Source organism: Marinomonas sp. CT5 (assembly GCF_018336975.1).
Classification (GTDB): domain Bacteria; phylum Pseudomonadota; class Gammaproteobacteria; order Pseudomonadales; family Marinomonadaceae; genus Marinomonas.
Genome location: NZ_CP025572.1, coordinates 3,019,701 through 3,074,310, shown reverse-complemented (window position 1 = coordinate 3,074,310; position 54,610 = coordinate 3,019,701). Strand labels below are relative to the sequence as shown.

The window sequence follows — 54,610 nt, the reverse complement described above, 5'->3', positions numbered from 1 at the left end:
CTCTTTGGGTTGGTTGTCTTGGATGATCGTTAATAAACACATTGATACGCTGATTAGTACCTCAGCCGATGCGGGTTGGGCGGGTGTTAGTAATACTGGCAAGGTTTGCGACATGCTGCAGAGTGGCATTGTGCCAGAGTTTGGCGGCGGCGGTGAATCTAACGCTAAGATGATTAAGGCTATTGAGCAGCTGACGACGAAAGAAAGTGGCTTTGGCTATTTGTTTGATTCTCTGTCCCCTATGCAGCGCTTGTGTTTGTTTGCTTCGGTTCTTGCGGAAGGTCGTAAAGATGAGCGGGGAATGTCTCCGCTGAATACGTCTATCGCGGCTTCTATTCGTCGTTATGCTGCAGAGTTACGGATGCAGCCTCCTTTAAAGCGTCTGTCTCCTGTTAATTATTCGGTTCATTTGTCGCGCGGCAAGGCGGCATTTATTGAGCGTTTGGTTGCTGAGATGGAGATGCGCGCGGATGACTAAACGCATTACTGATACGTCTATTAAGCAGTTTTTGGCAACGAGTGACAAAGAGTGGTGTTATGACTCGCGTCGAGTGGAGTTTCGTGCCAATCCATCCCGCACCAGTGGCACGTTTTACGATGTGGTGTATAAGGGTAAGCGTAAGATTCGCACGCCTTTGGGTAAGTGGCCAGCGCTGAAAGCATCCGATTTGTTTAAGCGTTTGTCAGAGATTCGCGCCCAGGTGATGGCGGGGGAGCGATCGGGGAAGAAGTTTGACACGGTGACAGATTGCGGGGCGCTTTTATTGTGGTTTGTGGGCCATATTGAGAGTGATAAGACGTTTAGCCCTCGTTATGTAGAAAACGCCTATCATTTAATTCATACCCATTTGATGGGGTGTTTTGAGGGGGTGCCTGTTCGTGGGTTGACTCGCCATGTTGTTTATACGCGATTCTACAAAGAGAAGATGAATGTGCTGGCGCTTTCGTCTATGCGTACGACTTGGGGGGGTCTTGAAGCGCGCCTGTTCGTTGGCGGCTAAGCTGGAGGTGATCGCGGCTGATCCGTTGGCGGGGGTGGGTTGGAAAAGTTTCTCGACATCAAAAGAGCGGCCAAAATCTGGACGTCTGAAGGTGGATGATTTGGCGGCGGTTGTTAAGGAGATTAGCAATGCGCAATTTAATCGACGTTTGTTTTTTACGCTGCAGCTGTGCCAAGGCACACGGATTGAAGAGACGTGTTTGGCGAAGTGGGCGAATTTATATTTAGATCGTGGTGAGTGGGTTATCCCCGCTGAGGACACAAAGACAGGCGTGGAGCTGCGTACACCCTTAGCGCCTAAAGTGGTTGATATGTTGCGGCAAGCAAAAGCAAGGCGACAAGGGGATTTCGTTTTTAGTCGGTGCGGTAAAAGGCCGATCACGTCCAAGACGGGGCGAGATTGGTATAAGGCGTTGCGTAGCGGCATGGATGTGTATTTTACGTCCCATGATATGCGTAAGCTGGCTAACGACTATTGGATGCAAAGCGGTGTTGATAGTACGGTCAGGAAAATGTTGCTCAATCACTCGCGCGGCAATTTAGAAGGCCGCTATGAAAGCGAATACGCTTGGCCGCTGATGGTCGAGGCTGTGGAGAGATTGGCGGGTGAGGTTTTTGGTTGAGTAATTCTATGTCTGACTATAATCAAGCCATTACGGCTCCTTATCCAACGCGCTTTGGTTTACCCATAGACCATGCAGGCGCTAATCTTTCTAACAGTAACTGGGCAGTAATGCCTACCTCCAGCTATCGAAAAGCCAACCGTTTTGGTCGTGAAATGGCTGCACACTTCTTGCAACGGCTAAAGGACGATCCAGACAATGTGGGCTCGGGTGTGTTGGGGCATATTGCGGGTGACATAGACTTTCAGGACAAAACCGTTACCAAGGGATATTGGGTGGGCTTTTTTAGCCATTTAGAGCGACACCTATACCCATCCGTCAAGCAGTGCGATGTGTTTGTGGATTTGGCCTTTGTGCAGGCCGAATACGACCATAGAGCACAATATGCCAACGAACTAGCCAAATTGGAGGATTAACCCATGCAATCATTTGTGATCAAACAAAACGGTTGTCCGGTGACCACTTTAACAATCTGTCACCACGGTGGTGATAGGGAAAGGGCTGACGAAGCTTAAGCAATAGTGGGATGAAGAGCACCCCAGTTACATTAAGTGATAAAGCGCTTCCCAAGTGGAGCGTTTTTTTTGTTTGTCCTGTTGACTATTTGATGATTAAAGAATTAAACAGAAACATTATTGATGCTAATGTTTTTAGATAAATCGAACAATATATCTTTCTCCGTTAGCATCAACTTCGTAGAATTTTGATCCTGACTCTTGAGCATCCTTTAACATTTTATACATGTTCACTGCTTGCTCAAGCGTAGGTAGTGCTTCGCTAAATTTATCTGTGTTTGATAATTTTAAGATACTGCTCTCTAATTCGGGTGTAATACGTACTCTTCGATCCGCAGTTGTTTTTTTTGAGGTAGACATAATTTTTCTCTTCAAGGAAGTCGTCGGCTTTTTACGACCGACATTCCTTCTTTATGATTCCTAATTAATAAAAGTACTGCAATACGATAGCTATAACTGTTGATATTGCGCCACCTAATAAAGCTTCCAGTATACATGACCTTTTCAGCCATTTTCTCTTTCGCCTTTTTGGCTTTTCTGAGTACTTCTTTATCTTGTCAGCACCCAGTGCAAAATCTAGTTCTACTTCGTATATTTCTCGTATTTCCACCTTCATTTCTATCGATTTGGAGGTGACTTTACGCGTACTAGGTTCATAGGTTTTTTCTTTCATGGTCTACATTCCTTGCGGTTTGTAGCTCATTTTTCTCACTATTAGAATGTCGAAGTTTCTTGAGCTACGTTGCAGGGGGGGGGAGTGAGAAATTAGAAACTAATGCGACGACATCTATGGACAAATCGGTAAGATACATTTTCATGTGTGTCTCCTAATAAATTAAAAAAGTAAAGTTTTGCATATAATGCAAGACCGATATTAGGGACAAAAAGGGGACAAGTAAACCCTTTTTTTGTCTTTTTTTATTTAAGACAAAAATTGGAACCTGACTGATTAGGTTTTGCAAAAAATACATTATTTATTCTGAGTAAGAGTTGAGTTTTGGCCCGTTAAGACTTTTTTTAAAAAACTAGTATTAACTTCTCTATGAATTGCTTTGTTAACTGGTGCAATCGCCTATATTGCAGCCTAATAAAAATACCTAATTAAGAATGTAGAGGGCTTTTTCTGCGCCATTTTTCGTCTCATAGTATGCGTAAGTTGGCGAACGATTATTGGATGCAAAGCGGGGTGGATAGTACTGTCCGTAAAATGCTGCTTAATCACTCGCGTGGCAATTTAGAAGGCCGCTATGAAAGCGAGTACGCTTGGCCGCTGATGGTCGAGGCTGTGGAGAGATTGGCGGGTGAAGTGGTTTTGTAGGTATGAAAAAAAGCCCTCGCGGGGAGGGCTTTTGGTTGGTGAGGTGAGCGATTAATAGAAGGCGATTTCTATTTTTTTACCCAGCGCGAAGGCGGCGCGCTCTAAGGTGCTTAATTTTGTTTCATGCCGAAGGTTGAATATGTCCCGAATGTTCTGACGTTTAACATCAATTAATCGAGCCAATTCGGACGGCTTAATTTTCTTTTCCACAACCGCATTTAGTAAGAGTACTTTTGTCCAGATAATCGCTGGTAACTCTACGCTTTCATCTACAATTTCAGAAGGAAGCGGGATGGCTTCATTTTCATCAAAGTAGAATTCAAACGATGTAATGAGTCCGTCTAAGGCCTCACTTAATGCTTCTTCTTTTGTGTCACCACATGTATGCAGTTCTGGAATGTCTGGGGACGATGCGTAATATCCGCCACCTTCTTCCTCTTTTAATATAATTGGGTATTTCATTTTTGCCTCGTTAAATGTTGCAGCCCTTTCGGGCTGCTTTGATCATTTAATGCCAAGTTGTTTTAGTATTCCCTTTCTAAGTCCTTCCTTCAATTCCTTGGATGGATGTCTTGGCATGACAGACCGTTTACCTTTGTATTGGAGTTTTAGGTGGTTAGTGCCTTGTGTGACTTCAACCCCCATTTTCTCCAACTGCCTTCGAAACTCGCTTTGTTTCACCTCACCTCCTGTTGTTGTTTCGATAAGTTCATTGTAATAAAAAAATATTACAAATGGAGGTGTTTTGTAATGTTTTTTTATTCTTTTTTGGGCCGTTTGTTTTGTCAATAGCGTTTGGTGGTGTTTTTTTACTGTCAAACGTGGAAACAAGAATTGGCTAATGTGCTCAAATATCTCTATTGAGATTTGGGGGCGTGATGGCTGATTTGAATGTTTTGCTGGTTTTGTTGAGTAGGGCTGAGGATGCGGGGGAGGTTGGTGCAGCGCTTTATTACAGGGTACTGATTGAATTACTTAATAATTAATGTTGGTAAATTCAATAATAACCCCAATAAATGTGTGATTAGGAAATTCATCCTAATGAAAGTGATAGAGGGATTTTTATGGCTCAGCATAACTTTTTGTTAACTTATTCGGTTGACGCTAAAACGAAAATAGGTCGTGATAAAGCGGATAAAGTAAGGGGAGAAATAGCAAAAATAGAAAAGTGGAATAAACTAACGAATGTAGAAACAACTTTTAAAGGATCAGTGACAGTAGCTGAAACTTCCAGTGGGCTATTGCGTGGAATTTTACCTGAGCGTATTAAAAATATGGCAATAACTGCTGTAAAAAATGAGTTTATGACAATATTAGTGGTTAATCAGGCAGAAGAGGCGGATGTTATTATTCATTGTGCCATGATGGTTACAGGTGCGGGTGAAGCTTTTGAGTTTGAAGTGTCTAACTAATCTTTGAATCTACATATGCCTTAAATAAAGCTTTTCTATATTCTATCTGAAAGCCCTTGCTTGCTAGCGAGGGTTTTTTTTGTCTGAAATCCGAGAGTTAAGTCTTATTAATAGGCTGTGATTGCTTTTAATGGATTAATCCTATTTAAAATGCCGTCACCATGCCGTCACCATGCCGTCACCATGCCGTCACTAATGCTATTTCCATAATTGGTATTTTATTAGTGTTTATGCGCCTTTAGCGGTTGTATTGTCTCTTTTCAGATAAGAAGAGGAAGTTGCATTTTCGCGCGCGTAGGGATTGCTGACCGCTAAGTTACGAGGTACATTTTGTTCATGCTCTGAGAGTTGTGCTTGATAGACAGGCGCAGCTACATAACCCGCCAATATTTCGTATTGAGCGGGTTTTTTCGTTTCTGGCCTCGCATTCGCGGGGCTTTCTTGTTTCTGGACTGGACGCACACTATGAAATTCCTACCGGATGAGCTTCTACAAACAGCGGCATTCGTCATGGTCGGTGTGCTGGGTGGGGCTGTGAAATACCTTCGAGACTTTCAGCAGAATTCTAAAAAATTCTCATTAATTCATATGCTTATTGCAGTTTTTACTGGCGGTTTCTTGGGCATGCTGACGTTCTTCTTGTGTGCTTCTATGAATATGCCTCCTGCAATGACGGGGTTTATGTCGGGTGTAGCGGGGTTGATGGGTGATGAAGCGATCAAATTATTTATCAATCGATTCAAGCGAGGCTTGCAATGAGCTTAAACCTTTCTCAATTCCGCGAATACGTTGTGATTCCTGCACTCAATCAATTGGATGGCATTGCTTATTCATTGGCTTCTGATCAGTTGGTAATGGGGACGCTTACTCAAGAGTCCCACGGAACATACATAAAACAGCTTGGTAAAGGCCCAGCAATGGGGCTGTTTCAGATGGAGCCAGCAACGCACAAAGATCTGTGGCTTAACTTTATTCGATACAGACGCCCCATTCAGTGTTCGTTGCTGTTGATGACATCGGATAGCGTGGACGCCAATTACTATTCCAATGGCTGGCCAGACCATAACGCGCTTGTTTGGAACAATCGATACGCTGCGGCAATGTGTCGAGTTCACTATTTTAGAGCGCCAGAAGCGTTGCCTAAAGCTAATGATATCAAGGCTTTGGCAAGGTATTGGAAGAAGTATTACAACACTGTTCATGGTGCTGGCACCGTTGAAGAGTTCATTAAAAACTTCCCGTATGAACTGTATGGGCTAGAGAGAGAGGGTTAGTTATGCGTGCATATGTTCGTTTCATTGTTGGGCTTTGTCTTGTTTGGTTGTTGATGCCTTTTGCGGCTTATGCGACTGATGTGGTGGCGGTTGATGATGGCGGTTTTATCGCCATGATTGTTAATGCGCTGCCTGCGTTGGTTGAGTTGCTACCCGCTTGGGTTGGTGTGCTGTATGCGGTGGCTCATGCCGTTGCGATGCTACCGACACGTATGACGGTGGCATGGCCTAGTTGGTTGAAATCATTGATTAATTTGTTAGCTGCAAACTACGGCAAGGCTAAGAATAAAGATGGCTAGTTTATTGAAATTCCTGCTCATTCTTATGGAATGGGCAGTGCAGATGAAAAGGCGTGATGAGTATGAGAAGAAGCAAGAGCGATTGCGTGAAGCGCGTACTGATCCTGCTAAGTATCTGCGTCAGTTTGGTCGGGTGCGGCGTAAGCCCGATGAATCAAAGGCGGTCATGCCAGACAGTGGAACCGGTACTGATAAACACGACGGTCAATGACGTGGCGTTTATCGTGCCAATAGATGAGATGGGGCAAATAACCGCCTACATCGAGCAGCTGAGGCAGTGTGTGGGCTTTTAGCGGTCTTGTCTAAAAAATGGGTCCTTCTGAGCATTTCCGCAGTGTACGGGTAAGCTGAGCGCGGATTCTCTGTATTTACGAAAATTCTGGAAACTGAAGTTGTTGTTTAGTCAGTTTTTTGTCTAGGTTGGTGAAGTTGGTGTATTTGGTATGTCGAGCAAGAAAAAAGAGCTCGGGCTCGTCAATAAATTCACTGTTGTTGCCAGCCTCGGCATCAGCTCACAAGCCTTTGATAAATGGGGCGTCGAGCCCAGAGAGAAACGGGGCCGAGAGAACTTTTACTCTATCCACGATGTGGTGCAAAACCGTGTCGATAACACCCTTTTAAACCTGTCTAAACCTGGCGTTAAAAAGCCATCAAAAAACACATCAATAGACCAACTTGATGAAGACCATTTGAGAGTCGAAAAACTCTCCGAAGAAGTCCGAGCGCTCAAGTTAAAGAACGATATTTTAGAAGCCCGATCTATTCCGGTCGAAATTGCCACCGAGGTTTTGGTGGGCATTATCTCGGAACAGGTCGCCATATTAGAAACCATCCCATTACTTGTAAAACGGCACAACCCAGAGATGCCGAGTCACGCTATTGAGCAGATACAGCGCGACATTTCGAAAGTAAGTAACATCGCGGCAACTTTAGGAGACAAGCTAGATGACACAATTGCTAGTCTTGTCTCAGTCGCAGAAGGGAAAGTTAAGTGAGGCAATCAGCCGCGCTTTAAGCTTTCTCAAAATGAAAGAGCCGCTTACAGCGGTTGAATGGGCAGATAAGTATTTCTATCTCTCCGCCGAATCAAGCTATATCAAAGGCAAGTGGACAACCCGTCCCTATCAAGTTGCGATTTTAAACGCGATGGGCCACCCAGACATTGAAGAAGTGAACTGGGAAAAGTCAGCGCGAGTCGGTTATACCAAGTTGATTGTCGCGGTGATCGGATATTTCATCGAGCACAAGAATAGGAATGGTGTTCTTTGGCAACCTGATGACGGCGCAAGAGATTCATTTAGTAAGAAACATATAGACTCGATGATTCGAGATGTTAAGCCCGTCCGTTCGATTTTTCCGTGGCTTAATTTAAAGCATAAGAACAATACGATAGCTTCAAAAGTATTTGAAACCATTTATTTCTTTGCTCGTCGCAAGAGTTATCAGATGTACTTTTAATAGTACTATTATAAGAAGAAAAGAGGTGAGCTTATGAGTGTTGTTACTGCTAATGATTTAAAAACCAAGGGTGTGTCTGCTGTTGAAGCCGGTTTGTTAAAAGATGAAAAAGTTATTATATCTGTCCGAGGTAGAGATACATATGTCGTGATGGATTTGCATAAATACGCTAAGTTCAAAGAGTATGAGCTTGAGATTGCCTTAATAGATGCTAAGGCTGATATTGAAGGTGGTCGTTACAGTAAAAGCTCAGTGTGTGAACATATGCAGCAGGTAAATGATGAATTATAAAGAGGTGGCCCGATTTACTTGACCACTACAGTTACACGTACTCCCCTAGATCTATTTTTCGTAAGGTATGACGTACCATCTCGCGTCCAGCGTGAGTATTAAGTATGTCCGCTGGTTTTTCTCCACCTAATGCAGGAATAGGGGAATGTATCCATTCTCTTGCCAAATCTACTGATCCATAGATATTTACCACTTGAATATATACGCGCAATGTATCAATTAGGCTATCAGTAATAGCAGGAGAAAGCCGCTTGATACGATAGCTTTTGCTTATACTCAAGGTGTTTTTTCTGATTGCGTGAGCAATCAGCTCTTTTTCACCTGTCAACTTAACGATAGCTTGCAACTTTTCTCCACTAACACCGGATCGAACAATAGATAGATAATCTGTTGAAGACATGATATCTAAGCCCGGAAATAGACTGTTGATGAGGTTAAGTTGTGATTGAGATTCTAGCGTTTTCATTTTGAACTCCAAAATCATATTTCTTTTTTGCTAAGTTTAGGAAGTCGTAGAACAGACAGTCATAGACTCAGTTTTTACTGAGCGAGCAAATACCGAGTACTGCGTCCGCCAGATTCAGATCGAACCAAACAACCTTGTTCAACTAAAGTCGCTAAATGGCGCGTCGCTGTCGGCTTACTGACTTTGGCAACTCTATGATACTGAGTCGTGTTAATACCTTGTTCAAAATCTCCATCGAGCATACGATTCAAGACTTTGACCTGCTCCGACGTTAGCTTTGTTTGGTCGATTTTTCGCCAGTAGTTTGATTTCAAAATGGTCTGATCTATTTCTCTTAGCACGTCATTAAAGGTTTCGTTTAGCGTACTCAGAAACCACTCTAACCATGCTGTGATGTTTACGCTTCCCTTTTGCGTCTGTTCAAGTATTTCATAGTAGCTTTTACGCTTTGCCAATATGCTCACTGACATTGCGTAAAATCGAACCGATTGGCTCTCAGCTTGAGCTAATGCTAGGTCTGTAAGCAATCGAGTTATACAACCGTTTCCATCATCTAGTGGGTGTATAGTGACAAACCAAATATGAGTGATGGCGGCTCTTAGTAATGGATCTAGTGAAGCGTCTTTTTTTGAGTCATTAAACCATCGGATAAAATGCTCTAATTCTGTATTAAGCACTTCTCGTGGAGGGGCTTCAAAGTGAACGGTAGGTCGATCAATACGTCCAGAAACCACCTGCATGGGTTCACCTCCTCGTAATTGGCCACCCATGATAGGGCTGAGCATGGCATAGCCTTTAGGAAATAGTTTTTCATGCCAATTTAGAATTCTCTTTAGACTCAATGTTGAATCAAGGTTCTCAATGGCATCGACCATTATCTCAGCGATCCCATCGGTTTGCTCAGTAGTAGGATACGTGTTTTCTTCTGTTAAACCGAGTTTGTTCGCTAGTGAGGAGCGTACTGAAAAGGCATTCAGTTTTTCACCTTCAATGGCGCTTGAGTTCACGATATTGGCCAAAAGTGTATCCAGCATACTTTGCTTTTTATCATGGGATTGACTGGCCATTTTACCCAATAGAACCCCTTGGTTAAGGCGCGCTTCTCTTAATATTGGTCCTACAACGTTTTTATCCCATATAAAGTTAGGCCGCAATTTTCTTGCTGCCATATCCACAAAATAACCCCTATGATTTGAATAACACTATTAATCAAATATTGATCTGAATGAGGCTGGGAATCACATCATACTTGTTATGAGGAGCAAGTTAATGGGGGAATCTAATAGAGTCTGGAGCGTCAACCTATTTGTATTAAATAAAATGCATTTATGTGACAAGGAAGAAAGCCTTGTGATTTATTTTGGTGCGTTTTTTTTGGTGTGTATCTACAATCATAATTTATTTTTTTGAGTTTTAAAAAAGATAAATCATACTCATTTTTTTATTTTTTATAAAAAAATATAATCGATTTTTTAAAAAAACAATTTAAATCAATATCTTATGTTAATTTAAGTGTTTATTTATCTTTAGTTTCGTTTTTTTGAATGTAACTATTTTCTTTAGGTATCAATACTGAAATCAATATTTGGCAATATATTTGCTTGGTTACAATTAGATCAATTAATTATAATGATTTAAATTATTTATCTTTCTTTCTTTCTATCCTTCCTTATGCTGGAGATGAAATGGCAACTGAGTTTAAGAGCAAAGCAAAACGAAAAATATCTGATCTAATTGTCGATGAGGTTAAACGCCTAATTGTTTTCGAAAAACTAAACCCTGGCGATCGTCTCCCGAGTGAAAAGGACTTAATAGAGCAATACGAAGTATCAAAAGGAACGGTGAGAGAGGCGATGAAAGCCTTAGAGGTTGAGGGGTTAATAAAAACAAAACCAGGTCCTGGTGGCGGCGCTTGGTTGACCGAAGTGGGAACTGAACCGGCTAGTAGAGCGTTAAGAAATTACCTCTATTTTCGTCACATAAGCCCAAAACAACTTTATCAAATGAGAAAACTCATAGAAGTAGAATTGGCAGTGTCGGTAGTTGGTTATCTCTCTGATGAAGACCTTTTGTTACTAAGAAAATATACCGATCAATGTAATCTAAAACCGACCTCGGAAGATGAACAGCGGTTACAAAGAATAGCTGAACTAGAATTCCATAATGTTCTTGCTGATGCCTCCCCTAATCCAATTTTAGGTTTCTTTGCACGCTTTCTAAACGAGTCTCTCAGGGATCTTGTGGTTCTAAAAAAATCTTATTTAATCGATTACTACGAGTTCACTAAGTCAAATGTTGACTACCACTACGCACTAATAAATGCCTATGAAAAACAAGATATAAAACAGGTACGCACACTTATGTCAGAACATATGTGTGATGCTGAAACACACTTTATCGTATTAGATGGAGAGATTTCTAAGAAAATGTAGTAGGACTTAAACGACGAAAAATTATTCTATATAAAAAGGTTTGAAGCCAATTATAACTAACACAATAGGAACTCAAAAATGATTAAAAAATATTTAAAATTATCAGTGCTGGCTTTCTCGATGGCATCAGTATCTTGTATTACCGTTGCTGATGATTCGGTATCGATTTACGGTGTTAAATCTCTTTCTGGTAGTTTTGCTAGCTATGGTAAGTATGCTGATATGGGGTCAAAACTTGCTGTTGATAACTATGGAGATGTTCTTGGGCGGAGTCCAAAATATAAAGTAATTGATACCGAAGGTAACGCTGGTAAAGCCCTTCGCAAGGTTCAAGAAGCTATTAGTCAAGACAATGCGAAGTTTTTTAATGGTGGAACTCTTTCTTCAACTTCCTTAGCAATAGGTAAGGAGGTTAATAAGTCAGGAGGAGTATTTATTACTCCGGCAGGTGCCGATGAACTGACAGGCACTGATTGTAATACATCAACATTTCGATGGTCTGTTCCTACCTATGGAGCTATCAGAGAGACTGTTATTCCATTGTTTAAGGAACACCCAGAAAAAAAACGTTGGTATACAATTACGCCACAATACGTGTTTGGTGAAGCATTGCTATCTAATGCAGAAAAAGTATTTGAGGAATTAGGAATTGAGCATGTTGGTAATAGCTATCATTCATTACAAGAACAAGAGTTTTCTGGTTATTTAACTAATGCAATGGCTGCCCAACCAGATGTTCTTTTACTGCTAAATTTTGGTTCCCAATCATCTAATGCGTTACGACAAGCAATAAATTTTGGTTTGAAGAACCAAATGACGATATTGGTAACCTGGTCTTCAGGTTTGGACCAATTTCAAGAGCTAGGCTCAAGTGTGACGGAGAATGTTTATTTCGGTGCTCAATATTGGCATACGGTTGATACCCCTCTAAATAATAAGCTTGTCAAAGAGGTTAAGGATGCCTATGGCATTACTCCAAACTACCCATTAGCTGCAGATTATATTAGTACGACATTCTTGCTAGATGCGATAGTCGATTCTGGTTCAACTAATCCTAGTGATGTAATCCATGCGCTTGAAGGCAAGACTTATGCGGGGCCAACCGGTGATGAGACTGTTCGAGCTGCGGATCATCAAGTATTAAAAAATTACTATTTGCTTAAGGGTAAGGCCGCTTCAGAAATGCAAAATGAAGATGACTTTGCAGAAATTATTAGTTATGGAAAATCGTTCCCTGACGAATCATCTCTTGTATGTAAAGGAATTTAAAAAATATTTAGTACCACTTACTTAAAGTAAGTGGTACTTCGTTTTGCTAGAGGTTAATTATGAATCTTTATCTTTTTCAGGCACTGAATGGGATAGGACTTGGAATGATTTATTTTCTCATATCAGTGGGACTTACAATTATTTTTGGTCTTCTTAATTTTGTTAATTTTGCCCATGGAGCTTTTTACTTATTAGGTGCATATCTAAGTTATACAGCAGTTTCAGTTACTGGAAATTATTGGCTTGCACTTTTTATAGCGCCTATTTCAATTGCAATCATTGCGTGGATATGTGAAAGAACCTTAATTAAAAGGGTTTATCATTTACCGCATACTTATCAAATTTTAGTGACTTTAGGCGTTGCTTTAATCATTCAAGAAGTTTGTATATCAATCTGGGGACCAATTGGAAAAAACATTTCTCCACCAGACTCTCTAAAGGGGGTGTTTCAATTTGGTAACTTTTTTTATCCAGAATACCGACTTTTTGTCATTGCTTTCTCAGCTTTAGTAGCTCTACTAGTTTGGTTCTTATTGGACAAAACAAAATTTGGTGCGCTTGTCAGAGCAGGTAGTGAAGATGCTGAAATGGTTTCGTTGCTGGGCACCCATACACACCGTCTATTTTCTATTACTTTTGCATTGGGAGTAGGCCTTGCAGGTCTTGCAGGCGTCTTAGCGGCACCAATAAGAGGGGTAACTCCTTTTGTAGGCCCTGAAATCCTTGGAATAGCTTTTGTGGTGGTTGTGATAGGTGGAATGGGGTCTTTTACTGGGGCACTAGTAGGTGGACTTTTAGTTGGTCTTGTTCAAAGTATGATGACAACAATATGGCCGCAAGGTTCTAGTTTAATGATTTATGGGGCGATGGCATTTGTCATTCTCTTACGACCATATGGACTTTTTGGGAGAGCATAAGATGAATAATAAAACTTCTATTTTCGGCGGAATTACTCTTATTGCACTCGCTCTTATTGTTGTGATGCCAATAATACTACCTTCAGTTACATTGGCGACTGAAATACTGATATTCGCATTAGCAGCTTTAGCTTGTAATTTGCTTTTGGGTTACACCGGATTACTATCTTTTGGTCAAGGTATTTTTTTTGGAGGCGGTGCATATAGTGCTTCCTTAGTTATGCTTCACTTAGATTTTGGATTATTTGGCGCTTTAATCACTGCGATTATAGCTGGGGCTTTACTTGCTTTAATTGTAGGTGCTTTATCAATAAGAAGATCTGGAATTTACTTTGTAATGCTGACTCTTGCTTTTACTCAGATGGCATATTTCTTAGCGTATACGTTTAGTGACTTGACAGGGGGGGATAATGGTCTTCTGGATGTTCCTAGACCTGAATTAAATTTTTTTGGTCTAACAATTAGTGAATTAAAAAGTAGCGAGGATTTTTATATATTCGTTGCAGCTCTTTTTTCAATAGTGTTTATTTTTGCCAGACGAGTTATCCACTCCCCTTTTGGTACAACACTAGTAGCAATAAGAGAGAATGAAAATCGATCATCAGCTGTAGGTTTTTCAACTAATCATTTTAAGCTTATTGCATTTGTCATTTCTGGTGCAATCACAGGCCTTGCCGGTGCCTTATATGCAATGCTACTGAATTTTTCACCGCTATCAAATATAGATCTAGTGATGTCTGAAAATATTTTAATTATGACAATTATAGGAGGAACAAGCTCTCTTATTGGTTCCATTTTAGGTGCTGGTGCAATTGTATTAATCGGTGATCTTCTTTCATCTATTTGGCCTAGGTGGATGATGATTTTAGGGATAGCTCTTATTGCCGTTGTTTTGTTCTTGCCAGGAGGGTTATGGGGGGGGATTGTCTCTTTATTTTCTAAGCTATCTCCATCTAAAAAATCAAAGAAAATCTCTGTTACTGAGGTGATTAAATGAGTTCAAATTATTTATTAGAAACCTCTGGCTTAGGTCTTGATTACGGTGCTTTTTCAGCTGTTGGAAATGTCGATCTAAAAATTGAAAAAGGCTCTATTCATACGGTTATCGGTCCTAATGGCGCTGGGAAAACTTCATTATTTCATTGTTTAACTGGTGAGCGAAAACCCACGCGTGGAAGTATTTTTTTCAATGATGAAAATATAACCTATGTTGCCGCACATAAACGGGTTTCAAAAGGTATGTCGCGTTCATTTCAGGTGACTAGTCTATTTCAAAACTTGACTGTACGAGAAAACTTAAGAATCGCAGCGCAAGGTAGGGATGGATTGAGTGCATTAAATTTCTGGGTTCCTGAAGCTAATAATCATGAACACCTTGAAAAAGCCAATGAGGTATTAGCTAAAATTCAATTAGAAAACTTTTCTGATAAGTTGGCTGGTGAATTATCTCATGGTCAGCAGAGAATTCTTGAAGTGGGAATGGCTTTATGTGGTTCTCCTGCATTATTGCTATTAGATGAGCCTACCTCTGGAATGGGAGTGGATGATATACCGATAATGACTGGATTGATTTCTGAATTAGGTAAACAGCATACGGTTATGCTGATTGAGCATAATATGAAATTAGTTATGTCTATTTCTGATCGTATTACTGTCATGCATCAAGGAAATATCTTAATTGAAGGTTCTCCTGAAGCTATTAAAGGAGACGAGCAAGTTAAGAAGGCGTATTTAGGAGAAAGTGGAAATGAGTAAATTAGTCATTAATAACCTTCACTCTTATTACGGTAAAAGTCATATTTTAAATGGCATTGAATTGGCCATTGAATCTGGCGAAATTGTTACGTTATTAGGCAGAAATGGTGCTGGAAAAACAACAACACTAAAAACAATAGTAGGTGTTGTTAAAGCACAGGAAGGTTCTGTACAGCTAAATGGGGAAAATCTTGTTGGTAAAGAAATTTTTGAAATTGCTCGCAAAGGTATTTCACTCGTACCTGAGCATCGTGGAATTTTTGGCATTCTTTCTGTAGAAGAAAATCTGAGGATCGCAATTGATACGAATAGTCCTTGGAGTCTTGAAGATATTTATAAAATGTTCCCTCGATTAAAAGAGCGACGTAAGAATGGAGGGAATGCTTTATCTGGCGGAGAGCAACAGATGCTTGCTATAGCTCGAGCATTAGTGAATAACCCTAATTTTCTTTTACTTGATGAACCAACGGAAGGTTTAGCTCCAGTAATTGTTGACGAGATAGTTCGAATTTTGGATCAAATACGTGCTGCAGGGGTTGGAGTTTTACTTGTAGAGCAGAATTTATCTGTGTGTGAAAAGCTTGCAGATAAGCATTATGTCGTTGAGCTTGGTGAAATTGTATATCAAGGTTCTAAAGCAGAATTTAGTAAACAAGATGACATTAAAAGTCGATATCTTGCTGTTTAGTTGAGGTGAATTGTAATGAATGAAGCAAAATTATTTTCCAGCATGGATCCGGTCAAAGTCAATGCTGATCGACTTTGGGAATCTTTAATGATTCATGGGCAAATCGGTCATACAAACAAAGGTGGATTAAACCGGTTAGCTCTCACCGAATTAGATAAGCAAGGTCGTGACCTTTTTAAAAGATGGTGTGAAGAGGCAGGTTGCAAAGTATCGATTGATGAAATAGGAAACATTTTTGCACGTAGAGAAGGTTTAGATAATGATTTGCCACCAGTAATGACAGGATCTCATATAGACACTCAGCCTACTGGTGGCAAATTTGATGGATGCTTTGGAGTAATGGCTGGGCTAGAGGCCATTAGGACACTGAATGATTTCAATATAAAAACATTAGCGCCTATTGAGGTTGTCGCTTGGACAAATGAAGAGGGCTGTCGTTTTCCCCCATGTATGATGGGCTCCGGAGTGTTTACTGGCAAATTTTCTTTAGATACTGCACTTAAAACAAAAGATGAGAAAGGAATAACGGTACAGGAGGCTTTAAAGTCTATCAAATATGACGGTAGTAAAAGTCACATTGGTCATGCCGTATCGGCCTATTATGAAGCTCATATTGAACAAGGCCCAATTCTAGAAGATGAAGATAAGCAAATAGGTGTTGTAATTGGTGCGCTTGGTCAAAAATGGTTTGATATTGATATTGTTGGTGTAGAAGCTCATGCAGGGCCAACTCCGATGCACCTTAGAAAAGATGCATCACTTGCTGGAGCAGAGTTAATTCTTTTCTTAAATAATCTAGCATTACAAAATGCCCCTCATGGACGTGGAACAGTTGGTTGCTTTGACGTGTTTCCTAGTTCTCGGAATGTTATACCCGGTCGAGTTAAGATGACGGCCGATATTAGACATCTTCAAGCTGAAGTACTAGATAAAATGGTTAAAGAGCTGCATGAAAAAGTCGATTATTTAAGTCATAAATACACTGTACAAATAACAATTAATCCTACTGCTGATTTTCCTCCAATAGGGTTTGATTCTAATTGTATAAAAAATGTCAGAGATGCAGCATACAAGCTAGGTTATCCAACTATGGATATTGTTAGTGGAGCTGGTCATGATGCGATTTTCATGGCTGATGTTGCAGCTGCAGGAATGATTTTTATACCCTGTGAAGGTGGAATAAGTCACAATGAATTAGAAAGAGCAAATGTTGAGGATCTTGGTGCAGGTGCATCTGTATTACTGAATGTTTTATTATCATCTGCTGGAGTAATAAAACATGATTAAGTCAAAAAATACTAATATTGCGGATATGAGTGCCGTAGAGCTTACACAATTATTTGAAACAAAAGAGCTGTCTCCTGTTGAAGCTGTTAAAGCCTCATTTGAACGCATTAACAAATGTAATCCTTTAGTTAATGCATATTGTTATTTAGCAGAGGAAGAGGCAATACAATCAGCAAAGGATTCAGAGGCCAGATGGTTTAAAGGAATGCCTCTTAGTCGAATTGATGGTGTTCCAAGTTCTATTAAAGATCTCACCTCTGTTGCTGGGTGGCCGAATAGAAATGGTTCACTTACTTCATCTACAAGTGTGATGAGTTTTGATGCACCATTTTCTTTGAAAATGAAACAAGCTGGCGCTGTTATATTGGGGAAAACGACGACACCAGAATTCGGTTGGAAAGGGGTGACAGACAGTCGCTTAACTGGAATAACTAGAAACCCTTGGAAAACATCACAAACCTCTGGTGGATCATCCGGTGGTGCTGCAGCTGCTTCTGCATTAAATATGGGGGTTCTTCATCAAGCAAGTGATGCTGGTGGTTCTATTAGAATTCCAGCTTCGTTCTGTGGTGTATTTGGATTAAAGCCTACATTTGGTTATATACCACAGTGGCCAGCTAGTTCCATGACGACACTGTCCCATCTTGGCCCTATTACTAGAACGGTTCAAGATAGTCTCCTAATGATGGATATTGTCGCTACACCAGATACAAGAGATTGGTATGCAACCCGTACTTTTAATGGGATTTGGAGTAACCATACTTGTTCTCCTTTGGCAGGAGTGAAAATAGCTTATAGCCCAACATTAGGTTATGTGGATGTTGATCCTAATGTCCTTAAACTTGTAGATATTGCAGTTAAAAAGCTAGAAGAAATGGGGGCGCAAATTGATTTAGTAGATCCCGGTTTTGAAGACCCCGTCGATATTTTTTCGACACTTTGGTTCTCAGGAGCCGCAAAGGTTGTTTCAGGCTTTAGTCAACAACAATGTGATCTTCTTGATTCTGGTTTTCTAGCCATTGGAGAAAAAGGAAAAGCCATTGATATCGTTGATTATATGGTTGCAACAGATAGGAGAGCTGATTTAGGCCGAATAATGCAAGAGTTCCATGCGAGGTACGATGTATTAATTACTCCTACACTTCCTCGCACCGCTTTTGAGGCCGGAAAAAATACAGAGACGGAACAGCAAAAGGATTGGATGGAATGGACCCCATTTTCTTATCCTTTTAATCTCACTCAACAGCCAGCTTTATCTGTACCATGCGGACACGTAGATGGACTTCCTGTCGGCCTTCAAGTTATAGCGGATAGAGGCAATGATTTATTGGCAATGAATATTGCTAAACATATTGAAACTCTTTTACCTGCCCAGTTTTTAGATTTTCCTAAATCGTAGAGAAAACTAGGGTACATGCGATTAATTGTATTAGTCTCGACTTGATCTGACAATTCTACTTGAAAGGTAGATATTTACCCGTTTTGATAAAGGTGTCGAATCTTTAATCAAAACTAAACGAGAGGTAATTTCAAAATGAGGTAACTGTCAGGTCAGGTCTGAGCTAGTACACTGGATGAACGGCTTAACATCACTTGTCAGCATTAATATGTCTTATTTAATTATCGTTTAAAAGCCCATATCAAATTTCTTTGTCTGTAAATCAGGTTTGAGTATCGGGTCTGTCATGCTTTTAATTTCAAGTTGCACGTATTGCCAATATTCTGGATTATCAATTGTTCGCTGTTTAATTTGGCTTGGAATGAAACGGCTCATTTCATTGTTAAAGTCAGCTTTTACCTCTTCTTTGTTCAGTAATTTTTCGACCTGAAGGGTAAGCGACTCTATGAAGTGAGCTTTTGTTTTTTCTCTTGCCGCAAGTTTTTTGTAGATCAGCTCTATGGATACGTCAATACCTCTTTGCTTGATCCAAAGAATATCCCAAACATCACGAGGTTTAATACGTCTGGAACGGTATGCTAGAGCAATGAATTTATCTGCCAAGGTTTCTTCTAACGACTGTACTGGGATCAAAAGCCCTTCTGTTGGAACGACGACATTGTAATGATTGATCAATGGTCTTCTCTCAATGTCGAAAGAAGGGATCGCACAAATGTCTATATGCATTTTTTGACGTGGTAGGTCAGGGCGGTTAGCTTCTTTTTCGATACTAATTTTCCAAGAAGATGTGTCTCCTTGTTTATCTTTGTTTGGCTTATTTACCCAGACTTCTGTTTCATATTTTTTTTGTATGTACTTTTGAATCTCGACTTCCAAACCATCAAAATCATCAGGTTTAAAGTCATGCCCTCCATTAAAATCTAAATCCTCAGATAATCGAGAGCTGTTGTGGCATAAGCGAAGTGATGTGCCGCCAATAAAAGTTAGTGATTGCATAACCCCCTGTTTTACCATGACCGCCATAATATCATGGTGCAATATTTCTTTTTCTATAACAGGTGTTATCCCTGCATACTCAGCATTGGTGTTAACAATTTGCTTTATGACTTCTTTGAGCATGTTATGCCTCCAGCATGTGCAGATTTCGATTACAGTTTTTTAAATCAATAAGAGCTTGGATTGTTTTGGCCCGATACATTTTTATATCTGAATCGAAATAAATATTAGGAGCGATTGCCTCGATCGTTTTTTTTGTATGTGTAAACTCAATGACGCCATAAGGTGTAGAAAAAATGCCACTTCTGCCTTTTGTCATCACAGTGAGTCTGTCCATAACAATTTGCGAAATATCGCCTGTATAGCTAAGTTGGCTCTCTAGGCTGATATAGTTAAGTACGTCTCCTCTGAGCTTATTTACAACCTTGTAAATTGCCGTGGATCCATCTGGAGGAGTAATGGTACTTTCAAAAATACCCGCTGCAACTCTTCGTAACACACCTTTTCGTACGCAATCTGTAAGAAACTTTGTAAAAGCAGGTGTATGTTTTTCGCCTAGCATAAATGCTATCTCTGTAGCCGTATGAACACCTCCACCAGCTTTAGTAGCATGAGATAGTGCGGACAGTAATTTTTCTTTTTTTCTCATAATGGTCTACGAATTATTACTTTATTGGTGTTAAATTGTAGACCTGATGAGCTAAGTAGACAAGATTTAGGTCTACAAAACATTACGTTAAAGGTGTTTTTTTGTAGACCTCTTATGATGAAATAAGCTTTGAATGGTATAAAGCTCTATTTTACTTCGAATCAAAGTAACAAAAATGTCCAAAAGTATGCTTTGATTCAAAGCAATTGAAACCATGCAATTATAGGGATTTTTGCTTTTAAGGTATGGGCTAATTTGAGATGCTTTGATTCAAAGGTAGAGGTCATGGGCCAAGATGGGATCAAAATGGGCCAAAATCCCCTGATATAGAGTTTTATTGTCCTATATTGCTTTGATTCAAAGGAAGTGTGTTTACTAAGGTATTGAATACGTTATATAAAGTAATTCATTGCCATGTAAGGGAATATTCAGAGTAACCTTGACATGGTAGAGGTCAGCAGTTCGAATCTGCTTAGTCCTACCACTCTTTTTTACAGTAAAATTATACTTACTACTTTTCTTAATTAGTGAGTGTAAGTTAAGAAAGCCGAACCCAGTGTTCGGCTTTTTTGTTTCTGCAAACTATAAAGTTTCCTCTGTCTTCTCAAGATGCCTAAAAATTATGTCCTGTCTCTTAGGAAATGTTCAGAATCCTTTTGTTTTTACTTTAGCCGCTAATCACTTAACGGGTCGGAAAATCTTTAATGATGGTTTAGTTTTTATTTTTGTGCGATGTGATCAACAATCAAATCAAATACTCTTCTAACCCTTAAACTGGTGTGCAGTTCTCTGTGGCAAACCAGCCAAAGCGGTATTTGAATTACTGGACCGAATGATGGAAATGCTCGTTTGAGTTCAGGAATAGAGTCGCCATAGTCTTCTGAAAATACCCCAACCCCTAGATGCTGTTTGACCAATTCAATTTGAATGAGTTGATTGTCAGTGAAAATAGAAAAGCTTTTTTTGTTAACCGGATAACCTTTTTCAATTAAAAATTTCTGAAATGGCTCGGCATGGTCTGTACGGCTAAAGCTAATAAACTCTATCCCTTCAAGGTCCGAAGGTTTTTGTGGTTCTTTAAACCGGTCTAGATAGGTTTGTGTGGCATAAAGGTAGACATTTTCGTCTTTTAACTTTCGTGCAATAAAATCCGCTTGTGTTGGACGGAAGTTACGGATGGCAATATCTGCCTCACGACTTTTTAAGTCACTTACGTTATTGGTGACAATAAGGTCTATTTCGATGCCAGGTTCTTGTTTTCTTAATTGACTCAGTATTTTGGGTAAATACACCATAGCATCAAGTTCACCCACACTAATGCTAACGGAACCGTCTATTTGCTGAGATTGCCCTGATGCACTGATGGATAAGTCACTTGCTGCTTTTCCCATTGAACGGACATGGTCAACCAGTTCTAATCCTGTTTTTGTCAGTTCAAGACCATGTGGGACACGTTCGAATAGTGTCACACCTAATTCGGCTTCTAATGCTGCAACCTGTCTCCCTAGAGTCGGTTGAGTCATTCCCAAAGATCTTGCTGCGGCTGAGAATGAGCCTTCTTCGGCCGTTACTAAAAAAGCCCGAGCATTGTTCCAATCAAAGAAATTCTTTTTCCATGCCATACAATTTTGCATACCTTATAGACATTTATAGGGGGTGCCCTATTTATATATACATGGGTATAGTCTGCTTCAGAATCGACATTGGTTCAAGCTAACATCTTGAATGCCGCCTTATTTGAAGAGGGTTCCATAGCATTCGCGATATTTGGCATTAAGAGAATGACTAAATCAATCTGCATCTCTAGTGAGTAGGTCTCAATGGATACTATAACAGTGAAACGCCGTGTCATGATGCCAATAAGAGCAGGCGACGTTATGGCTGAGTTTATTTCCTTTCAGGGCGATCGCTCTGGTAAAGAACACATAGGCATTAGTTTTGAAGGTAAGACGCCTTCATTCGCAAGTCATGTTCCGTTGGTTCGTTTGCATTCGGAATGTTTAACCGGAGATGTATTTGGCTCTGGGCGCTGTGACTGTGGCGAGCAACTTGATGAGGCCATTGATCTGATTAATCAAGAAGGTGGATACATTCTCTATTTACGACAAGAAGGTCGAGGGATTGGCTTGTATGCCAAATTGGAAGCTTATGCATTACAAGATAAAGGCTTCGATACTTATCAAGCCAATGACATGCTCAACTTACCGGAAGATGGTCGCGATTTTCGTATTGCCGCGCAGATGCTAAAGGCTTTAGGTGTGTCAAAAATAAGGCTGCTAACGAACAATCCCGATAAAGCACGGCAACTAATCATGTATGGAATAGACATCACTGAGCAAGTTCCCACCAAGGTGCATGTTAATCAATATAACCATCATTATTTAAAAACCAAAGCAGATCGTAAATGCCATACGATGACATTTGATGACTAATAAGAAGGCTATAAACGAGGTTCATTATGTTAATTCGGCCGTTTTCGCATACATTACCTTCTTTCACCATTGAGCCAGAGCAATTTAATGTTTTGTCATCAGCAGGACATTTTCGTGACTATTTATTAGACGCCATTCACCAGGCAAAGACTCGAATCTATTTAACCGCGCTTTATTTGGAAGACGATGAAGGTGGGAGAAAAGTATTAACGGCTATATATGAGGCTAAACAACGCAATCCTTCGCTAGACGTTGCGATTTGTGTGGATTGGCATCGTGCTCAGCGTGGTCGCATTGGCGCTCCCAAGAGCAAAGGTAATGTGGTGATGTATCAGGCTTATACCAAAAAATACCTACATTCAATCTCCGTTTTTGGAGTACCTGTTCGTCAGCGAGAGATGTTTGGTGTTCTACATCTTAAGGGATTTATTATAGACGATACGGTGATTTACACGGGGGCGAGCTTAAATAATGTACACCTTGATTATCAAGGACGTTATCGATTAGACCGTTACCATACCATTGAAAGCAAGCCACTGGCCGATAGCATGGCGGGATTTGTTTATGAGAAAATTATTTGTCAGCCTGCCGTTCATGATCTTTCCAAACCGGGTTTTCCAAAGAGCAGACGCTTAAAATCGGACATTCGTCGTTTCCGGAAATCCCTAAGTCAGTCTACATATCCGGTTGAACCGCAACCCTTAAATGCAAATCAGGTGGCTGTAATACCTTTAATCGGAGTAGGCAAGCGCGGTAATGTGTTAAATGAACAAATTATGCTTTTGTTGGCTAAGGCCACAGAGGAGATTATTCTTTGCACACCTTATTTTAACCTTCCAATAGTGGTAGTGAAGGCGATTAAAAAAGCCATAAAACGTGGGGTAAAAGTACATATTATTGTTGGCGATAAGCAAGCCAATGATTTTTATATAGACCCTGAAACTCCTCTAAGAATCACTGGTGGGTTGCCCTATTTGTATGAAATGAATTTACAGCAATTTGCTAAAAACCATGAAGAAAGCATTGCTTCAGGTTTCTTGTCTATTCATCTATGGAAGCATGACAATAATAACTATCACTTAAAAGGCCTTTGGGTGGATCGACAGTTTATGTTGTTGACAGGAAACAATGTTAACCCAAGAGCTTGGTCGCTTGATTTAGAAAATGCTTTATTGATTGAAGACCCTGAAAAATTTTTAGAGGCCAAATTTGCCGATGAGTTTGAGCGTATTTTTCAACATACTAAGCGAGTAGTAACCTATCGCCAATTTGACACTCTGCCTCATTATCCGATGAGAATACAAGGACTCATAAAAAAAATCACTCGAATACGAGCTGATAAATTTCTAAAACGAATTATGTAAATTTACACGGTTAATTTGTTTGCTTGTGCCTAACAATCGCTAAGGTCGATACTGTCAGCTGAACTGAGTCTATGGGTATTTATAATAAATATCGACCTCACTTAAGTCTTAATATGAAGACATCAGAAGGAGCATATAAAAAAGAAGAAGCACATGAAAAAGCCAGTATGGAATCCATACTGGCTTAACAAAAATCGTCAACGTATTTTAGGGCGGGACATGACTTTGGCCCATTTGTGCCCCATCCAACTTAACATTGGTGAAATTAGTTCTCTTAACTTTATTTTTCTGGAGATGTGCCTAGTAAAAAACTGTAGTAGTCTTTACAGTCTGTAAACAGTTGTTTTTATTAGGGATGTATTTGTGGCGGAAAAAGTACTTTTTTCATGGATTGGTGATACAGATTTAAGGGCTGCTATCTCTGATATGCCATTAGATGCACCTATATCGTCTACGCTGGCAAGCTTTTCCTTTGATCGAGTTATTCTTCTTTGCTCATACCCAAAAGCTAGGAGCACTCCCTATATCGAGTGGCTGAAACGCCAAACGGTTGATGCAATAGAGAGTTATCAAGAAACATTAGTTCCTCCTGTGGATTTCGAATCCATATTTCATGCTGCTGATAAGCACCTTAGTACTTTTAAAAAAGCAAATGCTGATATCTCTATTTTATTGAGTCCTGGTACGCCAGCCATGCAAGCTATTTGGATTTTGCTTGGGAAGACGAAGTACTCTGCTCGCTTTTATCAATCCAGCAAAGAGCAAGGTGCACAAGAGGTAAAAATACCTTTTGATATTTCTGCTGAATACACACCGCCGGCCACTAAATTAACCTCTACACAACTCACAGAACTTACTAATGATGGTGTCAGTTCCAGTGCGGTGTTTGAAAACATTATTACCCAAAATCCAGTTATTGCGGCAATGTCAGTCATATCCTTGGTTGTTTTCTTGTCAGCCAAGGATATACAAACATCCGCTATGTAGCAGACGAAAGAACAGTAAGTAATCAGTATCAAACACATGCTTGGCTTGAATGGGACGGTTGGATTATCGACATCACCGCCGATCAGTTTAGCGATGGTCCAAGTGCAGTGTTTATAGAGCGAGACAGCGACTTTCATCGCTCATTTGTAAGAGACTACGAGTGCGAGCCAGCGATATCGAGCTGTATCGCAGCGCAGAACCAGAAGTTTTTAAGTACTATAAAAGTTTGATATCTCGATGCACCCAACATCGAGTACTGTATCGCTCAAGGGGATAGATCTTCAAGGAGAGAGTTATGTCTACTACAAGTGAAAAACCAGGTAAGGGTACATACACTTGCACCAACTGTTCAGAAACGGTCACTTTGGACGACACTAGCGATAGGTTACCACCGTGCCCGAAATGCCATAAAACAGACTACAAACCATAAGGAGGTGGTTCAGTACGTTGTCACTGAGGTTCAAAAACGGCCGGATACGCCGTTTTTTTTCCTGAGTTCTCACATAGAGTGGCTTGAAGAGAGTATTTTACGATTGAAAGGGCCTTACCGGACTTCTATAAAGGAACATTAGATATTCGTTTCGTCCTATATTTTGGGTAAATCGACCAGACTTCGCTATACATTATTAAACTCGAAAATCCTCATGAAGTCTTTGCCAATGTTCTCTTAGCTGTTGTTTGTGATCTTCATTCATTGGTAGGTCTTTTAGCGCGTTCGGCCAAAGGCTTCTGGCTTTTTCCATCACATCGTCCAGATGCGGTTTAATCGCTCGCCATGGAATATCTGATTTAGTTGCCCAATGTTCAAAGTGTTTATATGAGACATCGTACCAAGCCTTCGTCTTTGCAAGGTTAAGAGCAAATTGCTGTTCGTCTTCAATATAAACACTGGTGGTGACTATGTCGTAAGCAGGTGAGAGTCTGGGGGTGACTTGATCTGCATACAGTAAACTCCAGTTTTTCAAATGGGCGTCACCGTTTGCTAATAGGATGTTGGCGAGTAAACGACGGGCAAGTTGTTGGGCGTCATTTAGACCATCACCAGAAAACTGATATAGGATTTTTGCTATTTGTTCGTAGTTGCCTGAACTGTATTTTTCATGTGGGTACTTCACAAGAACTTGAGCAAAGTCTTCCATGTGAATACGTTGGTCGTCATGTCGGTCAAATCGCTTTATGGCGAAGGCAAATTTTTCATCAGGAAGATTGATTTGTGGAAGGTTGTCTAATTGGTCTATCTCGACCAATTTTATTTCAGGAATATCTACACCAATGAGGGAAGCGAGAGTCATGGCTGTGAACTCGTTGGCGGGCACTTCTTTGTGTTTGGTGGACGGTGTTTTCACAATCCAATCGCCAAGCACATTGTCTTTCGATAGATTGTATCGACCGTCTTTTTCCTTCATGGAAAACTTCATCTGAACGCCTGCCAAGGAGAACTTATTTTTTTGGCTGAGTATGTCGAATTTAACCGCTTTTACTTGGCCATGAGATGAGAATAAATGTAGAGGAACATCTTCTGGCTCCATCGGTTCAGCGACTAATGCACCCGGTAAATCCATACCCAGATAAGACAAAATATGGAACTCATTATCAACATGGGTTTTGAGTCCTTGAGCGATCAGTTCTCGCAAAGAACCTTCAGGCAATAGATTAGACAAAATAGGGTGCAGGCGTTGGTTTGTAGCCCATGGCTCAGATAGAATTTTATTGGCACGTGGAAAATTTGGATGGGTGGTTAAGCTAAAAGTAGGGCGAGCTGTACTAGATTGGAAGCTTTCAGCAAAATGTAAAACATTACGTCCATTCTTTGCCCCTGCCAAATACCCCACTAGATGGCCATGTAACGTCAACTTAAGAACACTAATTTCCGTTGTCATTTTCGTCTCCATCTTCTAGTAATCCTTTCCATGGATCATCCGATAGTTTTTTTTGTTCTTCAGAATGATCAGGCTGTTTGTGCGGTAAAGATGTGTTGTTACCATCACTTTCAAGAACCGCTAAAACAGCATTCAGCTTTTCTTTTGGAATCAGCATGACGTCGCTATTTAGGCCCTTAGCAATCAGTTCAAGAGTATCAAGTCTTGGGTTGCCCTTTGCTTCAAGCCGCTGGTATTGCTGCCTAGAAATGCCAATACGCATTAGCATGTCATTCTGCTTGAGGTTCAGTGCTAAACGGCGATGTTTGATTTGCTGTAGTAGGTTTATCATAAGGAAACTAATACGTTGCTTTCGAATAGATAGAAACATATTAGTTGCTATTTTTATTTAAGGCAACTAAAGAGTTTCTTTTTTCGTCTGCACGTTAGAAACCTTTCTATGTATTTTCAATCGCCCTTAAAAAATCCCCTGAGCAAGTTGTTCAGGGGACGAAAAGGGGGATCTTTGGGGGGGGGGTTATGAGCAAGCGTTTACTTTTGGTCTGTTGTTGAACCAAGGTTGTGCTAGTTCGAGTTGGGCGGCAAGTGAGAAAAGGGTTTCTTCGTCACCAAAGCGGCCAGAAAAATGTGCGCCAATGGGTAAACCTTGTTCTGTCCAGTACAGCGGCACTGACATGGCCGGTTGCCCTGTCGCATTGAATAGGCAGGTGTAGGGTGAGTAACTGTGGTAATGCTGAATAAGGTCATCGGCAGATTTGTTTTCATCGATCACATCCAAGGTACCAATCAAGACGGGTGGTTTGGCCAGTGTTGGCGTCAGAATCACATCATATTCCGTCATCAGATTAGCAAAGCGGCGACCTAGTGCATGCATGGATTCAATGGCTCTTACATATTGAACCGCACCAATGTTGCCTTTTTCTCGGAGCATAATGCGGGTATGAACCTGCAATTCATCTAGAGAAACGTCTTTACCGCGCATTTGTCCTAAGAGTTCAACATAGTTTCTGGTGTTGGTGCCAATGATGTCGAAGCACTGGTCAAAGAACTGGTATAAATCGACAGGTAATTCGGCTTGAGTTACCTCGTGTCCTAAGCTTTCACACAATTTTGCGGCATGTCTTACTGCGGCTAAAGATTCTGGTGAACTAGGCCAAGGATCCATACTTTCTACCAGTGCGATACGCAGTGGGCGTACTGGTGTTTTGGTTGCATCAAGAAATGACATGGATTGACTCGGTGAGGCGTAGGGTGCCCCAAGATCCATTCCCGCAGTGAGATCCATTAGAGCGGCGCTGTCACGTACAGAAAGAGAAATGGCATGAGCGGTGCCGAAGCCGCCCCAACCTTCACCCGTTAATGGGCCACTTGGCATACGGCCACGAGTTGGCTTCATACCAAATAGACCGCAACATGACGCCGGAACTCGAATGGAACCGCCTCCATCATTGGCATGAGCAAAGGGCACAACGCGAGCAGCGACCAATGCAGCAGAGCCACCGCTAGAACCACCACTACTATGTTTGGTGTTCCATGGATTACGGGTTGGTCCAAAGCGAGTGGATTCTGTGGTGTAGGATGCGCCAAATTCAGGTGATGTACTGGTGCCGATAAAGGTGCAGCCTGTTTTACGTAAACGGCTGACAAGATTATCGTCCATTCCTGGGCGGGCTTCGCCCAGTGCGTTTGAACCATTGGTCATGCGGGCTTCTGCTACAGGAGCAAATAAGTCTTTTACAAAGGTTGGGACCCCAGAAAATAAACCTTCATGTGGTGTTGCCTTGCGTGCAGAGTCGTAGAGTTTTTCCGCAATCGCATTGATTTCCGGATTCACTTTTTCAGCGCGTTCTATGCAGCACTCTAGTAATTCCTCGCTTTTGATCTCGCCTTTTTTAACGAATTCACCAAGGCTTATTCCATCGTGTGAGTCGACTAAGTTGTGTATGTCTTTCATAAAAAATATCCACTTTAAAATGGGCAACATTGCGTTGCCCGGTTAAGGTTTTATCTAGGATAAAGAATGTTTCTAGGATAAAGAATGTTTTGATTCTGGGCTGGTGTCTTTATTATTAAGAAAAAGACTGGATATCACCCATAGAGCAGCAACCACCAAGCCTGCCAGTGCGAGTTTATAAATAGTGTTATGAAGGTCTGAGCCAGTTGCTAAAATGATGCTCACGATAATGGGGCTGACAAACTGACCAAGATATAAGCTGGATGTAAAAATCCCCAAACCACGTCCACGTACTTTTGCTGGAAGGATATTCATTGTTGCCGCCATGATATTTGGCACCATCAGACCAGCGCCAATGCCTTGAATCGTTACAGCAATCAGTACTTGTTGGTAAGTCGCTGCATTAGACAGTAACCATAACCCAGTACCAACCAAAGCAAACAGTACTGCGTTACAGAGGTTAAGACCGAATAAACGACGTAATACCGGCCAAAGAATGGAACCTATTAAAGTGGCTAATAAGCTTAGCCCTGCCGACATGCCAATTTCTGTGGTGGAGGTCACTCCCATTTGAACCAGTAAGGTTGGTGTTTGGATAGGAACCACAAAGTTTAGCACCATGCCAAACAAGATCATTAGGTAACTGATGATAAGCGGAAACATAGCCGTTTTTTCTGCTGAGGCTGGCGCTTGCTCAACGACTTCCGCTTCAGATGATTTTGACTCTTTACTTGGTTCCCATAGTACTTTGATCATGAAAGGAATCAGCAATAAAGGCAGTAAATACAAGTAGAACGGAATCCGCCAAGAAGACTCACCGAGCATTCCACCAATGACAAAGAAGATAGAGCCAATCAGTCCAATGGCGACGACCTGAAAGTTGATAAACTTCATCCTTTGATCGCCATGCCAATAGTCTGCGATTAATGTCGTACAGCACGTCATTATGGCGGCTTCAGCACAACCGAAAAGAAGACGCGAGATAACGATACTATGCAAATCGCCCAATAGAGCAGGAACAAAGCCAAACAGGGCATATAAAAAAGTCGCAATAATCAGTAATTTCTTACGTCCTGCTTTATCGGCCAGCAAGCCTGCTAATGGGGCAAAAAGCGCGATGGCCAAAGCGGGGCCTGCTATTGCTAGCGGCACGAGTGTGGCGGCATCGGGTGTGGTTGGCCCAAATTCTGCGCCAATTTTAGGAATCATCGGAGCCACCATGACGGACCCCATGATAGTTAGGCTACTTCCAAGTACTAATACAATACCTTCCTTATTACCTGATGCTTGTCTAGAGAGTGCATTATTATTCGACATAGGAAATGACCTTTTAGAATGATTGAGAAATACGTAAAGCTAGGTTGTAACCTTGCGCTCGGTTGGACGTTCTAAACTCTTTATAGGCATGGAATGAAACGATAGGTAATCCCGGTTTAAAGTAGGTTAATGCTGGTCCTGCGGCTAAGGTTTCCGCACGATTGCCATCGGAGATAGGTTGGCCTGAATAGCCGGAGTAAGTTTTGTCATCGGTTAGCTGACGGTAGTAATAACCCCCTAAGCCTAGGGTCCACTCATTGACGTGTTGCCCAATGGCGAATTCATGACGGTATTCGATACCGTTTTTATAATCTGTGTCTGAGTTTTTGGTATTAATGTCTAATTCAAAGCTGGAAGAAACTTCAAAACCTGTATTGGAAATATAGCTAACATTATAAATTGGAGAGAAAGCCCAATGGTTCAGGCCTGGGGACACTAGGCGGTTTTTGTCGTAGTCTCCAGTAGGTGCTTGAATTTGAAATTGGGCATTCATGGCCAAGTTTGGAGACAAGGTCCACTGTAGTATCAAGGGCGTGATCTGCAAATCGGCTTGTTTTGTAACGGATGCTTTTCGATCGATAGAGGCGACAGGTATTTTTAGTGAAGCGTCCATATTAAAGAATGGCAGAACCGTACTGAAGCCATATTTAGCCCCGAGCACTTCGTGGTTAGTCATTTTCACATAAGCTAAACCAAGGCTTAACACGTCGAGTGAAAAGTCGGTACCGTTATCATTACCGGATGCATTTCGGTTCGAGTCAGAGCTGTAGTAGGCCGTACGTAAACCAAAGGCACCAATATCTGTTGCTGGTGGCATGAAGCCTGCGCCAAAGTCATATACGCCCATTGCGGTTGTTGGTGCGCCGTTTTCGGTTGCTAGTGCCCAGTGAGGGAAAGCCAATAAGGTGGCACTTCCCATGGCTGTTAATAGTAGTTTGCTTTTAAGCGTTTTCATTTTTTGTTCCCTATATGTAATTATTGTGTCTTTTCACATTACATAGGGGGCAAAAAAGGTGTTATCCGAAATTGGCAAACATGCTATTGCTTTCGTTTAATTGTGTCCGAAGGGAGCTCACCGAAGAGTTGTTTATAGTCGTTTGCAAAGCGACTGAGGTGTAAGAATCCCCATTTTGCCGCTATGTTCTGCACTTGTTTAGTGCCATCTTGCATTAATAACTCACGATGAGCGGAATTTAAACGAATGGTTCTTAGGTAGGTGACAGGGTTGATGCCTAATGTTTCTTGAAAACAATATTGAAGCTTTCTACGACTTGCCCCCACTGCATTACACAAGTCAACGATAGAAGGCGCGTCGTTAATGTTGGCTAAGACATAGTCCCTTGCTTTATCAACGATACGCTTGCGCGCTAATGAGGTTAAATATTGGACTTCTTCTTCATTGATGAGCTCAAGCAAGTTTTGCAATAAGGTATCTCGAATGCCTTTTCGAATCGCCTCATGCTCTAACAAGGGCTGAAGATTATTTGGAGTCATCACCGTTTTTAATAAGGTGAGTAGCTCATCCTGATTACCTATTTTATCGAGTTGATAACAATGGGCGGTATCTGAAATATCGAGAATGGTATTTTGTCGATCAAGGGCGTTTTGTAAAAGGTCTTGTGAGGCGTTAATGCAGATGACGTCTAGGTTTGCTGGGGTTTTAATTTCAGGTAAGTTTCGCCAGTTAGACACCAATAAGTTTGACGGAGTGAAGATATGACCTTCGCAATAGAGGTTTTCAGCAGCCGGAACCAAAGGCAAAGTAAATAGGATGGAATCCGGTATTGATTCACCATTTTTGATAATAGCCTGGTTAGATTTATCTCTAATTAACTGCATGCCAGTTAAGTTGAGTTCTGTAATGCTTCCTGCAAATTGCCCTGCGGATATTTGGTCATATCGAACCTTCCATCCCGACATGTTTCCGGCATGTTCTTCAATATCCATACTTTCTTTAAAGGAAAGAGGGGATTGAGGCTGAATTTCAAAAGCACTATTTTGGAGCATATTATCACCCTGAATAATTTTTATTTGAACTTCTTAATTGGTTAATGCAAGGCACGTACCTTTAAAAAGCGGGTTAAAGTATTTTTGCTAAAAACGGATACTCAATTTCTAAAATGTGTTGGAACGGCTGTATGCCTTTTTTTAATTAGTCTTTTACTGTGTTTATGATATGGCGAGTGGCTAGATGATATCTCGCCACTCGCCAGTATTTTGACTAGAAATTCCTGAAGTCTAGGCCTTTTAAACGCTAAGCAATAGAGCTACAGATGTATTTCATTTCTAGATAATCTTCGATGCCGTACTTAGAACCTTCACGACCAAGACCTGATTGCTTAACACCACCGAAAGGCGCGACTTCATTGGAGATTAAGCCTGTGTTATGACCAACCATGCCGTACTCAAGTCCTTCAGATACACGAATCATGCGAGCATGGTCACGGGTAAAGAAGTAAGCGGCTAAGCCAAAGATGGTGTCGTTGGCCATCGCAATGGCTTCTTCTTCTGTATCAAATGGGAAAAGCGGAGCAAGGGGGCCAAAGGTCTCTTCTTGAGCAACATTCATATCCGCTGTTACACCTGTTAATACAGCGGGCTCAATAAATAAACCACCTAAACGCTTGCCACCATGAACCAAAGTCGCGCCTTTGCTGACAGCGTCCTTGATGTGTTCTTCCACTTTCAGAATGGCTTTTTCTTCAATCATTGGGCCAATTTCTGTGCCTTCTTCTGTGCCGTTACCCACTTTTAGGGCTTTGACTTTTTCCGTTAGTTTGGCGGCAAAGGCATCGTAAATACCTCGTTGAACCAAAATTCGGTTTGCGCACACACAGGTTTGACCGGCATTACGGTATTTAGAGGCCATGGCGCCTTCAACCGCTTTATCCAAGTCAGCATCGTCAAAAACGATGAAGGGCGCGTTGCCGCCTAATTCAAGGGACACTTTTTTGATGGTGTCGGCACATTGCGCCATCAGCAAACGGCCAACTTCGGTAGAACCGGTAAAAGACAGTTTGCTAACCACATGGCTATCAGTGAGTACCTTACCAATTTTGCTTGCAGAGCCAGTAACGACTTGGAATACGCCCGCTGGGATACCAGCACGTTGTGCCAATTCTGCCAAGGCTAATGCGGTCAGAGGGGTTAAATCGGCAGGACGAACAATCATCGAACAACCAGCAGCCAACGCAGGAGCCGCTTTGCGTGTGATCATGGCCGCCGGGAAGTTCCACGGTGTAATGGCGGCGGTCACGCCAATAGGTTGACGAATAACCGTTAGTCGTTGATCTGCTCGTGGTGCGGGAATTGTGTCGCCGTAAATGCGTTTGGCTTCTTCTGCGAACCATTCAATAAAAGAGGCGGCATAAGCAATTTCACCTTTGGCTTCCGCCAACGGTTTGCCTTGTTCAGTGGTCATCAGCAACGCTAAGTCATCGGTGTTTTCAATGATTAAGGTAAACCAGCGGCGCAAAATAGCCGAACGTTCTTTGGCAGGTAAAGCGGCCCATTTCTTTTGGGCGATTTTAGAGGCTTCGATTACCGCAGGGATTTCTTCAGGAGAAAGGTGAGGAATCTCGACAATGGTCTCCCCCGTCGCTGGATTGGTAACAGGGTGGGTGGTTTTGGCTTTTGCTTCAACCCACTCACCATTGATTAAACAACAAGACTTAAGAAGAGACATATCCTTTAACATGAGTATCACCTATATATTGGGTAATTAAATAAAGTGAGACCTTTGTACGACTATTGTGCACACCAATACAATTGTTCCGTCTTGGCCTAGCTTGCTATACCGTCAAACGATCTCAAAGTAAGTTATTCTTGTACTAATCAATACTATTATCAAACCTTCATCGATCAAAGTAAATAGGTTAACATGTTAACTAATTTTATTTGATAAAGAGAATGCCAAATGAACTTAAAATTATCGGTTGTTGATCAAACGCCAGTACATGGCTCCCATAATAAAAAAGCGGCTCCTTCATTAACGGTGGAGTTAGCAAAGTATTGTGATGAATGGAATTACCATCGTTATTGGGTTGCGGAACATCACGATAGCGTGCATTTTGCTAATCCTTGTCCTGAGATCTTAGTGGCTCATTTGGCCAGTATTACCAAGCGCATCAAAGTCGGCAGTGGCGGCGTGATGTTATCTAACTATAGTCCATTGAAAGTGGCAGAGTGTTTTGCCATGTTGGCCTCACTTTTCCCCGGACGAATTGATCTTGGGGTTGGGCGTGCACCTGGTGGTTCGGCGATGACATCCGCCGCTTTGGCCTTTCCCAATAAAGCGTCGAATGGACAGTTTTATGCAGAGCAAGCGGCATTGCTAGAAAGTTTTATTCATGGTTCTTTTGACGAAGACCATCCTTTTGGCGCGATACATGTGATGCCTGAAGTCGGTGATGTGCCGGATTTATGGATGCTTGGGTCCAGTGGTGGCAGTGCAGAGTTAGCGGGACAGCTGGGCTATCATTTGGCGTTGGCTCGATTTATTGATGCTGAAAATTGCCATCCGCGAATTTTTGAAGCACATCAAAAAGCGTGGCAACAGGCTGGGCATGAACGTCCATTACAAAGGATGTTGGCGATTGCTTGTATTTGTGCAGAAACAGAAGAGGAAGCCAAACTCCGAGCAGGAACGGCAGTGTATCGTAAATTTGCCACTCAAATAGGTCAGCGGGAAGATTTTTTAACGCCAGCTCAAGTTCGGGATAGATATCACGAAATGCCTGTCTCTCATCAAGCTTTGTTTGATCGAATTGAAGCCAGCTATACCATTGGCACACCAGAACAATGTTGGGCAGAAATGAATGACCTGGCGAGGGTGTTCAAGGTTGATGAAATCTCTTTAGTAACGGTGACCCATAGCCAAGCCGATCGTCTAGACAGTTACCGTTTGTTGGCAAACAACTTATAATCTCTAGTTCTCACCATGGCCTATAAATAAAAACAGGCTGAGAAAACAGCCTGTTTTTATGACGTTTTAATAACGGCTTTTTAGCTTTCCAAAGCAATAATATCGCTCAACAGTCGACTAAGTTCTTTTAGTTTGTCTTCCCCTAGCTTTTCGATGATGCGTTGGTAAGCGGCATCTACTTCTGGACGGAATTCTTTAACGACTTTCATCGCCATAGGGGTTAAAGAAAGCAAAGAGATACGCTGATCCGTTGGTGATTTTTTGCGAATGATAAAACCATCTTCTTCAAAGCGCGTAATAATCCGCGTCAAACTTGGGCTAAGAATGCAGCATAGATGAGCCAGTTGTTTGGCTTCTAGTTCTTCATGATCATTTAAAACCCGTAAGACTCGCCATTGTTGTTCGGTAAAACCTGCCTTTTGTAGCACAGGTCTAAAAAACGTCATAGATGATTCACGTGCTCTTAACAGTTGCAGTGTGAGGGAGTCTTCTAATCTTTTCATGTAATCTCGATAATTCCTAAAATATGATTTTGATAATATCAAATACGTTTCATAAATAAATGCCAGCGCACCGGTGTGTTATTGCATTGTTCGTATGTTTCTATGGGCCAAGGCCGCTAAAAGAGTACAGCCCAAGATGGCAAAGCCAATGGTATGAGGATGCAGGTCGATCAATAAGGGCACAATCTGAGAAAAAATGGCCCCAAAACTTAATTGGAGAAAACCGAGTAATCCTGAGGCCATGCCTGATAATTTATCGGCCGTTGCTATGGCGGCGCTTTGATAGCTTGCTTGGCTGATACCGCGTCCCAGCGTAATGACAGACATGGGTAAAAAGAGAGAGGCAAAACTCATCGGCATGCTAAGTTGCAGTATCAATAAAACCGTGGCGCCAAGAACGCATAAACGGTTTCCAAGTTGGATGGATTTATCTAACGCCAATCGCTTATTGAATAATGTGCTTAGATATCCTCCCAGCATAAAGGCGCCAGATACCAAGATGAACCAATAACCATAGGCGAGCCGGTTGTCGCTTAGATCTTTGGTAAGATAGGGAGAGGCACTAATAAACAGATAAAAACACAGGGCAATCAGTGTATTTGCCATGGCGTAATGCCTAAAAGAAGGCAGACGAATGAGGCTCATATAATGACTAAGCAGCATTTTTAATGGCAGCTTAGCTGGTTTTTGCGCCGCTGGTTGAATCAGTTTAAGGCTAAAATACAGTAAAATAGCCCCTTGAAAGGCGGAAAGAGCAAAGATAGCTTGCCAACCTATATGGGTATTCAATGAACCACCCATTAAGGGAGCAATGCCTTGTGATAAGGCGATGGCCATGACCAGATAGCCCATTTTCTGTGACGCGCGTTTTCCCCCATAACTGGCAACCAGCAATGCTCTGGACATTGAAAGGGTAAAGGCGCCACCAATACCTTGCAGTACTCGACCCAGCAGCATAAAAAATAACTGCTCTGTTGCCAGCGCGATTAACCCACCAATCACAAAGAAAGAGATACCTAATAGAATGGTAGAGCGGTTTCCAAGTCTGGCAATGACGGCTCCTACAGAAAACTGGCCTAAGGCAAGCGCGGCCAAATAAAGAGAATAGTTTAATTGTACTGTTGATGAGTCAATGCCGAGTTGCTGCGCTATATCAGGCAAAGCCGGCAAAATGGCATTTAGGGCGATAGGACTACACATCGCCATCAAAATGAAATAAGGGAAGGGGATCATTGGTACAACTAATAACTTAACTTGTTAATTAAGAAGTTATTATACATACATAAAAAAATCCCACGAGGGGATTTTTTTATGCTTTGGTTTTGCAGGTTTATGAATCGCAGAGAATTAGCTGAGTTGTTTTAGCAATTGTTGCAATTGCTGTTTAAAATTGGCTAATTCATTTTCTTGAAGGTTTGCAAAAATATCGGCTTGTTGCTGATCTGAGATAGCCCATAATCTTTCGGCCATATCATGACCTTTTTCAGTCAGTGCAAGATCACTGTTAATCAAGCCAAAACCTTTCAAGCTTTCAACGCCATCAACCACATCAACGGCTGGAATAGTCACCAGATTACTTAAGTCATCGATGGTGATTCCTGTGGTATCACTTAAGACAAGTAACATACGAGCTTCGCTCGTACTGAGGCCTGTTGCTGACTGTTTTGGTAGATAGTTCTCTTGAACCTTTTGCAGTACTTTGTGCATAAGATAGATAGCGCTGTCGTGTAGACGGGCTAATGTTTTATCCGATGCCACATTTGTAGCGGGAGTTTTGGCGCCAGTGAAAGGAATCGCGCCAGCATAGCTACCTTGAACATAAAGTAAGGGCGCGCGGCCTAAGTTTTCAAAGGCAACCACTTTCCCAATCATGATCCAATGATCGCCACCGTCGACAACTTGGTATTTTTCACACTGGAAATTGGCGGCTGTATTTTGAAGCAGTGGGGCACCGCCAACACCAGATTGTGTTTCAACATTGGCAAATTTATTGTCACTTGGTTTGGCAAAGTTATTGGATAGGTCAATTTGATCCGCCGCTAAAATATTGACAGCGAAATGGTCCGAGTTTTCAAATACAGCATAACTGCTGGATGTTTTAACAATGCTCCACAGTATCAGTGGTGGATCAAGAGACACAGAGTTAAAGCTGTTAGCTGTTACGCCAACTTGTGTCCCATCAGCGGACTCTGCCGTAATAACGGTCACGCCTGTGGCAAAATTGCCAAGGCAGCGACGGAATTCTTTAGGGTCGAAGCTCATAGTATTCTCTCTTATTCTTATGTATTTATTTTGTTTTTAAAGGGATCTGACCCCTTTAAGGTGAGATTAAAGTAGAGTTGGATCTGGCTCTAAGCCCATCACCTCACGGCCGATAATTTGCGCACAAACATCGTAATCGGTATAAGCATGAGCGCCGCACATATGACAATCACGGAAGATTCGTTGTGCTTCTTTGTCGAGTAACCAGTTATTGGCTCCGATTGCATTAAACATGCGATCAACGGCTTCAATACACATTTTAACCGCGTAGGCTTGGTTTGTTCTCCAGTGGGCTAGTGTGTGGCGATCTGGATAGCGATGGGCTTCGGCATGCTCGGCGTGCTCTTCCCATGTTTTTTCTAAAAAGGCGCGAGCTGCAAGAATTTGATGCGTCGATTCCCCTGTGCGAAGGATAGCAGGGATCGCCGCATTCACTTTAGCACCGGTATAAGCGCGTACTCGATTTGCTGTTACCTCTTTGTAAACTTCTAACATTCTTTCTGCCGTGCCAAGCGCCATAGCCGCAAAACCTGATGCGAAGTAAGGGCGGTACGGCGCGTAGAAAATCTTGCTGTCTGGATATAAGCCATAGCCAGCGGATTTACCTTCCATCATGTCTTTGGCTTTTTGGATTCTATGTTCTGGTACAAAGGCGTCTTTGATCTGAAGTGTTTTCGTGCCAGATCCTTTCATTGCCATGGCGTACCAATCGTCGTCAATGGTGTAATCGGACTCAGGAATAACCGCAAAACAATAGTCTTTTGTGCCTTCAGCATTATTTCTTAAAAAGCCCACAATGGCCCATTGTGCGTGGTCACAACCACTACTCCATTTCATATCACCATTAAAAATGATGCCTCCCTCGGTTTCTTCATATTTGCCGAAAGGAGCAATACTACTGCTAGCCATTGCGTCTGGATTGTCTTTCCATACTTCGTCTTGAAGTTGTTTCGGGAACATCGCAATTTGATGGTTATGAGTACAAAGTAAGCTAAATGCCCATGCTGTACTACAGCATGCACCGGCTAATGCTGCAATGCAGTCACCAAACTCTGGTAGGGATATTTCGTAACCACCGTAAGCTTTAGGTAGAAAGGCTTTATGCAATCCTACCTTTTGAAGTAGCTCGATATTTTCAGTAGGGACTTTTCTAAGATCTTCCGCTTTGTCTGCATTACTAGCGATCTCAGGAAGAACTTTTTTTAGCTCTTCTAATAATGGATTCTGACGTTTCATGTGATGTGACCTCTTATTTTTTTTGTATCAAGTTCTTTCAGTATTGGTATTTACGGATTCTTAATGAATGTGTTTTTCAGGCAAAACTTAGGACTTTTCTAGAAAATAAAAAAAGAGAGGTGGTGATGTTATTTACGAAATGTTTAAAAAAGTGGGAAAAAACACTTGAAATTAGTTAACATGTTCACTAATTTTGCACGGGTAGAGTCAAAATATAACGATTAGACAAAGTTATACCTCTCAAAAAAACACCTGCTTAATAGCTAAGTGACAGGAGTAAAAATGTCCCTTTAGGGACATAGAAGGAGTGTGTTGGAGGGTGTAGTTTTGGTCCTAATAACTAAAAAGGAACAATAAAAATGAAAAAACCATTTTCTTTTGCTTTAAAAGCGCTAGCCGCTTCAACTATCGTTATCTCCTCAATGGCAAGCACTGCGAGCTTTGCAGCCGATTACCCAAATCGTCCCGTTAAATTTATCGTTCCATGGCCTCCTGGTGATTTGGAAGATGTGTTGACACGTGTCATCGCGGAAGAGATGTCAAAAGAAACGGGTGTACCCGCTTCGGTAGTGAATAAACCGGGTGGTGGCGGTGTGCTGGGAGCAACAACAGTTGCACAATCGCGTCCAGATGGCAGTGTCATTGGTTCGTTCGTTGTGGATCTAGTAACCAGCCAAGTAGTTGGAGGCAATGCGCCTTATGCTGAAGATGCTTTTGTACCGGTTGGTATTTTTCTAGATTATCCATTTGTGTTGGCTGTTAAATCTGATGCGCCATACAACACATTACCGGAATTGGCTGAGTACGCTAAAACACATGATGTGTCTTTAGGTCACTTTGGCTATGAAGCGACGCCAACGGCGATTACTTTCCAAGCTGCGAAAAAATTAGGCTTTAAGTTTGCCTCTGATTCTGCGTTTGATGCACTGGATTGCTCTGTATTGGCGAATGGTGATGCACAGGTTATCAATACAACGACTCAGCAGATCCTTCCTTGTTTGGATTCAAAAGACGTGAAAGTTTTAACCTCTTTTACCTTCCAACGCTTGTCTATTCTTCCTGACGTTCCAACGCTAAACGAAGAAACGGGCATTTCTCAAACACTTTGGAATGGTCTGTTTGTGAAAAAAGGCACGCCTCAGCCAATTATCGACAAAATTGCATCAATTGCAGAGACCGCTCTTCAGTCATCAGATGTGTTGAAGTTGCAAGAAAATACGGGTGCCAGTGTGTATTGGACAAACGAGAAAAACGCACAAAAGTTAATCGAGCATGATTTTGAAAATGCAAAAAGATTAGCCGCTGAAACTAAGTAACGATTAATTAAACGTATTGTATTGCGCAAAATAAAAATAATGGTGGAAACATGGCTTTAGATATTATTAATCCAGCAACCAAGCAAACTTATAAATCTATTCAGACTTCAACGCTGGATGATGTAAACCATACAGTTGAAAAAGCGAAGGCTGCTTTTGAACAATGGAGTGCGAAATCACACGAAGAGCGTACGGCCGCATTACATAAGGTCGCCAATGCTATAGAGGCTTCAGCCCCTGAGTTAGCTGAAATTATCACATCGGAACAGGGTAAACCGCTGTTTCTTGCTCAGTTTGAAGTGGGCGGAGCTGTCGCTTGGACGCACTACAATGCGGATCTAAAACTGGAGCCTGAAGTGCTGGAAGACAGTGATGAGCGTCGTGTTGAAGTGCATCGTATGCCTGTTGGCGTTGTTGCCTCAATCACCCCTTGGAACTGGCCTTTAATGATCGCTATTTGGCATATCATGCCAGCCCTTCGTGCGGGTAATAGTGTGGTGATTAAACCCTCTTCTTTCACGCCCGTTAATACACTTCGCTTAGTCGAGATTATTAATGAACATACCGTGCCAAACTTGGTGCAGGCTGTGATCGGTGAAAAAGAAGTCGGTGAACCTCTGGTATCACACCCAGATGTGAAAAAAATTGTCTTTACTGGTTCAACAGCCGTCGGTAAACGGATTGCTTCTTTGGTGGCTGGTGACCTTAAAAAGGTGACCTTGGAGCTAGGGGGCAATGACGCCGGTATCGTTTTAGAAAATGCCAATATTGAGAAGATTGCAGAAAAGATTTTCATGACATCTTTTATCAATATGGGTCAAACCTGCGCTTGTTTGAAACGTCTCTATGTCCATCGCTCTAAATACGAAGCGTTATGTGATGCGCTAGTAAAAATAGCCGCCGCGCAAGTGGTGGGTAATGGTATGAATGATGGCGTGACCTTTGGTCCAGTGCAAAACGTTAATCAGTATGAAAAAGTCAAAGCTATGATTGCGGATGCTCGAGAGTCTGGCGCCGAAGTGATTGCGGCCGAGCTGCCAGCGGGTTTGGACGGTTACTTTATTGCTCCGACTATCATCAAAGATCCACAGCACAGTATCGACGTTGTTTGTCATGAACAATTTGGTCCGGTGTTGCCGGTGATTCCTTACGATAATCTCAACGAGGTTATGTCAAAAGCCATTCATAAAGACTTTGCTTTAGGTGGCTCTGTGTGGGGTGAGCCTTGCGCTGAACTGGATTGGGTTGTTGAGCAACTGGATTCAGGAACCGTGTGGGTGAATAACCATGCAGAAGTGCTACCTCATGTCCCATTTGGTGGTAATAAGTCTTCTGGATTGGGCGTCGAGTTTGGTATGGAAGGGTTACTAGAGAACACAGTTCGTAAGGTTGTGAACCGCGCGAAGTAAGTTCTGATACTCAAATATAGCCATCTATTCGAAGTAGATGGCTATATTTTTGGAGTCCAAAAATGCGAAATATTTTATATGCATCTGATTTAGAGCAAGGCAGTCGCGTCGTTTTGCGTGAGGCGTTAGAGCAAGCGGCTTGCTTTGATGGCAAGATCTTTTTCTTGCATGTTTCGGATCAGTTTCACCGTGGTAACGATGACTCTTTCGTAGGGTTCAAATTGAAGAAAGCGCACGATGCGCATTTGGAGTCTTTGAAAGAAGAGTTACGAACTTACATGAAGCAGCGAATTCATAACTTCGTTGGCGAAGAGTTAAGTGATATCGAATTCAATGAAGACGATATCGAAATCGTGGTTCGATTTGGTGATCCCGCTAAAAAGATAGTCGACACCATCAAAGATGTTGAGGCAAACATGGTGGTGATGGGGGACCGTCGTGTGAACGCCTTGTCTCGAATGTTTCTTGGCTCAACCGCACAAAAAGTCATTCACAATTCGAGTGTACCGGTTTTGATTGTGCCTATTTCTAATACGGTTATAGGTAAAAAAGGGGAGGCTAAAAATGGAATATGAACATCGTAAATCCAAGTTGTTTTTCTTGGTCGTCACCATCATTAGTGTCTATCTAATTTTTACTTATCAAAGTCATACCATAGAGATTAAACGTGATCATGGTTGGTATACCGAACCTTATGTCGCGCCTTTATTTGGTTTGGGGATTTTGGCTTTCTTTTCTTTTATCAAACTCATGTTGCTGATTAGGCCGATAGAGGGAGAGAAGGGCTTGCTGGAGAGTTTTGTTGACAGCTTAAGTTCCTACTACATGGTGGTTATAACTGGCGTTCTTTTCTTCATTTATGTCAATGCGATTACGGTCGTTGGTTTTGCCCTATCAACGATGCTTTTTGTCTTGTCTATCGTCTGGCTCAGTCGATTAATGTCGCCAATTTGGGTACTGAACACATTCATTGCTGTGGCGCTGATTATCCTGATTTTTAGAGTTGGGGTGAACATCTGGATTCCAGATGTTGCTTTGTATGAGACCTTATTCAGTGGTCAAACCCTCTGGTTTATGAACAAATATTTATAGAGATTTGCTATGGATTTAATCGCATTAGGTATCCATGAAGTATTTGGTAACGGTGTTATTTGGGCCGTTATTCTCGGTGCCCTTATTGGGGTAACGATTGGCTCGATTCCTGGGTTAGAACCCGCTGGCGTAATGGCTATTTTGCTGCCGTTAACCTTTACCATGGAGCCATTGTTTGGTGTGACTTTATTGTTAGGCGTTTATGGTGGCGCTTGGTACGGTGGGGCTATTCCCGCCATCTTAATGAATACGCCCGGTACACCAGTGGCGGTACTCACCACCTATGATGGCTACCCCATGGCGAAAAGGGGAGAAGGTAAAAAAGCCCTATCGATTGCCTACACGTCTTCATTCTTTGGAGGCATAGTGAGTGTCTTGTCACTGGTGTTTTTTGCACCGACTTTGTCCCAAGTCGCCACCTTATTTGGCAGTGCAGAATTTGCCATGCTGGCTTTGCTTGGGATGGTGTTTGTGGTGTTGGCTCACAACAAATACGCCATAGAAGCCGCTGCCATGATTGGTTTAGGGATGTTTTTAGGCTCGGTCGGCATTGATCGCTCTTTTAATACGCAAGTTTATACGTTTGATCAATCTTGGCTGTTAGCTGGTGTGCCATTAGTACCAGCCGTTATTGGTCTTTTTGCCATGTCTCAAGCCTATGTGCTGATTTCTGCAAAAGGCGGTGATTCATTTAAAACTAAGTTAGAAGGATCTGGCCGTTTTGAAGGTTTTACTGTGCTACTGCGTAATAAGGTAACCGCTGTCCGTTCTGCCTTGTTGGGGGTGGTTATGGGGTTGCTACCAGGTGTTGGCGAGTTTGGCTCACAGTTTTTCTCTTATACTTTGGCGCAGAAGTTTTCTAAGAACCCAGATGAATTTGGTAAAGGGGCAGAAGCCGGTATTGTGGCCTCAGAAACCTCAAACAATGCCGTCACCGCGTCAGTATTGGTGCCTTTGCTAGCCTTTGGTATTCCAGCTGATGCCTTGATGGCGATGCTTTTATCTGTGTTTATGGTGCATAACTACACGCCAGGTCCAAGGCTCTTTACGGAACATCCAGAATTTATTTCGGGTCTGTATGTGGCTCTGTTTGTGATGAATATTTTTATCTTCATCTATTTAACCTTTGCCTCTAGGTTCATTGTCAATATCACGCGAATTCGTGGTCGCTTTATTGGTGCATTGATCTTTGTGCTCGGTTTCTTAGGCGCTTATAGCCAGAATTATCAGTTCACCGATGCGTTTATCGCCCTCGGCTTTTCTGTGATTGGCTATATCATGAAGCGAAACAATATTCCTGCTGTGCCTATTATTTTAGGTTTGGTGTTGGGTCCCGTATTTTTGAATCGTATGCGCCAAGCCCTTGGGGTTTCTAACGGCGATTTTGCCATCTTCCTTGATAGACCTATCGCGTTGACCCTTTTCGCCGTGACTATCCTATCTATCCTCGTATTTACTTACAGCAAAATTGGAGAAAAACGTCGAGCTGTTTGATTCAGGTGTAATGTTAGGGCCTTAGTTTAGGCTCTAACATTTTGGAGTAATTATGTTTGGTACGAAACGAACGCAGAAATTCGAAGAACAAAAAAACGTTATTGCCTTATTAGAAAGCCAAAATCAGCAACTTCAGTCTCAGGTAGACGGACAAGACCAACAGATAGCTTTATTGGAAGAAGAATTATCGTTACTGAAAAAAAACTCATCTGATTCTAGTTTTACAAATAATTTAGTCAGTGGAATAAGTGGGGATTTAGTGCCCATTTCTCGGATAGTGAATTTAGTGTCTGAAGAGCTATTTGAGCCAATGAGTAAGGTTGAAGAGGTAAAAAGCGAAAACCTAAAAAGCAATCTAGAACTGAAAAAGCTTTGTGATGCCACCAAGCTTATGTCGGAAGACGCAAAAAAAAGTTTGTCTGAAGTACTTACTCTTAGGAGTTTGGCCGCTGAGATAGATGGTTTTGCAGAAGTCATTAATAAAATCTCTGAGCAAACGAATTTGTTAGCGCTGAATGCGGCTATTGAAGCGGCTCGTGCTGGTGAGCATGGACGAGGCTTTGCTGTGGTGGCGGATGAAGTCAGAGGACTCGCCAGTCGAGCGCGAGAATCCAGTGATGAGATTTCGACATTGGTGCAGCGCATTCAAACCACCACTGCCGAAGTGGATCGACGTATTAAGGCTTTAAACGAAGAAATTACTTCACATCATGATCACTCTTTAAATATCCAATTAAGCTTAAGTGAAACCAGTCAATCATCGGAGCACATTATTTCTTCCGCTTATAAAGCGATGCTTTATGGTCATACTTCATCGTCTTTGCTTGAATTAGTGAATAGCAAAAATGCTTGGGTATCATGCTGGCTAAACGAAGAGAAGGTTAGTCAAGATGAGTTAGACCTTTCTAAAACGGCTTTTGCTGATTGGTATTTGCATGGGGAAGACGATGATTTTGGTTATCGTAGTGAAGAAAGCTTTAAAACGATACGCACACCACTGTTTTCTTTGTTTGAGTCGGGACAAAAGCTGCTCCATGAAATCCCCCGACATGATCAGGCAAATGCAGAATCTTTGATCAATACAATGAATCGAAATATCAAAGACATAGAGGTTAGATTGGCGAACGTTCAGAGTTATCTTCTAAATAGTATTGCTCATATTGATGACTAAGCTGTTTGTATAGAGTACTTGGATAAACTCTTAAAAGGATTATCTATTTATCCGAGTACTCAGGTAGAAGGTTGTGCAAAGTGTGCCGCAGCAGGCCATCATAATGAGTAGACTGTTTGGCGAGCCATCGAATACTAAGCTGGCTAGATAACTGATGAAACTTCCCACTGCAAATTGAGTGGCCACCAATAACCCCGAAACCGTCCCCGCTTTTTCTGGTAATTGCTCAAATAATGTCGCTAAGCTGTTGGCGCCAATGGCTCCTGTCACGCTGATATACATCATGGTGGTGATCACAAATAGAACCATGGATGTGTTGCCCAAACCAATCATTCCCCAAATCAATAAGGTCGCGGTAAAAGAGACGCCAATCGCAACATTTAATGCGAGACCAACGTTATAGCGTTTACTCAAATAAGAGTTGAGCAAGGTAGCGATAATAATGGCGAAAATATTGGCGGAGAATAGAAGCGCATAATAGGTTTCTGAAAGCTGAAAGTATTTGATATAGACAAAGGCTGATGTTGCAATAAAGGCAAACATACCAGCAAAGGAAAACGCATTGGCCAGTACGTATTGAACTAATAACGGGGCGCTTAGGCAGTCGATATAGTTGTTAGCGTAATGGCTGAAACTGGGCTTAACGGTCGGGCTGGATTTTTCTGCGTTAGGTAATAATAAGGTACTGCCAATAAAGGCAAGCGTAGAGAATAAAGCAAGAAAGTAGAAGATCCAGCGCCACTCAAAATAGCTGACAATATAGGCACCCAAGATTGGCGATATCAGCATGACCATCATGGAGATGACATGCATGTGTGACAAAATATTGGCGGCTCTTTTGAGTTCGTATAAATCACGCACTAAGGCTCTAGCAAGCACCGCCGCGGCCGCTCCCCCTAGAGATTGTAAGAATCGAAACAGAATCAGACTCTCGCCCGTTGGCGCGAGAGCACAGCCAATACTGCTTATAAAATAAAAACCGATGCCGATCAGCAGCAAGCGCTTTCTGCCCATCATATCGGATAAAGGCCCAAAGATGAGCATGCCGATTGCCATGCCGAGTAAAAAGACCGTAATCGTTGTTTGTATAAGCTGATCGCTGCTATTTAAGCTCTTCGCTATGGTGGGCAGGCTTGGCAAATACATATCGATAGAAAGCGGCCCAAATGCGACCAGAAAGCCCAGTAATGGAATGGTGAGTTTGCTTAAAGCGGAAGACATGAACGCTCCTTTTTCAATATGCGGCTTTTATGACAGGCTGTTGATGGCCTTGGTTGCGCAATCAATATCTTGTTGTTCGCTACCGCCTGAAATGCCAATAGCACCCACCACAACCCCTTCCACTTCAATCGGTAAACCACCACCCAAAAAGGTAAAGTTTGGCTCACTTTGTAAAGCAAATAAGGTGTTGTTTCTGTCAGCCAGCTTGCTTTGCCATTCTTTTGTGGGGATGCCAAAAGAAGCCGCGGTAAGGGCTTTTTTATGGGAGACACCTTGGGAAATAAGGGGGGCATTATTCATAGAGGCACTGGCAAGCTGCTGACCTGAAGTCGTAACGACCGTGATGCAGATGTTGATACCACGTTGTTCTGCATGGTCGATTGCCGTGCTGCATAAGGCCAGCGCGGCCCGTGTGGTTAACTCTTTTTTGTTGGTAGTGTGAGACATATTGCTCCCCCGTATCTATTTAACTTGTTAACTATGTTTTGATGAAAAAACAGCTAGATCACGTTATTCCTCGTTACGGTAGTGTTTGCGAAAATCCGAAGGACTCATCCCCGTCTTTTTTAAGAAGAATCGTGAGAAATACGAAGGGTCGATATAGCCCAAGGTATAAGCGATTTCAGTTAGGTTTTTATTGGTATGGGACAATAAGCGTTTGGCTTCGAGAAGAATCCGGCCATTTATCATTTTTTTGGGGCTTAGCTTGGTGATTTTGTTGCACAAATAATTCAGTCTACTTTCATTGATTTGAAGCGCTTCGCAATAAAACTGAATGGTTTTTTCGGTTAAAAAGTGACGTTCCAGTAGGGTGCTAAATTCTCTAAAACAGAGAATTTCGGATTGGTTATGTTGTTTTTGTGGCTGCTCCGTCCCGGAAAGTCTGAGCATGCTGATCAAAATTAACTTCACAATGGCTTCAATGCTGTCGTGTTGATACAAGGAAGAGCGGCTCCATTCTAGCTTGAGCATTTCAAAAAGGTTTAGTAGCTGTTCCCAGTGTTGTTGCTCAGGTTGTAGGTCTTTTTGTTGATCGATGTGAAATGGCATTAATAGCGAATTGTGGTGACTGTAGGCATTAAGCTCTGCCATGATTTTTTGTAAGTGGGTATTGTGAATGGTAATGACATAGCCAGGTGCAGTCGGCTCGGTTAGAAACGCATGTGGCGTGGCTGGAGGGGTATAAAAGGCTGCGCAATCTTGGGTTTCATAAACATTTTGATCAATATTGAATAGCGTTTTGCCAGATCGAATCAGGTGTATTTGGCAATACTCTGCGTGGAGGTGCATGGGCATATCGCGCCCAAAAAAGTCCGCCATTTTTCCAAGTACATCAAAATGGATTGTGGCGTCTTTATAAGCGACGTCATAATCTTGGCCGATCGTGATGTTGGGGATCCACTCTTTTTTCATGGCATTGGTTTCTTTGTGGTTAATATTATTTTTTTAAAAGTATGACATAGAAATCGAAAAAAAATCCCAGTGGCATGAATAATCATGACACTGGGTAAAGTAAGGGCGATCAAAGATCACATATCTAAACTAGCTGGGAAGATATTACTTAGTTTAGATCACATCCAGTATTCAATAGACGGATACTGATGTTTCTTCATGGCAATGCGGTTCAGGTTTGAACTCATTCACCAAAGCCTTCGTACTGTTCATTAGCAGACCCGTATCACTGCCTACCGCGACAAATAATGCGCCAAGCGATAAATAGTGCTTCGCTTGTTTTTTGTCCGCCATAAGAATGCCTGGTGCTTTACCCGCTGCAACGATTTTTGCAATACTTTGTTCAATGACTTTAACGACTTCTGGGTGGTTAGGCTGCCCAATGTATCCAAGGGAAGCGCTTAGGTCCGCCGGTCCAATAAAGACGCCATCCACCCCATCAACAGCAAGAATGTTATCTAACTCTTTGACGGCTTGTAGGGACTCGATTTGAACCAATACACAAATCTCGTCATTGGCGGTGGTCAAATAATCAGGCGTTCGGTTGAACTGAGACGCTCGTGCCAATGCACTGCCAACACCACGGATGCCAGCGGGTGGATAGCGTGTTGCTTTGACTATTTCCAATGCTTGCGCCGCGTTGTCGACCATAGGAGCCAATATGGTTTGTACTCCAAGGTCTAATATTTGTTTAAGTGCCACATGGTCAGCCCATGCAGGGCGAACGATTGGATGGCTAGCAAAAGGCGCGATTGCTTGCAGTTGTCCCACCATAGTTTGCAGGGTATTTGGCGCATGTTCTCCATCGATCAATAGCCAATCAAATCCTGCACTCGCAATCAGTTCAGCGGTGTAGTTATTTGCTAAACCAAGCCACAGACCAATCTGAGGTTGGCGGTTTTGTAGCGCAGCTTTAAATGTATTTTTAGGAGCAGCCATGTCAATTTCCTAAGCAAAGTGGCAAGACACAGAACCAAGAGGGCCGTAATCTACGGTGAAAGTATCCCCTTTACGTGCTGCTATTGGGCGAGTAAAAGAGCCACCAAGAATGATCTGACCAGGTTCAAGGGCAACATTAAATGGGGCTAATTTATTGGCTAACCATGCGACCCCATTGGCTGGATGGTTCAGTACACCAGCGGCGACGCCTGTTTCTTCAATAATGCCGTTTCGTTGCATAATGGCGGATGCCCAACGTAAATCCATTTCATCTATTTTGATCGGGCGGCCACCTAAAATAATCGCAGCGTTGGCGGCGTTATCAGCAATGGTGTCGAAGACTTTGCGAGGACGTTTGCTTTCTGGGTCGATAGATTGACTGCGTGCATCAATCAGTTCAAGCGCAGGAATGACGTAATCTGTGGCGTTATAAACATCAAAGATGGTGCAGTTAGGGCCTTTCAGAGGTTTCTTTAGAATGAAAGCCAATTCCACTTCAATGCGTGGCACAATGAATTTGTCGGTTTCAATCTCGCAGCCATCGTAATACAGCATGTCATCAAGCAGTGTGCCGTAATCTGGTTCATCAATTTGTGAACTCATTTGCATCGCGCGCGAAGTTAGACCAATTTTGTGACCAATAACTTTGCGGCCTTCATTGAGCTTCATTTGTACCCATTCTCGTTGAATAGCATAGGCATCATCAAAAGTGATATCTGGGTAATCTAATGAAATTTGACGAATTTGAACGCGCTCTTTTTCCGCCTGATTCAGCTTGTTGGCGCAAGCTGTGATAATGTCTTTTGAAAGCATGTCGTCACCCTTAATTATTTAAATTGTTTTTAGGTATTCAGATTCAGAAATAATGGTGTTTTTCAGAACGCCTACACCTTTGACTTCTGTGGTAACCACATCACCAGGTTTTACATCGGCTAAACCTTCTGGCGTTCCGGTAAAAATCATATCCCCTGGGGTTAATGTCATAATCTCGCTCAAGTAAGCGATCAAATGTGGGATGTTAAACACTAAATCCTTGGTGTTGCCTTCTTGCTTCAATTCGCCATTTATATAAGTGCGAAGCACCAGATTGTGTGGATCTTTAATGTCTTTGGCATCCACAATATAGGGGCCAATTGGTGTACAAGTATCGCGGCTTTTTACTCTTAGATTAGGGCGGTAGTAATTTTCTAGATAATCTCGAATGGCGTAGTCATTTCCTACTGTGTAACCACCGACATAGTCCATCGCGTCCTCTATTGAGACGTTTTTCGCTTCTTTGCCGATAACCACTACCAATTCACATTCATAGTGCATGTAATCCACGTTATCTGGACGGTAGGTTTGTTGATCGTGACCAATAAGAGAGTTTTTGTTCTTCAAAAAAACCAAAGGCTCGTCTGGTGCTTTAAAAGACAATTCGGCAGCGTGGTCAGCGTAGTTAATCGCTAAAACAAACATTTTGCCTTCGCAGGGTGGTAACCAAGTGAAGGAGCCTTCTTCAAGAATTTTGCCTTGTTGAGTCACAACTTGGTCTTGATCGTTCACTGTGACAGCGAGTGTTTCATTGTTAAAAAGTATACGGGCGCTTTTCATGACTGTTTCCTATTCTTGTTCCACTGGGTTGACTAGGCGGCCGATGCCTTCGATGTCGATCATGACATTGTCACCGGGTTTAATGGCTAAATCGGCCGTGCGTTCCGGCGTACCTGCGATGATGATGTCTCCAGCTTCTAGCGTCATGAAACTGCTGATGTAGCTTATTACTTCTTCTACTGAGTAAATCAGTTGATCGGTATTGGTTTCGTGCACTAATGCATCATTAATGAATGTTTTGATGCTTAACTTATTTGGCGTACTGACTGCGTTTTTGTCGACTGTCCATGGGCCAATCGGACAAAAAGTATCACGGCATTTTGCTTTTACAGCGGGGCGATAAAAGGAGGTTTCCGCTAAGCTCACTTCGTTTACAACGGTAAAACCCGCTACGCAATCTAAGGCGTTGCTAGCATCAACACGTGTGGCTTTTTTACCAATCACGATACCCAAGGATGGACCGGCAAAAACCGCCCCTTTATTGCTTGGTAGCTTGATACTCTTGCCATAGCCGATGTGTGTATTATCGGTTTTGATGTGTAATACAGGGGTTTTAGGCGGTTGGACGTGTGGCTTTTCGTTAAAGGCTTTTTCTAATGATTTTGCCAAGGCTTTGTTGTTCAAAGCGACGCCAATCACATTGCCAGAGGTGGGCGGGAGTATGGTGTCGTCTAACTTGATTTCAAAGCTGGCATTCGCAGTTTTCGATACCACTTCATTTGATTCTTTTTGTCTGTAATGAAACATTTTCTTCTTACCAAATGTAGTTAACATGTTAACTATAGTTTCGTAAAAAACATTCCTTGTCAATACACGTCTGTTTTATTGGATGAATTTTCTGAATAGTTCCGCTTGGGATTTGATGCTGAGTTTGCGGTAAATATTTTTGCGATGATTCTTGATGGTTCCTTCCGAAACAAAACATTTTTCAGCAATAGCGGCAGAGGATAAACCGGTCAGAATCAGTTCTACGATTTCTTTTTCTCGCTTGGTGAGCTGATGGTATTTAAACAGATGGCTACGGTTATTTATGTTTTCTAGATTAATGGCTTGGTTGGCTTGTAACGCATTTCCAACACGCTCATGGGTCAATATAGCGGCTTTGATAGCATTGATGCACGGAATCAGTTCACGGTTGACCGCTTGAATGGAAGCGCCATTGTCTTTCGTTGAGTAGACGATGCAAATTTTAGTGTCATCGCTTGTGCCGACAACTATGTTGGTTTCATTGCACCAATCTAATCGTTGATAAAATGTATCGTAATAAGCGGAATTGCGAAAATCATCATTGACTAGGCTATCTAACGTAAAAAGCTCTTTTTGATCTTGGTTACCGCAAATCATGTCATAGACAGGATCGAGCAAGTACGCCGATTCGCAATACACCTCATCAATTTCAGACAGTTCGTTTCCACTTAAGAAAACAGGGTGATTGGCTTTCGAGTAGCTAACAATTCTGATGTTAGAGATAGGATCTAACGCGTTGATTGAATAGGCAACTTGGTCATAGAAATGGCGCTGACCAATACCATTGATAAGAGAAGGCAAGGTGTCATAAAGACTTGTGTTTAGCATGTTATGCGCTCCCGTTTATTGTCAATTATTTGATAGGGCACTGGTGGGGATAATTCCACATCTGCACTAAAAGTCAATTGCTGCAAAAAATATTCCACATATTTCTATCGCTATTTTTTTCGATTAAATGCATTTCAATATTGATATGTGTGCTTGACATACTACACATGTTAAGTTTAATTTATTTAACATGTTAACTAAATCGATGTCGAGACATTCTCGTTCGGTTCCTTATCAGAAGAGAGAAGAAAAATGATTAAGAACTTGATAAACGGCAAATGGGTTGAGAGCAAAGAGACTTTTCAGACTGTTAATCCAGCCACAGGCGAAGTATTAGCTGAAGTGGCTCACGCATCCGATGAACAGGTGGCTGAAGCGGTCCAAGCCGCAAAAGACGCTTTTCCAGCATGGGCGGCGATGCCGATAGCAAAGCGCTCTAAAATTATCGAAAAATTGGGTGACCTAATCGCTGAGAATGTGGACGAAATCGCCCGTCTTGAAACGGCCGATACAGGTTTGCCGCTGTATCAAACATTGAATGCCTTGATTCCTCGTTCATCCAATAACTTTTATTTCTTTGCTGAGAAATCAAGACAAATGAATGGTCATACCTACCCAGTGGATGACCAAATGTTGAACTACACCTTGTATCAACCAACGGGGGTGTGTGCGCTAATTTCTCCATGGAACGTACCTTTCATGACGGGTACATGGAAAACGGCTCCAGCGTTAGCCTTGGGTAACACTGTGGTGATGAAACAGTCTGAGTTGTCACCGCTAACGACTGATTTTTTAGGTCGCTTGTCTATTGAAGCTGGTGTACCACCGGGTGTGTTTAACATCGTACATGGGTTTGGTGCGACAACCGGTAATGCCATCATTACCAATGATGATGTCGATGCCATTTCGTTTACCGGTGGTACATCCACAGGTAAACACATTATTGCCAACGCAGGTCTTAAAAAATTCTCTATGGAGCTGGGCGGTAAATCGCCAGTGATGATTTTCGAAGATTGTGACTACGAGCGTGCCATGGATGCGGCTGTATTCGGTATCTTTTCAATCAATGGCGAGCGCTGTACTGCGGGTTCTCGTATCTTCGTACAAAAAGGCATTTACGATAAATTCGCTACCGAATTCGCTGAGCGCGCTAGCAAAATCAGAGTGGGTGATCCTAGTGATCTGAATACGCAAGTGGGCTCATTGATCAGCCAACAGCATTTCGACAAAGTAACGGGTTACATTCGTATTGGTATTGAAGAGGGAGCAACCTTAATTGCCGGTGGTCCTGATAAGCCGGTTGATGAATTGCCAGATCATCTAAAAGGTGGTCATTTTGTTCGTCCTACGGTTTTCCGTGATGTCACCAACGACATGCGCATTGCTCAAGAAGAAATCTTTGGCCCTGTGGCTGTATTGATTCCTTTCGAAGACGAAGCCGATGTGGTTGCCATGGCCAATGACAATGAATACGGCTTGGCGTCTTATCTATGGACTCAAGATGTCAGCAAAGTTCACCGCATTGCACAGCAAGTCGATGCCGGCATGATGTTTGTTAACTCACAAAACGTACGTGATCTTCGTACTCCATTCGGCGGTAAGAAAGCCTCAGGTACTGGCCGTGAAGGTGGGGATTACAGCTTCGAAGTGTTCTGTGAACCTAAGAATGTATGCATCAGCATGGGTTCTCATCATATCCCTAAATGGGGCGTTTAGTTTAAACCTTGGCGAGGGCGTTATGCCCTCGCGTTTGTCGGAGCATTCTTATGCCACATTTTGTTTTTGAATATTCTGCCAATCTTGAAGATCGTTTAGATTTTCAGCCAGTGTTTAAAGCGCTGCATGAATACATAGTGTCTACCGGGCACTTTCCGCTTGGTGGTGTGCGTAGTCGAGCCATTTGTTGCGACCATTTTCGTGTCGCAGATGGTCGCGAGGACTTCGCTCTGATTAATTTAAATTTAAAAATCGGCCATGGTCGTAGCATGGAAATTCGCCAAGAAGTCGCGGAAAAGGTCTTTGCTATTTTCTGCGAATGGATGAAACCGATCACAGATAACAGTTATTGCCAGATCTCTTTTGAACTGACGGAACTGGATCCCGTTCTTAAATTTAATAAGAACAATATTCACGCTCTCTTTAAGTAGAGCGTCATTGCGTAAATAACGATTTCAAATAATTATAAATAGAGGGTAATCGTGATGAGTCTTAAAAAGATTTTTTCTATTGCTGTAGCAACCACTTTGTCTAGTATGACATTTGCAGAAACAATCCGCGTTGCAAGTTGGCTGCCGCCAACGAATCCCATGAACCAAGTTGTTATTCCTGCTTGGGGAAAAGCCATTTCTGATGCCACTGATGGGCGAATCAATGTCGAGATCGTTTATGGTTTAGGTCACCCTAAAACCATGTGGAATCTGGTTGAAGACGGCATTGTTGAT

Annotated in this window: 63 protein-coding genes and 1 pseudogene (2 of these 64 only partly in view); 35 read left to right on the top strand and 29 right to left on the bottom strand. The window is 42.0% G+C overall.

Going from position 1 to position 54,610, the window contains the following annotated elements:
• The 4 genes in view from C0J08_RS14565 to C0J08_RS14550 are tightly spaced (at most 8 nt apart) and all read left to right on the top strand, a layout consistent with a single transcriptional unit that may run on beyond the window.
• Window positions 1–478: the 3' portion of a hypothetical protein gene (locus C0J08_RS14565; RefSeq protein ID WP_212652657.1), read on the top strand. The gene continues 29 nt to the left of window position 1, outside the view; 478 of the gene's 507 nt are visible here — the last part of the coding sequence; the start codon falls outside the window, past its left edge; its stop codon occupies window positions 476–478.
• The gene (locus C0J08_RS14560; protein ID WP_212652656.1) at window positions 471–1,001 is read left to right on the top strand and encodes a hypothetical protein; all 531 of its coding nucleotides are present in this window, start codon (window positions 471–473) and stop codon (window positions 999–1,001) included. Before C0J08_RS14565 ends, C0J08_RS14560 begins: the two co-directional genes overlap by 8 nt.
• Entirely contained in the window at window positions 931–1,623 is a 693-nt protein-coding gene (locus C0J08_RS14555) for a tyrosine-type recombinase/integrase (protein WP_212652655.1), read from the top strand. Before C0J08_RS14560 ends, C0J08_RS14555 begins: the two co-directional genes overlap by 71 nt.
• A gap of 8 nt (window positions 1,624–1,631) precedes the next feature.
• Entirely contained in the window at window positions 1,632–2,039 is a 408-nt protein-coding gene (locus tag C0J08_RS14550) for a hypothetical protein (RefSeq protein WP_212652654.1), read from the top strand.
• Between the two features lie 234 nt (window positions 2,040–2,273).
• Here the strand turns inward: C0J08_RS14550 and C0J08_RS14545 are convergent, their stop codons facing one another.
• A complete protein-coding gene (locus C0J08_RS14545; protein ID WP_212652653.1) occupies window positions 2,274–2,498 on the bottom strand; it encodes a hypothetical protein in 225 nt (74 codons plus the stop codon).
• 64 nt (window positions 2,499–2,562) lie between these two features.
• A complete protein-coding gene (locus tag C0J08_RS14540; protein WP_212652652.1) occupies window positions 2,563–2,811 on the bottom strand; it encodes a hypothetical protein in 249 nt (82 codons plus the stop codon).
• Between the two features lie 474 nt (window positions 2,812–3,285).
• Between C0J08_RS14540 and C0J08_RS14535 the strand changes: the two genes are divergently transcribed.
• Window positions 3,286–3,456: a hypothetical protein gene (locus tag C0J08_RS14535; protein WP_212652651.1), complete on the top strand. Its 171-nt coding sequence runs from the start codon at window positions 3,286–3,288 to the stop codon at window positions 3,454–3,456.
• Window positions 3,457–3,507: 51 nt separating this feature from the next.
• Here C0J08_RS14535 and C0J08_RS14530 read toward each other — a convergent pair whose 3' ends face one another.
• On the bottom strand, window positions 3,508–3,918 hold the full coding sequence (locus tag C0J08_RS14530; RefSeq protein WP_212652650.1) for a type II toxin-antitoxin system HicB family antitoxin: 411 nt from the start codon (window positions 3,916–3,918) through the stop codon (window positions 3,508–3,510).
• Window positions 3,919–3,960: 42 nt separating this feature from the next.
• Window positions 3,961–4,275 (bottom strand): type II toxin-antitoxin system HicA family toxin, encoded by a 315-nt coding sequence (locus tag C0J08_RS22755; RefSeq protein WP_283247079.1) that lies wholly within the window; start codon window positions 4,273–4,275, stop codon window positions 3,961–3,963.
• Window positions 4,276–4,520: 245 nt separating this feature from the next.
• Between C0J08_RS22755 and C0J08_RS14520 the strand changes: the two genes are divergently transcribed.
• Window positions 4,521–4,868 carry a hypothetical protein gene (locus C0J08_RS14520; RefSeq protein ID WP_212652649.1) on the top strand — a complete coding sequence of 116 codons (348 nt, stop codon included), beginning with the start codon at window positions 4,521–4,523 and terminating at the stop codon, window positions 4,866–4,868.
• Window positions 4,869–5,096: 228 nt separating this feature from the next.
• Here C0J08_RS14520 and C0J08_RS14515 read toward each other — a convergent pair whose 3' ends face one another.
• Window positions 5,097–5,330, bottom strand: a complete 234-nt coding sequence (locus C0J08_RS14515) for a hypothetical protein (RefSeq protein WP_212652648.1) — start codon at window positions 5,328–5,330, stop codon at window positions 5,097–5,099.
• Between the two features lie 3 nt (window positions 5,331–5,333).
• On the opposite strand from C0J08_RS14515, the gene C0J08_RS14510 reads away from it, so the two are divergent.
• The 7 genes from C0J08_RS14510 to C0J08_RS14480 all read left to right on the top strand — a co-directional run bounded on the left by C0J08_RS14510 (window position 5,334) and on the right by C0J08_RS14480 (window position 8,190).
• Window positions 5,334–5,627, top strand: coding sequence for a phage holin family protein (locus C0J08_RS14510; RefSeq protein ID WP_212652647.1), 294 nt, complete (start codon window positions 5,334–5,336; stop codon window positions 5,625–5,627).
• Entirely contained in the window at window positions 5,624–6,142 is a 519-nt protein-coding gene (locus tag C0J08_RS14505) for a hypothetical protein (RefSeq protein ID WP_212652646.1), read from the top strand. Before C0J08_RS14510 ends, C0J08_RS14505 begins: the two co-directional genes overlap by 4 nt.
• Window positions 6,143–6,144: 2 nt before the next feature.
• Entirely contained in the window at window positions 6,145–6,441 is a 297-nt protein-coding gene (locus tag C0J08_RS14500; RefSeq protein ID WP_212652645.1) for a hypothetical protein, read from the top strand.
• A 43-nt stretch (window positions 6,442–6,484) separates the two neighbouring features.
• Window positions 6,485–6,652: a hypothetical protein gene (locus C0J08_RS14495; protein ID WP_212652644.1), complete on the top strand. Its 168-nt coding sequence runs from the start codon at window positions 6,485–6,487 to the stop codon at window positions 6,650–6,652.
• A 232-nt stretch (window positions 6,653–6,884) separates the two neighbouring features.
• A complete protein-coding gene (locus C0J08_RS14490; protein WP_212652643.1) occupies window positions 6,885–7,436 on the top strand; it encodes a terminase small subunit in 552 nt (183 codons plus the stop codon).
• Window positions 7,387–7,899, top strand: a complete 513-nt coding sequence (locus C0J08_RS14485) for a phage terminase large subunit family protein (protein ID WP_212652642.1) — start codon at window positions 7,387–7,389, stop codon at window positions 7,897–7,899. The genes C0J08_RS14490 and C0J08_RS14485 overlap by 50 nt, the downstream gene beginning before the upstream one ends.
• A 33-nt stretch (window positions 7,900–7,932) precedes the next feature.
• Window positions 7,933–8,190, top strand: a complete 258-nt coding sequence (locus C0J08_RS14480) for a type II toxin-antitoxin system Phd/YefM family antitoxin (protein ID WP_212652641.1) — start codon at window positions 7,933–7,935, stop codon at window positions 8,188–8,190.
• A 31-nt stretch (window positions 8,191–8,221) separates the two neighbouring features.
• Here C0J08_RS14480 and C0J08_RS14475 read toward each other — a convergent pair whose 3' ends face one another.
• Both C0J08_RS14475 and C0J08_RS14470 read right to left on the bottom strand, forming a co-directional pair.
• A complete protein-coding gene (locus C0J08_RS14475) occupies window positions 8,222–8,656 on the bottom strand; it encodes an antitoxin Xre/MbcA/ParS toxin-binding domain-containing protein (protein WP_212652640.1) in 435 nt (144 codons plus the stop codon).
• A gap of 74 nt (window positions 8,657–8,730) precedes the next feature.
• The gene (locus tag C0J08_RS14470; protein WP_249344316.1) at window positions 8,731–9,825 is read right to left on the bottom strand and encodes a Fic family protein; all 1,095 of its coding nucleotides are present in this window, start codon (window positions 9,823–9,825) and stop codon (window positions 8,731–8,733) included.
• Window positions 9,826–10,341: 516 nt separating this feature from the next.
• Between C0J08_RS14470 and C0J08_RS14465 the strand changes: the two genes are divergently transcribed.
• The 8 genes from C0J08_RS14465 (at window position 10,342) to C0J08_RS14430 (ending at window position 18,403) form a co-directional block, all read left to right on the top strand.
• Window positions 10,342–11,088 carry a FadR/GntR family transcriptional regulator gene (locus C0J08_RS14465; RefSeq protein WP_012070892.1) on the top strand — a complete coding sequence of 249 codons (747 nt, stop codon included), beginning with the start codon at window positions 10,342–10,344 and terminating at the stop codon, window positions 11,086–11,088.
• A 78-nt stretch (window positions 11,089–11,166) separates the two neighbouring features.
• Entirely contained in the window at window positions 11,167–12,357 is a 1,191-nt protein-coding gene (locus C0J08_RS14460; RefSeq protein WP_212652639.1) for an ABC transporter substrate-binding protein, read from the top strand.
• 59 nt (window positions 12,358–12,416) lie between these two features.
• Window positions 12,417–13,274 (top strand): branched-chain amino acid ABC transporter permease, encoded by an 858-nt coding sequence (locus C0J08_RS14455; RefSeq protein ID WP_212652638.1) that lies wholly within the window; start codon window positions 12,417–12,419, stop codon window positions 13,272–13,274.
• Window position 13,275: 1 nt separating this feature from the next.
• Window positions 13,276–14,271 (top strand): branched-chain amino acid ABC transporter permease, encoded by a 996-nt coding sequence (locus C0J08_RS14450; RefSeq protein WP_212652637.1) that lies wholly within the window; start codon window positions 13,276–13,278, stop codon window positions 14,269–14,271.
• Window positions 14,268–15,029 (top strand): ABC transporter ATP-binding protein, encoded by a 762-nt coding sequence (locus tag C0J08_RS14445; protein ID WP_012070888.1) that lies wholly within the window; start codon window positions 14,268–14,270, stop codon window positions 15,027–15,029. Before C0J08_RS14450 ends, C0J08_RS14445 begins: the two co-directional genes overlap by 4 nt.
• Entirely contained in the window at window positions 15,022–15,717 is a 696-nt protein-coding gene (locus C0J08_RS14440) for an ABC transporter ATP-binding protein (protein WP_012070887.1), read from the top strand. Before C0J08_RS14445 ends, C0J08_RS14440 begins: the two co-directional genes overlap by 8 nt.
• Window positions 15,718–15,732: 15 nt before the next feature.
• The gene (locus C0J08_RS14435) at window positions 15,733–17,004 is read left to right on the top strand and encodes a Zn-dependent hydrolase (RefSeq protein ID WP_012070886.1); all 1,272 of its coding nucleotides are present in this window, start codon (window positions 15,733–15,735) and stop codon (window positions 17,002–17,004) included.
• Window positions 16,997–18,403: an amidase gene (locus C0J08_RS14430; RefSeq protein ID WP_212652636.1), complete on the top strand. Its 1,407-nt coding sequence runs from the start codon at window positions 16,997–16,999 to the stop codon at window positions 18,401–18,403. The genes C0J08_RS14435 and C0J08_RS14430 overlap by 8 nt, the downstream gene beginning before the upstream one ends.
• A gap of 228 nt (window positions 18,404–18,631) precedes the next feature.
• On the opposite strand, the gene C0J08_RS14425 is transcribed toward C0J08_RS14430, so the two are convergent.
• From C0J08_RS14425 to C0J08_RS14415, 3 genes are all read right to left on the bottom strand, one after another.
• Window positions 18,632–19,522: a nucleotidyl transferase AbiEii/AbiGii toxin family protein gene (locus C0J08_RS14425; protein ID WP_212652635.1), complete on the bottom strand. Its 891-nt coding sequence runs from the start codon at window positions 19,520–19,522 to the stop codon at window positions 18,632–18,634.
• 1 nt (window position 19,523) lies between these two features.
• Window positions 19,524–20,048: a type IV toxin-antitoxin system AbiEi family antitoxin gene (abiEi, locus tag C0J08_RS14420; RefSeq protein ID WP_012070883.1), complete on the bottom strand. Its 525-nt coding sequence runs from the start codon at window positions 20,046–20,048 to the stop codon at window positions 19,524–19,526.
• Window positions 20,049–20,767: 719 nt separating this feature from the next.
• Window positions 20,768–21,670: a LysR family transcriptional regulator gene (locus C0J08_RS14415; protein WP_212652634.1), complete on the bottom strand. Its 903-nt coding sequence runs from the start codon at window positions 21,668–21,670 to the stop codon at window positions 20,768–20,770.
• 198 nt (window positions 21,671–21,868) lie between these two features.
• Here C0J08_RS14415 and ribA point away from each other — a divergent pair, with 198 nt between their 5' ends.
• The 4 genes from ribA (at window position 21,869) to C0J08_RS14395 (ending at window position 25,261) form a co-directional block, all read left to right on the top strand.
• Complete coding sequence (ribA, locus tag C0J08_RS14410; RefSeq protein ID WP_212652633.1) at window positions 21,869–22,480, top strand: GTP cyclohydrolase II; 612 nt, start codon at window positions 21,869–21,871, stop codon at window positions 22,478–22,480.
• Between the two features lie 26 nt (window positions 22,481–22,506).
• Entirely contained in the window at window positions 22,507–23,844 is a 1,338-nt protein-coding gene (pssA, locus tag C0J08_RS14405; RefSeq protein ID WP_212652632.1) for a CDP-diacylglycerol--serine O-phosphatidyltransferase, read from the top strand.
• A gap of 363 nt (window positions 23,845–24,207) precedes the next feature.
• A complete protein-coding gene (locus C0J08_RS14400) occupies window positions 24,208–24,831 on the top strand; it encodes a hypothetical protein (RefSeq protein ID WP_212652631.1) in 624 nt (207 codons plus the stop codon).
• 295 nt (window positions 24,832–25,126) lie between these two features.
• Complete coding sequence (locus C0J08_RS14395) at window positions 25,127–25,261, top strand: zinc ribbon-containing protein (RefSeq protein WP_212652630.1); 135 nt, start codon at window positions 25,127–25,129, stop codon at window positions 25,259–25,261.
• A 196-nt stretch (window positions 25,262–25,457) separates the two neighbouring features.
• On the opposite strand, the gene C0J08_RS14390 is transcribed toward C0J08_RS14395, so the two are convergent.
• From C0J08_RS14390 to C0J08_RS14360, 7 genes are all read right to left on the bottom strand, one after another.
• Window positions 25,458–26,711, bottom strand: coding sequence for a type II toxin-antitoxin system HipA family toxin (locus tag C0J08_RS14390; protein ID WP_249344314.1), 1,254 nt, complete (start codon window positions 26,709–26,711; stop codon window positions 25,458–25,460).
• Window positions 26,695–27,081 carry a helix-turn-helix domain-containing protein gene (locus tag C0J08_RS14385; RefSeq protein WP_212652628.1) on the bottom strand — a complete coding sequence of 129 codons (387 nt, stop codon included), beginning with the start codon at window positions 27,079–27,081 and terminating at the stop codon, window positions 26,695–26,697. Before C0J08_RS14385 ends, C0J08_RS14390 begins: the two co-directional genes overlap by 17 nt.
• A 147-nt stretch (window positions 27,082–27,228) precedes the next feature.
• Entirely contained in the window at window positions 27,229–28,665 is a 1,437-nt protein-coding gene (locus C0J08_RS14380; RefSeq protein ID WP_249344312.1) for an amidase, read from the bottom strand.
• Between the two features lie 72 nt (window positions 28,666–28,737).
• Window positions 28,738–29,982 (bottom strand): MFS transporter, encoded by a 1,245-nt coding sequence (locus C0J08_RS14375; RefSeq protein ID WP_212652626.1) that lies wholly within the window; start codon window positions 29,980–29,982, stop codon window positions 28,738–28,740.
• 13 nt (window positions 29,983–29,995) lie between these two features.
• Entirely contained in the window at window positions 29,996–30,937 is a 942-nt protein-coding gene (locus C0J08_RS14370) for a SphA family protein (RefSeq protein ID WP_212652625.1), read from the bottom strand.
• An 83-nt stretch (window positions 30,938–31,020) separates the two neighbouring features.
• Complete coding sequence (locus tag C0J08_RS14365) at window positions 31,021–31,989, bottom strand: helix-turn-helix domain-containing protein (RefSeq protein ID WP_212652624.1); 969 nt, start codon at window positions 31,987–31,989, stop codon at window positions 31,021–31,023.
• Window positions 31,990–32,236: 247 nt separating this feature from the next.
• Complete coding sequence (locus C0J08_RS14360; RefSeq protein ID WP_212652623.1) at window positions 32,237–33,679, bottom strand: NAD-dependent succinate-semialdehyde dehydrogenase; 1,443 nt, start codon at window positions 33,677–33,679, stop codon at window positions 32,237–32,239.
• Between the two features lie 219 nt (window positions 33,680–33,898).
• Here C0J08_RS14360 and C0J08_RS14355 point away from each other — a divergent pair, with 219 nt between their 5' ends.
• The gene (locus C0J08_RS14355; protein WP_212652622.1) at window positions 33,899–34,906 is read left to right on the top strand and encodes an MsnO8 family LLM class oxidoreductase; all 1,008 of its coding nucleotides are present in this window, start codon (window positions 33,899–33,901) and stop codon (window positions 34,904–34,906) included.
• Window positions 34,907–34,986: 80 nt separating this feature from the next.
• Here the strand turns inward: C0J08_RS14355 and hpaR are convergent, their stop codons facing one another.
• The 4 genes from hpaR to C0J08_RS14335 all read right to left on the bottom strand — a co-directional run bounded on the left by hpaR (window position 34,987) and on the right by C0J08_RS14335 (window position 38,907).
• Window positions 34,987–35,409 (bottom strand): homoprotocatechuate degradation operon regulator HpaR, encoded by a 423-nt coding sequence (hpaR, locus tag C0J08_RS14350; protein WP_212652621.1) that lies wholly within the window; start codon window positions 35,407–35,409, stop codon window positions 34,987–34,989.
• A gap of 78 nt (window positions 35,410–35,487) precedes the next feature.
• Window positions 35,488–36,642, bottom strand: a complete 1,155-nt coding sequence (locus C0J08_RS14345) for an MFS transporter (protein WP_212652620.1) — start codon at window positions 36,640–36,642, stop codon at window positions 35,488–35,490.
• 114 nt (window positions 36,643–36,756) lie between these two features.
• Entirely contained in the window at window positions 36,757–37,671 is a 915-nt protein-coding gene (locus tag C0J08_RS14340; RefSeq protein WP_212652619.1) for a p-hydroxyphenylacetate 3-hydroxylase reductase component, read from the bottom strand.
• Window positions 37,672–37,737: 66 nt separating this feature from the next.
• A complete protein-coding gene (locus C0J08_RS14335; protein WP_212652618.1) occupies window positions 37,738–38,907 on the bottom strand; it encodes a p-hydroxyphenylacetate 3-hydroxylase oxygenase component in 1,170 nt (389 codons plus the stop codon).
• A gap of 359 nt (window positions 38,908–39,266) precedes the next feature.
• On the opposite strand from C0J08_RS14335, the gene C0J08_RS14330 reads away from it, so the two are divergent.
• The 6 genes and pseudogenes from C0J08_RS14330 to C0J08_RS22905 form a co-directional block, all read left to right on the top strand.
• On the top strand, window positions 39,267–40,223 hold the full coding sequence (locus C0J08_RS14330) for a tripartite tricarboxylate transporter substrate binding protein (protein ID WP_212652617.1): 957 nt from the start codon (window positions 39,267–39,269) through the stop codon (window positions 40,221–40,223).
• A gap of 50 nt (window positions 40,224–40,273) precedes the next feature.
• The gene (locus C0J08_RS14325; protein WP_212652616.1) at window positions 40,274–41,632 is read left to right on the top strand and encodes an aldehyde dehydrogenase family protein; all 1,359 of its coding nucleotides are present in this window, start codon (window positions 40,274–40,276) and stop codon (window positions 41,630–41,632) included.
• A 62-nt stretch (window positions 41,633–41,694) separates the two neighbouring features.
• Entirely contained in the window at window positions 41,695–42,207 is a 513-nt protein-coding gene (locus C0J08_RS14320; RefSeq protein ID WP_212652615.1) for a universal stress protein, read from the top strand.
• Window positions 42,197–42,724, top strand: coding sequence for a hypothetical protein (locus C0J08_RS14315; protein WP_212652614.1), 528 nt, complete (start codon window positions 42,197–42,199; stop codon window positions 42,722–42,724). Before C0J08_RS14320 ends, C0J08_RS14315 begins: the two co-directional genes overlap by 11 nt.
• 9 nt (window positions 42,725–42,733) lie before the next feature.
• Window positions 42,734–44,218 (top strand): tripartite tricarboxylate transporter permease, encoded by a 1,485-nt coding sequence (locus C0J08_RS14310; RefSeq protein ID WP_212652613.1) that lies wholly within the window; start codon window positions 42,734–42,736, stop codon window positions 44,216–44,218.
• Between the two features lie 472 nt (window positions 44,219–44,690).
• A pseudogene (locus C0J08_RS22905) lies at window positions 44,691–45,389 on the top strand (methyl-accepting chemotaxis protein); the annotation flags it as partial.
• A 39-nt stretch (window positions 45,390–45,428) separates the two neighbouring features.
• On the opposite strand, the gene C0J08_RS14300 reads toward C0J08_RS22905, so the two are convergent.
• From C0J08_RS14300 to C0J08_RS14265, 8 genes are all read right to left on the bottom strand, one after another.
• Window positions 45,429–46,610 carry a multidrug effflux MFS transporter gene (locus C0J08_RS14300; protein WP_212652612.1) on the bottom strand — a complete coding sequence of 394 codons (1,182 nt, stop codon included), beginning with the start codon at window positions 46,608–46,610 and terminating at the stop codon, window positions 45,429–45,431.
• Window positions 46,611–46,637: 27 nt separating this feature from the next.
• Window positions 46,638–47,057, bottom strand: a complete 420-nt coding sequence (locus C0J08_RS14295) for a GlcG/HbpS family heme-binding protein (RefSeq protein WP_212652611.1) — start codon at window positions 47,055–47,057, stop codon at window positions 46,638–46,640.
• 63 nt (window positions 47,058–47,120) lie between these two features.
• On the bottom strand, window positions 47,121–48,023 hold the full coding sequence (locus C0J08_RS14290; protein WP_212652610.1) for a helix-turn-helix domain-containing protein: 903 nt from the start codon (window positions 48,021–48,023) through the stop codon (window positions 47,121–47,123).
• A gap of 171 nt (window positions 48,024–48,194) precedes the next feature.
• Complete coding sequence (gene hpaI, locus C0J08_RS14285) at window positions 48,195–49,001, bottom strand: 4-hydroxy-2-oxoheptanedioate aldolase (protein ID WP_212652609.1); 807 nt, start codon at window positions 48,999–49,001, stop codon at window positions 48,195–48,197.
• A gap of 9 nt (window positions 49,002–49,010) precedes the next feature.
• Entirely contained in the window at window positions 49,011–49,814 is an 804-nt protein-coding gene (gene hpaH, locus C0J08_RS14280; RefSeq protein WP_212652608.1) for a 2-oxo-hept-4-ene-1,7-dioate hydratase, read from the bottom strand.
• Between the two features lie 18 nt (window positions 49,815–49,832).
• Window positions 49,833–50,594 carry a fumarylacetoacetate hydrolase family protein gene (locus tag C0J08_RS14275; protein ID WP_212652607.1) on the bottom strand — a complete coding sequence of 254 codons (762 nt, stop codon included), beginning with the start codon at window positions 50,592–50,594 and terminating at the stop codon, window positions 49,833–49,835.
• 9 nt (window positions 50,595–50,603) lie between these two features.
• Complete coding sequence (locus C0J08_RS14270; protein WP_212652606.1) at window positions 50,604–51,341, bottom strand: fumarylacetoacetate hydrolase family protein; 738 nt, start codon at window positions 51,339–51,341, stop codon at window positions 50,604–50,606.
• 75 nt (window positions 51,342–51,416) lie between these two features.
• The gene (locus tag C0J08_RS14265) at window positions 51,417–52,169 is read right to left on the bottom strand and encodes a response regulator transcription factor (protein ID WP_212652605.1); all 753 of its coding nucleotides are present in this window, start codon (window positions 52,167–52,169) and stop codon (window positions 51,417–51,419) included.
• A 252-nt stretch (window positions 52,170–52,421) separates the two neighbouring features.
• Here C0J08_RS14265 and hpaE point away from each other — a divergent pair, with 252 nt between their 5' ends.
• The 3 genes in view from hpaE to C0J08_RS14250 are tightly spaced (at most 54 nt apart) and all read left to right on the top strand, a layout consistent with a single transcriptional unit that may run on beyond the window.
• A complete protein-coding gene (gene hpaE, locus C0J08_RS14260; protein WP_212652604.1) occupies window positions 52,422–53,885 on the top strand; it encodes a 5-carboxymethyl-2-hydroxymuconate semialdehyde dehydrogenase in 1,464 nt (487 codons plus the stop codon).
• A gap of 50 nt (window positions 53,886–53,935) precedes the next feature.
• Complete coding sequence (locus C0J08_RS14255; protein WP_212652603.1) at window positions 53,936–54,316, top strand: 5-carboxymethyl-2-hydroxymuconate Delta-isomerase; 381 nt, start codon at window positions 53,936–53,938, stop codon at window positions 54,314–54,316.
• 54 nt (window positions 54,317–54,370) lie between these two features.
• A protein-coding gene (locus C0J08_RS14250) for a TRAP transporter substrate-binding protein (protein WP_212652602.1) crosses the window boundary here: on the top strand, window positions 54,371–54,610 show its start. The gene runs 783 nt beyond the window's last position; only the first 240 of its 1,023 coding nucleotides appear in the window; it begins with the start codon at window positions 54,371–54,373; its stop codon lies off the right edge, out of view.

Bases quoted from the DNA above. Each gene is read 5' to 3' on its own strand.
- C0J08_RS14490 (WP_212652643.1), top strand. From the start codon at position 6,885: ATGTCGAGCAAGAAAAAAGAGCTCGGGCTCGTCAATAAATTCACTGTT.
- C0J08_RS14330 (WP_212652617.1), top strand. From the start codon at position 39,267: ATGAAAAAACCATTTTCTTTTGCTTTAAAAGCGCTAGCCGCTTCAACT.
- abiEi (WP_012070883.1), bottom strand. From the start codon at position 20,048: ATGAGAAAAAAAGAAAAATTACTGTCCGCACTATCTCATGCTACTAAA.
- C0J08_RS14310 (WP_212652613.1), top strand. From the start codon at position 42,734: ATGGATTTAATCGCATTAGGTATCCATGAAGTATTTGGTAACGGTGTT.
- ribA (WP_212652633.1), top strand. From the start codon at position 21,869: ATGGATACTATAACAGTGAAACGCCGTGTCATGATGCCAATAAGAGCA.
- C0J08_RS14560 (WP_212652656.1), top strand. From the start codon at position 471: ATGACTAAACGCATTACTGATACGTCTATTAAGCAGTTTTTGGCAACG.
- C0J08_RS14370 (WP_212652625.1), bottom strand. From the start codon at position 30,937: ATGAAAACGCTTAAAAGCAAACTACTATTAACAGCCATGGGAAGTGCC.
- C0J08_RS14295 (WP_212652611.1), bottom strand. From the start codon at position 47,057: ATGTCTCACACTACCAACAAAAAAGAGTTAACCACACGGGCCGCGCTG.
- hpaI (WP_212652609.1), bottom strand. From the start codon at position 49,001: ATGGCTGCTCCTAAAAATACATTTAAAGCTGCGCTACAAAACCGCCAA.
- hpaH (WP_212652608.1), bottom strand. From the start codon at position 49,814: ATGCTTTCAAAAGACATTATCACAGCTTGCGCCAACAAGCTGAATCAG.
- C0J08_RS14450 (WP_212652637.1), top strand. From the start codon at position 13,276: ATGAATAATAAAACTTCTATTTTCGGCGGAATTACTCTTATTGCACTC.
- C0J08_RS14480 (WP_212652641.1), top strand. From the start codon at position 7,933: ATGAGTGTTGTTACTGCTAATGATTTAAAAACCAAGGGTGTGTCTGCT.
- pssA (WP_212652632.1), top strand. From the start codon at position 22,507: ATGTTAATTCGGCCGTTTTCGCATACATTACCTTCTTTCACCATTGAG.
- C0J08_RS14395 (WP_212652630.1), top strand. From the start codon at position 25,127: ATGTCTACTACAAGTGAAAAACCAGGTAAGGGTACATACACTTGCACC.
- C0J08_RS14455 (WP_212652638.1), top strand. From the start codon at position 12,417: ATGAATCTTTATCTTTTTCAGGCACTGAATGGGATAGGACTTGGAATG.
- C0J08_RS14550 (WP_212652654.1), top strand. From the start codon at position 1,632: ATGTCTGACTATAATCAAGCCATTACGGCTCCTTATCCAACGCGCTTT.
- C0J08_RS14505 (WP_212652646.1), top strand. From the start codon at position 5,624: ATGAGCTTAAACCTTTCTCAATTCCGCGAATACGTTGTGATTCCTGCA.
- C0J08_RS14340 (WP_212652619.1), bottom strand. From the start codon at position 37,671: ATGAGCTTCGACCCTAAAGAATTCCGTCGCTGCCTTGGCAATTTTGCC.
- C0J08_RS14510 (WP_212652647.1), top strand. From the start codon at position 5,334: ATGAAATTCCTACCGGATGAGCTTCTACAAACAGCGGCATTCGTCATG.
- C0J08_RS14265 (WP_212652605.1), bottom strand. From the start codon at position 52,169: ATGCTAAACACAAGTCTTTATGACACCTTGCCTTCTCTTATCAATGGT.
- C0J08_RS14430 (WP_212652636.1), top strand. From the start codon at position 16,997: ATGATTAAGTCAAAAAATACTAATATTGCGGATATGAGTGCCGTAGAG.
- C0J08_RS14335 (WP_212652618.1), bottom strand. From the start codon at position 38,907: ATGAAACGTCAGAATCCATTATTAGAAGAGCTAAAAAAAGTTCTTCCT.
- C0J08_RS14325 (WP_212652616.1), top strand. From the start codon at position 40,274: ATGGCTTTAGATATTATTAATCCAGCAACCAAGCAAACTTATAAATCT.
- hpaR (WP_212652621.1), bottom strand. From the start codon at position 35,409: ATGAAAAGATTAGAAGACTCCCTCACACTGCAACTGTTAAGAGCACGT.
- C0J08_RS14540 (WP_212652652.1), bottom strand. From the start codon at position 2,811: ATGAAAGAAAAAACCTATGAACCTAGTACGCGTAAAGTCACCTCCAAA.
- C0J08_RS14470 (WP_249344316.1), bottom strand. From the start codon at position 9,825: ATGGCAGCAAGAAAATTGCGGCCTAACTTTATATGGGATAAAAACGTT.
- C0J08_RS14375 (WP_212652626.1), bottom strand. From the start codon at position 29,982: ATGTCGAATAATAATGCACTCTCTAGACAAGCATCAGGTAATAAGGAA.
- C0J08_RS14435 (WP_012070886.1), top strand. From the start codon at position 15,733: ATGAATGAAGCAAAATTATTTTCCAGCATGGATCCGGTCAAAGTCAAT.
- C0J08_RS14385 (WP_212652628.1), bottom strand. From the start codon at position 27,081: ATGTTTCTATCTATTCGAAAGCAACGTATTAGTTTCCTTATGATAAAC.
- C0J08_RS14315 (WP_212652614.1), top strand. From the start codon at position 42,197: ATGGAATATGAACATCGTAAATCCAAGTTGTTTTTCTTGGTCGTCACC.
- C0J08_RS14320 (WP_212652615.1), top strand. From the start codon at position 41,695: ATGCGAAATATTTTATATGCATCTGATTTAGAGCAAGGCAGTCGCGTC.
- C0J08_RS14495 (WP_212652644.1), top strand. From the start codon at position 6,485: ATGAAAAGGCGTGATGAGTATGAGAAGAAGCAAGAGCGATTGCGTGAA.
- C0J08_RS14485 (WP_212652642.1), top strand. From the start codon at position 7,387: ATGACACAATTGCTAGTCTTGTCTCAGTCGCAGAAGGGAAAGTTAAGT.
- C0J08_RS14380 (WP_249344312.1), bottom strand. From the start codon at position 28,665: ATGAAAGACATACACAACTTAGTCGACTCACACGATGGAATAAGCCTT.
- C0J08_RS14355 (WP_212652622.1), top strand. From the start codon at position 33,899: ATGAACTTAAAATTATCGGTTGTTGATCAAACGCCAGTACATGGCTCC.
- C0J08_RS14300 (WP_212652612.1), bottom strand. From the start codon at position 46,610: ATGTCTTCCGCTTTAAGCAAACTCACCATTCCATTACTGGGCTTTCTG.
- C0J08_RS14360 (WP_212652623.1), bottom strand. From the start codon at position 33,679: ATGTTAAAGGATATGTCTCTTCTTAAGTCTTGTTGTTTAATCAATGGT.
- C0J08_RS14445 (WP_012070888.1), top strand. From the start codon at position 14,268: ATGAGTTCAAATTATTTATTAGAAACCTCTGGCTTAGGTCTTGATTAC.
- C0J08_RS14255 (WP_212652603.1), top strand. From the start codon at position 53,936: ATGCCACATTTTGTTTTTGAATATTCTGCCAATCTTGAAGATCGTTTA.
- C0J08_RS14440 (WP_012070887.1), top strand. From the start codon at position 15,022: ATGAGTAAATTAGTCATTAATAACCTTCACTCTTATTACGGTAAAAGT.
- C0J08_RS14460 (WP_212652639.1), top strand. From the start codon at position 11,167: ATGATTAAAAAATATTTAAAATTATCAGTGCTGGCTTTCTCGATGGCA.
- C0J08_RS14415 (WP_212652634.1), bottom strand. From the start codon at position 21,670: ATGGCATGGAAAAAGAATTTCTTTGATTGGAACAATGCTCGGGCTTTT.
- C0J08_RS14475 (WP_212652640.1), bottom strand. From the start codon at position 8,656: ATGAAAACGCTAGAATCTCAATCACAACTTAACCTCATCAACAGTCTA.
- C0J08_RS14390 (WP_249344314.1), bottom strand. From the start codon at position 26,711: ATGACAACGGAAATTAGTGTTCTTAAGTTGACGTTACATGGCCATCTA.
- C0J08_RS14500 (WP_212652645.1), top strand. From the start codon at position 6,145: ATGCGTGCATATGTTCGTTTCATTGTTGGGCTTTGTCTTGTTTGGTTG.
- hpaE (WP_212652604.1), top strand. From the start codon at position 52,422: ATGATTAAGAACTTGATAAACGGCAAATGGGTTGAGAGCAAAGAGACT.
- C0J08_RS14530 (WP_212652650.1), bottom strand. From the start codon at position 3,918: ATGAAATACCCAATTATATTAAAAGAGGAAGAAGGTGGCGGATATTAC.
- C0J08_RS14275 (WP_212652607.1), bottom strand. From the start codon at position 50,594: ATGAAAAGCGCCCGTATACTTTTTAACAATGAAACACTCGCTGTCACA.
- C0J08_RS14555 (WP_212652655.1), top strand. From the start codon at position 931: ATGTGCTGGCGCTTTCGTCTATGCGTACGACTTGGGGGGGTCTTGAAG.
- C0J08_RS14520 (WP_212652649.1), top strand. From the start codon at position 4,521: ATGGCTCAGCATAACTTTTTGTTAACTTATTCGGTTGACGCTAAAACG.
- C0J08_RS14290 (WP_212652610.1), bottom strand. From the start codon at position 48,023: ATGAAAAAAGAGTGGATCCCCAACATCACGATCGGCCAAGATTATGAC.
- C0J08_RS14270 (WP_212652606.1), bottom strand. From the start codon at position 51,341: ATGTTTCATTACAGACAAAAAGAATCAAATGAAGTGGTATCGAAAACT.
- C0J08_RS14535 (WP_212652651.1), top strand. From the start codon at position 3,286: ATGCGTAAGTTGGCGAACGATTATTGGATGCAAAGCGGGGTGGATAGT.
- C0J08_RS14425 (WP_212652635.1), bottom strand. From the start codon at position 19,522: ATGCTCAAAGAAGTCATAAAGCAAATTGTTAACACCAATGCTGAGTAT.
- C0J08_RS14345 (WP_212652620.1), bottom strand. From the start codon at position 36,642: ATGATCCCCTTCCCTTATTTCATTTTGATGGCGATGTGTAGTCCTATC.
- C0J08_RS14545 (WP_212652653.1), bottom strand. From the start codon at position 2,498: ATGTCTACCTCAAAAAAAACAACTGCGGATCGAAGAGTACGTATTACA.
- C0J08_RS14465 (WP_012070892.1), top strand. From the start codon at position 10,342: ATGGCAACTGAGTTTAAGAGCAAAGCAAAACGAAAAATATCTGATCTA.
- C0J08_RS14365 (WP_212652624.1), bottom strand. From the start codon at position 31,989: ATGCTCCAAAATAGTGCTTTTGAAATTCAGCCTCAATCCCCTCTTTCC.